Consider the following 57,671-nt stretch of genomic DNA (forward strand, 5'->3'; position numbering starts at 1 on the left):
ATACAGGGCAATCGCACTATAAAACTCTCCCGAATAGAACCTGCTCACGATAATCAAGATTTTGAGAAGCCCTAATACGGCGTCGTTTCACTGACAGTTTAGTATCATCTCTATCACGTAGTAGATTTAAAGCTGTACGAGTGAGTAAGGCTTTATTACTTCGGGCATTCTTCTCAAGCTTTACCGAGCGGTCTTCACCGAAGGTCACATCAAGCACCCAGTGCTGAGAATTTTCTATTGCCCAATGAGAACGTATATATTGAGCAACGATAGGTAAATCAGTCAAAGAGGTCAAATAATAACGCCGTTCAGTATGGCTATCTTCACCTATACTACGAGTAGACTCAACCATAGCCACGGCATTTAAGCCTGTCCAATCAGACTTATTATCTAACCAATCTATCTTTGTAGATAGCGCATAACGTCTTACTTCTATACGACCATGATCTTTATCAACAGTTTCATTGATGGGTAAATTACCTGAATCAAATTGTGTGTCTAACCAAAGCTTAACGTCGTCATATAAAAGCTCATGGTTTCTTTTCAAGGACAAGATATAGTCGGCTTTAGCTTTAACAAGCTGTTTACAGACATCCTTTTGACAATACATCGCATCCCCGGTCACAACGCTGCCCTTAAGATTGATCATATCAAGCAGTCTAGGCAGTGTCGTTATCTCGTTGTCTTTACTATTTACTTGCGTTTGTGCTAATACCAATTTAGTTTCACTGGCAAAGGCAGTGACTAAATGAATAGAGTCTGTATCTTTAAAGCCACCTTGGAGAAATTTACCATCAATGGCAATGTGTGTATGGTCTTTAACACTTTCGGTCATCCAATGAGCAAAGCATAGGGCAAAGTGATCTTTGTCTATCATTTTCATGACATTTCCAAAGGTGTCATGCGAGGGTATACCATAAGGCATAGCGAGAACCCTCTCAAACCACGACCTGTTCTCTTTGGCAAAGTCTTCGACACTCACCCAGTCGTTATAGCCGCAGATAAAAGCGGTTAGCGCAATAAATATGACGTTCTCTAGTGGATGATAGAGATTTTTGTTTTGGCGTCTTGGGTCATTGAGTTTGGCAAAGAACTCTCTTGGATCGTTGAGCATAATAGCTCCCTCTTATGGATCGGGTGCTATATTTTACTCCTTCTTTGACTTTTTGTAGTGCGATTGCCCTGTTTAATGATAATATCGAGCTAATTAATAAAATCCTATTGCCGTTAAAGTACTTAATCAAACACTCTGCTTTCCAAGAGGAACAGGAGTGTCGGATGATATATATGACATCTATTAGTAGCCCAGAAGTAGTGATGGATTTTGGTAGGGCTTTATATATTGAATACGAACCCGAAGTTAAATCAAACTTAGATAAAATATATGTCGCACCTGCTGCGACTCATTATCAACAATATCTTGCTAAATTATTAAGTGGTACTGATGTCAAAATCGAATTATCTAAACTTCCTTATCGGCATACATAGAGAGAAGTATTCGCCCTTCCCGAGGGACGAGGGGCGACTAGGTTGTTAAAGAACGCCTACCCATAACCCGCATATTTCTCCCTTTCTTAAGAACACGAAACTAAGGCCATGCTTCAATTAGGCGTGGCTTTTCCGTAAACTTATTTCAGGACGGGACAGACTAAAAAAAAGGCCATCCCAAACAGGACGGCCTTTTTCTAATTTAAAAGTTTTAAAACGATCTAAGAAGCTTCTTTCTCAAGCATAGGCTTCAAGAAATGACCGGTAAACGACGCTTCGTTATCTGCCACTTCTTCAGGCGTACCTTCAGCGATAATCATACCGCCGTTTTTACCGCCTTCAGGGCCTAAGTCAACGATCCAGTCAGCAGTCTTAATCACATCTAAGTTATGCTCAATGACCACGATGGTATTGCCCTTATCACGTAAGGCGTGCAGGATATTAAGCAGCTTATAAATATCATGGAAATGCAAACCAGTGGTTGGCTCATCCAAGATATATAAGGTCTGACCGGTATCGCGTTTGGCAAGCTCACGAGCCAGCTTAACCCGCTGCGCCTCACCCCCTGATAAAGTCGGGGCAGACTGACCTAGGCGAATATAGCTTAAGCCCACATCCATCAATGCTTGCAGGCGACGGTGAATAGGCGGAATCGCTGAGAAGAACTCAGTCGCATCTTCCACAGTCATCTCTAATACTTCTGCGATGCTCTTACCTTTGTAATGAATCTCAAGCGTCTCACGGTTATAGCGCTTGCCATGACAGCTGTCGCAAGGCACATACATATCGGGTAAGAAGTGCATCTCAACCTTGATTAGACCATCACCCTGACAAGTCTCACAACGACCGCCTTTGACGTTAAAGCTAAAGCGACCGGCTTTATAACCACGGGCTTTGGCTTCTGGCGTCTGCGCAAACAAGTCACGGATAGGGGTGAACACACCGGTATAAGTCGCCGGGTTTGAGCGAGGCGTACGGCCAATTGGGCTTTGGTCAATATCGACCATCTTGTCTAGGTACTCAAGCCCAGTAATACTTTCATATTGATCAGGCACCAAGGTCGAAGCATTATTTAGCTGAGTAGCAGCTAGCGGCATAAGGGTACGGTTAATCAAGGTTGATTTGCCCGAGCCTGACACCCCAGTGATACAAGTAAAGGTACCGATTGGGATAGTTAAGTCCACATCTTTTAAGTTATTACCGTTGGCACCTTTTAGCTCAATTTGCATTGGTACTATGTTCTTCGCTTTAGGCTTTTTGTTTTTAGCAGCTTTGGCAGCGGCTGCAGCCTTAGCTTTGCCCATCGGCATAATACGCGCTTTTTCGGGCGGATTATTGAGGTCAATGGTTTTGGCTTTGTGACGGACTTTAGGGATTTCAATTTTCTTTTTGCCCGATAAGTACTGACCTGTCAATGACTCCTCAACATCCATAATCTGTTGCATGGTACCCTCAGCAATGACATGACCGCCATGCACGCCAGCACCAACGCCGATATCAATTACATGATCCGCTTGGCGAATGGCGTCTTCATCGTGTTCAACGACTAACACTGTGTTGCCCAGATCACGTAAGCGAAGTAGCGTCTGTAATAAACGGTCATTATCACGCTGATGCAGACCAATAGACGGCTCATCGAGCACATACATAACGCCCATTAAGCCTGCGCCAATTTGGCTGGCAAGACGGATGCGCTGTGCTTCACCACCTGATAGGGTTTCGGCAGAGCGGGCAAGGTTTAGATAATCTAGACCAACGCTTACGAGGAAGTTTAGACGCTCATTAATCTCTTTAAAGATTTTTTCGCTAATTTCACCTTTTGCGCCGCTCATTTGTAAGTCTTTATAATAGTCGGCTGCATCACCAATCGATAGCTGCACGATATCGGCAATGCCTTTACCGTCAACACGTACGTTACGGGCAATTTCATTAAGACGTGCGCCATCACAGACGTTACAGGTGGTGTCGGCTAAATATTTTGCCAACTCATCACGCACAAAGTTACTTTGAGTCTTGGCATAACGGCGCTCAAGATAGGGCAGTATCCCTTCAAATGGCGTGGTTTTTTTGGTTTTTCGGCCCCGTTCATCGGTGAAGTTAAACTCAATTTTCTCTTTGCCAGAGCCTTTTAAGATAATGTCACGGTGCTCTTTTGAAATCTCTTGCCATGGAATATCCATGTCGATGTTGTAGTGCTTAGCAACCGTGGTTAATAGCCCGAAATAATAGGCATGGCGTCTGTCCCAACCATTGATAGCGCCTTGATTGAGTGACTTCTCAGGGTTAGTAACTAATTTTTCTGCAGAGAAGTACTGGCGTTTACCTAGCCCATCACAAGCAGGACACGCCCCATAAGGGTTGTTGAAACTAAATAGACGCGGTTCAAGCTCTGACACAGCTCGGTCACAGACTGGGCAAGAGTGTTTGGCTGATAAAATCTGGTCATCACTGTCTTTGTTTGAGGCGTCAGGATTGGGATTGCCATCCATATAATGCAAGATGGCCAAGTCGTTGCCTAAGCGCAGAGCCGTCTCCAAACTCTCGGCAACGCGGTTGCCTAAGTCATCACGCACTTTGAAGCGGTCAACGACCACCTCGATGGTGTGTTTTTTATTTTTCTCAAGTGCCGGCAGTTCGTCCATATCATAGACATGACCGTCGACACGGACACGGACGAAGCCTTGACCCACAAGCTGTTCAAGCAGGACGATATGTTCACCCTTACGCTCCCGTATCACAGGTGCCAAGATCATCAGCTTAGTGCCTTCTGGCAAGGCCATGATTTCATCGACCATTTCGGTAATGGTCTGCGCCACCATTGGCTCGTTGTGTACTGGACAATAGGGAGTACCGACGCGCGCGTATAACAGGCGGAGATAGTCATAAATCTCAGTAATGGTGCCGACTGTTGAGCGTGGGTTGTGGTTGGTCGACTTTTGTTCGATAGCAATAGCCGGCGATAAGCCCTCGATGCTATCTACTTCTGGCTTATCCATTTGTGATAAGAATTGACGCGCATACGCCGACAAGCTCTCGACGTAACGACGCTGGCCCTCAGCATATAAGGTATCAAATGCCAGTGAGGACTTACCAGAGCCTGATAAACCGGTGATAACCACAAATTTGTCACGTGGAATATCGATATCGATGTTCTTTAAATTATGGGTGCGTGCGCCGCGAATCTTAATGTGTTCGTGTGCCATATAGTGCCTTTGTTATTAAATTTTAAGCAGTTAGGTTTTTACAATTTTGAATAATAAATTAGGGTGTTGATTAGTTGGTATTGAATGCGATTATCGTTCGCTTAGTTTGAATAATAAAGTTAATTAAATTTTAATAGTCAGTGGTGCATCATGTATTTGATAGGCAGTGGCTATGTGAGCCACAAGCTGTGTATTGTTTATGGTCATAATTTAGCTGAAATTCAAGTAGCTAGCATACACCAAGACGGCTTATATGTGCCTTGCAAGTCACCAACTTTATTTAAAGCGTATGATGTTCGCACCATATTTTATCTATATCCATTATAATGTACGCTCGCAAACATCATTGTCTGTTAAGTGCCGATAAGAGGTATTTAAATTGTTAAGCAGACAAAATTCGTGATTGAGATAGGGTGAGACAATAGCATGAATAGCATCGAGAAACGGGCCATCAGTAGTCTAGGTGGCATATTTGCCTTACGGATGATCGGGCTGTTTATGATTGTGCCAGTGTTTTCGGTATATGGTAGCAACTATGCCCATGCCACGCCGTTTTTAATTGGCCTAGCAGTGGGTATTTATGGTCTGGGCCAAGCCATATTTCAAATCCCTATGAGTATGGCTGCGGACAAATTCCCGCGCAAACCCATGATATTCTTTGGACTGCTGTTATTTGCCATTGGCGGAATAGTAGCCGCAACAGCCACCGATATTTATGGAGTTATTATTGGTCGGGCGTTAGCAGGCAGTGGCGCGGTATCTGGGGTAATGATGGCGCTGCTTGCTGATGTAACCCGTGAGCAACAACGCACCAAAGCCATGGCAACCATGGGATTGACCATTGCAACCTCCATTATGTTGTCGTTTGCTTTAGGGCCAATGATGGTCGCTTCAGTCGGTATGTCGGGTTTATTTTGGTTAACAACAGGCTTCGCAGTGTTGGCCATGTTGTTATTATTGGCAGTACCAACGCCGGTGCGGGTATTGAAGCATAACCTTGATAACAAATCGATTGGGGCGCAGTTAAAAGAGGTGTTGGCGATTGCAGATTTAAACCGTCTGCATTTCGGTATTTTTGCGCTGCATCTGACCATGACCGCCATTTTTGTGATTGTACCGCATCAGCTTGGCGATGTGTTGGGTCTAGCAGTACGTCAACAAGGTTTGGTATATTTGCCGTTATTATTTATCGGTTTTGCCATCGCTATCCCGTTTATTATTGTTGCTGAAAAAAAGCAAAAAATGCGCCAAGTATTTTTGTCAGCCATAGCAGTGATGGCGGCGGCCTTACTTAGTTTGACAGTAGGCAGTCAGTTTGGCATAGGTTTGATCTTAGGATTAGGACTGTATTTTATTGGCCTTAACTTATTGGAAGCGACCATCCCTTCTTGGATCTCTAAAAAAGCCCCTGTTGCTAATAAAGCAACGGCTATGGGGATTAACTCATCCAGTCAGTTTTTGGGGGCTTTTTTTGGCGGTGCGTTAGGGGGTATGTTATTAAACCAAGGAGTTATGCTGTCTTGGGGTTTGCTCGGTGCAGTGATGGTGATTGCCTTGCTTTTAATCCTACCTATTGCCCAGCCTCCTTACCTTACCAGTACCACAATGGCCATTCCAAAACAGGCGGATATATCGGCTTGGTCGCAGCAAGTTATGAACGTTGATGGGGTTGATGAAGTGGTGGTTATGCCCAAAGATGGCGTGGCCTATTTGAAGCTGGATAAACAAAAGCTTACCGATAATTCACGACAATTACTGTCGCAACTAACCGAAACTAAACTAGATATTTAATTAAAAATTCGGTACAGTGGCGACATGTGCTATAAAGTTAGTTAGCGATAGCTTTTGTTAAACATTAATTAATAATTTATTAAATAGATATATAAAAAGGAAGCCTTATGCGTGGTATTAATAAAGTAATTATTGTGGGTCATTTAGGGGCTGATCCTGAGACCCGTCAATTCAGTAATGGAGGTAGTGTCACTAATATCTCTGTGGCAACTTCTGAGCAGTGGACTGATAAACAAACAGGCGAGAAGCGTGAAGCGACCGAATGGCATCGTATTTCGCTATTTAACCGTCTAGGCGAAATTGCGGCACAGTACTTACGTAAAGGTAGCCAAGTTTATATCGAAGGCAGCTTACGTACCCGTAAATGGCAGGATCAAAACGGTCAAGACCGTTACACTACTGAAATTCGCGCTGATCAAATGCAAATGTTGGGCGGCAATAGTGGTGGCGGTATGGGTAGTGTCCAGTCAACGCCAACTGGCTATGGTAATCAAGGTGGTTTCCAGGGTGGCAATCAGAATCCACAAGGTGGCTTCCAGGGTCAGCAAGGTGGGTTCCAAGGTCAGCAAGGCGGTGGATATCAAGGACAACAAGCTGGCAATCAAGGTGCTGGTAATAACCAAAATACCTTTGCTCCTCAAACTCCTGCAGCAGCGCCACAGCCAACTCCTGCTCCTGCACCAGGGTTTAATAATCAAACCACCATTCCAGCAGGCGGCATGACAGATACTCCTAAGGATGATGATATTCCGTTCTAAGTCTTATAAAAATAAGATCAGCTAAAAATAAACCCTGCAAATTTGCAGGGTTTATTTGTTTAACAGCCTTTAGTCGAATCTAGTCAATGATGATTACGAGAAATGGGCTAATATTAATAGGCGGTTATGGCTCAATTAAACCTAAAGAAACAAGATCCTCATTAATTTGATCGACCACTTGCTCAACATCTTGCTTGGTCAATAAAGGATGCATACAGCAGAATCTTAATACCGTTTTGTTATGTAGTAGGGTGGTGTAATAGATGGCATTGTTTCTTTTGGTAGATAACTCAGACAGTTTTTTATTAATCTGATTTAGCTCTTGTTCGCTGTGCTTGCCGTCATTAAAACGTACGTTAACGATGCTCAACTGGGCAGGTGATACAATTTCAAAGTGGGGCTGTTGACGAAATAGAGTCTCAAAATGTTGTGCGTTTTCAAACCCTTTATCGATAGCATTACGCATCTCTTTTAAGCCGACTCTTTGCAAGGTGTACCACAGGCGCATGCCTCTTGCTGGGGCAGTTAGCTCGATGCCCATGTCCCAAAAGTTAATGTTGGAATCATCGGACTGGATATCGGTTAAATATTCAGGGTTCTCACTAAAAGTACGTGACATAGCTTGACGGTCTTTACAGATGACTACCGCACAGCCATAGGTTTGAAATAGCCATTTGTGACCATCCCAACTGACAGAATCACTACGCTCAATCCCATCTAATAGCTTGCGATGTGAGGATAAGATGGCGCTCGCCCCATAGGCCCCGTCAATGTGAAGCCACATATCATTAGCTTCACTGATGTCAGCCAACTGATGTAGCGGGTCGATTGAACCGGTATTGGTGGTGCCACAAGAGCCAACAATTAAAAAGGGAATCATGCCATCGGCTTTATCCTGCTCGATTTGCTTTTGTAGATCTTCTGCTATCATTTGAAAGGCATCGTTGGTCTTAACTTTGCGGATATTGGCTCTAGGAATACCCATAATACGGATGCCCTTGGCCACAGAAGAATGAGTCTGATCAGAGACGTAGACAGTGCCTTTGACCAGTTCATTCTCCTTTAATTTCTCATCTCGAGCCACAATAGAGGCAGTTAGGTTGGCCATTGAGCCTCCTGAGACGAACAGCCCGCCCAACTCTTTTACTGGATAGCCAATTTGTTCGCCCATCCAGTTCATAAGTTTTTTTTCAGCGACGGCCATACCCTCACTTAAAGTATGACTGCCTCCATAAGGCGAATAAAAAGAGTTGATGGCCTCACCAACCACAGAGATGGGAGACAGCGCTAAGGGTATGAAGGAGAAGAATCGAGGGTGACTTTGTTTCGTACGGTATTTATATACCAGCTCGTTAAGCTCGTGCATCACCTCATCTGCGGATCTTGGCTCTTCTTGGAACGGGATATCGATAATGGCTTGCTTCTTAGCTTCAGGTAGTGGATTAACGATATTTGATTGGGCGGTATGTATTTGCTCCTCTACCATCAGTGGCATGAATTTGGTTAAAGAAGCTTTGGCCTCCTCCCAGTTAAATAGGTTAGCGTCATTATTATTAGATGTCATAGCTCTTGCCTTAAATAAAATATTTATTGTCTTAAATAGACAAGTAATATCAATAGCTTACAAAGACTGTGAGTCACTGTTCTTTGATTAAAATAGGAATAAAAAAAGCCACTTATAATGGGGATTATAGTTAGCTTTTGGTTTAAGTAGCTATTATAACCTAGCCTGTTTTTTGGCTTGTGTTATGTGTTGTTATTTCATATTTAAATGTAATCTTCATTGAGATATAACAGGGGCATAAGCTACTGTTATACAGAAGCCACTAAGTCCAGCTATGAAAAAGCAGTAATTAAGATTAGCAATAAAAAATACAAATAAAAAAGAGGAGGGGATATGCGTTATTCAAAGGTCCTTAAGCTAGGGGCGGTGGGATTGGCTTTATTACTAATCCCTAGACGCAGCAGTAGGGACGTTAAAGCTAAAGGCAATATTGCTCCAGATTTGACCCCTGATACCAATAGCAAAGGTCAGCTTAAGGGCGATGCTAAGTCTGACGACAATGACAGTAGCCTTGATGAATAGCAGCCTTAATTGACAGCTACATTAATTCAGCATGTCCGCTTTCACCAAACTTTATAACTTGAGGTCACAACGAGCCACTATGTCACACAGTGAAAATAATAAGGGATTAGAAACTGGCATTCATTACCCTTTGATCGACACCCACACTCACTTTGACGACTTCGTCTTTGATGCAGATAGGATTGAGCTGGCTACTTCAGCTTATCGCTCAGGGGTGCGTCACTTATTGTTAATAGGCTATTATGCCAAGTATTTTGATCGCATGTTACAGACGCAGCAACAGTTAATGAATCAAGCAGATAATGGGACTGCAGTCCCAAAAGTTTACCTTGCTTCAGGACTGCATCCTGCTTATATCTCTGAGCATACTGAGGCGGATTTAGAACAGTTGGCCCAGTTTTTACAGATGCACCCCAATGTGGCCGTTGGAGAAATTGGGTTAGACACCTTTACTGATGAATTAAAAAGCGAGCAGTCGGTGGCGAAACAAAAACGCTTTTTTGAGGCGCAATTAGACTTAGCGGTTCAGCATCAGCTGCCGGTACTGCTTCATATTCGTAAGGCTCACGCCGAGTGCTTAGCGCTACTAAAAAAGCACGATTATAAGGCCAATAAGCTGGGTGGTATTGCTCATAGCTTCAGTGGTGGTGAGCAAGAAGCTAAGGCTTTTGTAAAGTTGGGTTTTAAACTCGGGGTTACCGGTCAGATAACCAATACCAATGCCAAAAAACTACGCCGCGCCATAAAGGCAGCGGTCGAAACCTATGGCTTACAGTGCTTAGTGCTAGAGACGGATTGCCCCGACATGACCCCGATATGCTGTCAGCAAGGAGGGGAGCCAACCAGGAATGTACCCGGTAATCTAGGCTTTGTACTTCAAGGTTTGGCTGAGCTGCTCGAGGTTGACGAGCAGAGCTTGGCTAGACAGTTGTGGCAAAACAGCTGTGAGGCTTTAAGAGTTGACTGGGCTTACCCTGAATAACTTGGGTTATATAACTTGTGCTATACAGTATAATAGGCCACTGGTTTTAATTCCTGATTTTAAGTTAAGCGCTTTAGCTTAAACTTCTTAACTTAAAGCTTCCTTCACTTGTTTATCTTCCACACTCTCTTAATTTATAGAAAATAAGGTACTTTATGACCTCATCTTCCGCTTTAGACGACAGCCAATATGACCGACGCTTTAAAGGCACGCAGACTTTATATGGTCAATCCAGCTTTACTAATTTTGAGCAGGCCCATGTGATTGTGATTGGGGTGGGTGGTGTCGGAACTTGGGTTGCTGAAGGGCTAGCACGTACCGCCATTGGTAAGATGACTTTGATAGATATGGATGTGTTGGTGGCCTCGAATGTCAATAGACAGTTGCCCGCACTCGACAGCAGTTTTGGTAAGAGTAAAATCGAGGAGATGGCCGAGCGCGCACGTCAAATCAACCCTAAGCTTGAGTTGACATTAGTTGATGACTTTTTGACGCCTGAGAATGTGGCTCAGCTACTGCCTAGCCGAGAGCAGGCGAAGCAAAAGTTGCAGCAAGGTGAGGCGACCATCGTCTTGGATTGTACCGATGATATGGCAGCCAAATTGGCGATTGCATTGCATTGCCGGTTTAATAAGCTGAAACTGATTTGTGCCGGCGGGGCAGGCGGTAAGACTGATCCGCTGCAAATTACGGTCAGTGATTTAAAAGATACTTATCAAGATCCTTTGCTAGCACGTTTGCGAACCAAGCTGCGTCATGAGCATGGTATTAACAAACAATTAAAGGATAAATTTGGTATTAAATGTGTCTATTCAACGCAGCCACCGATTGTCAATAAATCAGCCGATGGCAGTGTCCAAACCGGTGGCTTACACTGTGGTGGCTATGGTTCAGCAGTGGCAGTAACCTCAGTGGTGGGCATGGTAATGGTAAGCGAAACCCTAGCCATGTTAAGCACTAAATAGAGGGAATATATACAGCTATTTACTTAGTAAACGGCTTATTTGGGTAGCGGCTTTTGTAGACTATTACGCTGTGGAGACAGTCTCTCTAGTAGTGACTGCGGCAAAGGCGTGTATTGGCCGAGCATCATGTCAGCGATAACCTCAGCACATAGAGGGGCGAAGGCATAACCCTTTGACCCCATACCACTTAAGGTCCAAATCAGGCCCTCTTCATCAACTTGTCCCACTAAAGGGTGATAGTCTGGGGTCTGAGCACGGATACCGACACGGGCCTGCCAGTTGCTATAATCTGCTGGTTTCTCACCATTCTCAAGCAGCACGCTGTCCAATTCAGGGATGGCGGTTATTAATTTCTGGTGATTTACTTCGTGCTCTGCAGTACGAATTTGGGTATCCATGTCGTTGCGCACAAAGCTTGCTCCCAATAAAAAACTAGGCGTATCAGCTGAAACAGGATTCACCAGCTCATCATTTTTACAAGGGGTAAAGCTAGCGCAATAGCCACCATATTTAAGCGGTAATTTGGGTAAAGCGGTTAACTGCGCTTGTGTGGGCTGAAACCAAGACAATTGACCACGGATTCTACGAAACTCAAATATCCGAGCATCTAAATTCTGACTGTCAAAAGCGGTGGCAATAATGACAGCATCAAAGTTTGCCAGATCATCATCCCTATCAGCATCGCTGTTATCACTATGATCACTTAGTACAGTAGATTTGGCAATTAACTGTACATTTTGCGTATTGCTAGGTGCATTAACTGAAGTTTTAGACAGCTGTATCTGCTGAATTTTGGCCTGTTTAAAGCGAATGTTGCTATGATTCAAAATAGTGTCGGCCAAAGCTTTAGGATTGACCAAACCGGCTTGAGGTAAGTAAAGATTCTCAATTAGATCTTGATGCTCTAAGCCTGTGATATCTCGGGCTTTATCGGCAGCTAAAGTGGTCGCCATTTGCTCAGGATACTCAGCAATCTGCGCAACGTCGACGTTAGATTTCACTAGTAAATCTAAGGTGCCTGTACCCTCAAATATTTGGCTAGGACGCTTAAGATGGGTAGCCGCCTCAGCTGAGTCAAAAAGCAGCTCATTCTGCCTATCTAACTGGCGATATAAGCGCTGGCTATACAGATAGCCAATACTGTGCAAATGCTCTGCTACGTGGGCGATAGGCGTCATCTTTGGTGCCAATAAGGCTCTAGGATTGCCAGAGGCTCCGGCTAAGGGAGCGGATTGGTCGATTAAAGTGATTTGTAGTCCACGTTGAGCCAAAGACCAAGCTGCCATGAGACCAGAGACGCCTGCGCCGATGATGGCTACTTTTTTATAACGCTCTTTTGTGTCTTTTGTCTCCTTTGTATAGGACTCTTTTTTATTAGGCTTATTGTGATTGATAGCGAGACTATCAGACTCATCGTCAGCAGAAGCGGTGACCGCGGCTTTGTTGGCCGTAAGCATTTCGCGCTTGCGACCGAAGCCTTTGACTTTTTTTATCTCAAAGCCAGCTGATTCTAAGCCTCTTTTTACCACGCCGGCACAGCTAAATGTAGCCGCAGTGGTGCCTGTATTTGATAGACGCTGCACCTGTTCGAAGATTTGCTCCGCCCATAATGACTCATTGCAAGAGGGTGCAAAGCCATCCAAATACCAAGCATCTACTTGAGCCTGATGAGGGGCATTGTAGTCAGCACCAGCTAATTTCTGTAAGCTTTCAGTGGCATCACCTAACCATAAGTCTAAGGTCACATCCTGCTCTAAATGTAGACGGTGACACCCTGAAACTAGCGTTGGGTATAGGGCTAATAAGCGGGTGATTAGCGGTGTGAGGCTAGGGTCATTCTCTTGCCAGCTTTGCAAGCTACGCGTTAAGTCGTCGAAAGTTAAGGGGTGCTTCTCAGTGCTGATGAGGTGTAGGCGAGGCGCTTGCTGACCAAGTTGTAACTTACAGGCATTTTGTTGGGGATGCTGAGAGTAAAGGGTCTGTTTGGTTTGTCGCCACAGCTGCCAAGTGGCTAGGATATTAAGTCCGGTGCCAAAGCCTAGCTCAGCAATGGTAAAGCTGTTTGAAGTTTTAGAGGTTAAAGTACTTTCATTAGTAGCTTTAGTGTTAGAAACAGCGTTATGAGAATCCGTATCAAGTGAGTTTAGATACTGCTCAAAAAGAGCAGCAAAGCGCTCAGGCAAATGGTTTTGTTGCAAAAACACATAACGAGATTCTGCCAGGCCATCGGCCAAAGAATAATAAACATCGCCGAATACTTCTGAGACCGGCACCAAGTTGCCCAGCTCATCTTCACGCCATGATAGTTTGGCAGGTATCACCTTAGCTACTTCACTCACGTTTTACTCACTTGTCTTAATAAAAAGGCAATGACTAACCTAATTTTAGTTAACTAGCAGCAATTAACTCACGCAAAACTAATTACCAGCGTCCGCGTCTATTGAATATGAAGCCGCCCAGTACGATACCTAAGAATAAGGACACAGCCACAGTGATTGCTCCATACATAAATAGCTGACCACTGCGCTCGTTAATCAACACATTAACCCGAGTTTCTAGGTCATTCACATCTCGCTGCAACTGGGCATTACGACTGAGTAACTCTTGATTGGCAGCCGATAATTCAGAGTCGCTTGGCTGCATGCCACTGGCCAAACTGTTTGGGTTTTCAAGGGCGTTTGGAGTTTCGTCTGGGTTTGCTTCTTGTTGATTTGGGCTTTGTGGATTAATTTCATTAAAAGGAGTGTTGGGTTGAGGGGCGACCTGTGGGTCCTCCTCTGCAGCAGACGCCTGCTGCTCATTATTAACCACCACAGTAGGCGCTGCAGAGGCAGCCGCTGGAATAAGTGAGGCGGATAATGAGCAAGTGAAGGCAAATAAGGTAGTACCGATAATTGAGCCATTACTCTTAGCTTTAGAGGGGGTAACAGCAGTATGTGCAAAGCATTGTGAAGCAGACATGACGGTGAGTTCCAATACGAAATAAAACAGGGGATCAATTAAGCAGAAGGTAGAGCTTGAATGAAGGGCTTAATATCGACATGGCTATAAACCCCTGCCTTTAAGTAAGGCTCTTCGCTCGCCCACTGTTGAACCGCTTCTAGGCTATCAAAAGCGGCGACAACCAAGCTACCCGACATACCCTCTTGGCCGTGCTCAATAGGATTAGGGCCTGCAATGACCAGCCGACCTTCTGACTCAAGCTGCTTTAGACGAGCAATATGAGCAGGGCGGGTTTCTTGTCTTAACTGTGTAGAGTTGGCAACATCGTGACCAATAATCATAAATAATGGCATAGTAAGCCTCGTATCGAAGGGCAGATTTATAGTAACCAATTGTTTAGACTAAGCGAAAACCTAGACTAAGCTGAGTAAGTCCAAGCTATTTGTTAGACTTATCGTCAGTGATTTCTGGATTGAGGTGATTTTTAAGTATAACAAACTGGCCCACCATAAACACCAACATGACAGGCAACCAGCCATAGCTTTTGAAATTAATCCACGTTTGCTCACTGGTATAAAAAGCAAAGTAGTACTGCAGTCCTGCCATCAAGATAAAGTACCCCACCCAAGCCAAGGTCAATTTATTCCACCCTGATTTGGTCAAACTAAAGACGCTCTTCATGGCCATCTCTAGTAGAGGCTTACCAACCAATACACTGATCAATAGGGCCGCTGCGAACACCCCATTAATAACTGTTGACTTCCACTTTAAGTAAATCTCATCGTGGAATAGTAGCGTTAAACCACAAAAGACTACGGTTAGCACTAAGGTCACAACTTGCTGTTTGGTCAGACGACCTTTTTGGGTCATCAAGTGAATAGCCGCAACTGCCACAGTGGCGATTAAGATTGCCCCAGCACCAGCCAAAATACCTTGGGTTTTCGCCACATAAAAGAAGGCGATTAAGGGGATAAAATCTAACAATGCTTTCATAGAAGTCACAATAATAAAATTAAGAGAATAGGAGGGATAGCTTGTGGCGATAGTTTACACGCCATTCCCCATAAAAAAAAGCATTGGCGCTATATCGAAGCTTTATAATTAAGGCTGTATTGCAGCGATAAGGTCGACTTAGAGCTGTTGTCTCAACTGTGTAATCTAGCCATTACTATAAAAGTTAACTAAAAGATGTCTGGAAATATATCGACAAATAGCAGGGGATAACCGTTACAATATTAGCTGTATAACCTTCTTATTATAAAGACCAAACTATAAAGACCAAAAATATGCCGCATAGCCTTACAGAGTCAACCTCAGCGCAAAACCCCCACGCCTTGTGTTACAAACGCATCGATTTACACAGCCACAGCACTTGTTCTGATGGCAGCAATACCCCCACCGAGCTGCTGCACAAAGCACATGAAGCTAATATCGATATCTTCGCCTTAACCGATCACGATACTTTGGCCGGTATCCCCGAAGCTAGAGCGGTGGCCGAAGAGTTGGGTATTACCTTTATTAATGGGGTAGAGATCAGTTGTCAGCACACGCTTACCGGCGGCTATGGCAAAAATAAAGCTAAGGATAAAATTATTCATGTGCTAGGTCTGGGCTTTACAGACTTTGCTGAAATGAATGAGACCTTGACCCACATTCAAGTCAGTCGTGGTAATCGCGGTCGAATGATTGTCCAAAAAATGGCGGAGCTGACAGGTCATGACTTCGATGAAATGTGGCAAGCGGTACTGCTAAAAGCAGACGGTAACGCAGATGCGGTAGGGCGTGCCCATATTGCCAAAGTGTTGTTGGAGCAAGAGATTGTACCCACCATGCAAAAAGCTTTTGATAAGTATTTGGCCGATAACAAAGCCGCTTACGTACCTCTCGAGACGTTAAGTATGGAGGACACCATTAACCTTATTCATCGCTGCGGCGGTAAAGCGGTGCTGGCACATCCAACTCGTTACAACTTATCGGCAACCCGAGTGCGCAAGTTAATTGCTGAGTTTGCTCAGTTCGGCGGTGACGGCTGTGAGCTGCCTAGCAATGATGAACCATTAAGTACTCGGCGTATGGTAGATCGCAGCATCGCTGAGCATGGACTACAAGTATCGACTGGTAGTGACTTTCATGGCAGCAGTATGCCTTGGCGTAAACTTGGTGATGTGCCAAGTTTGGCGCAAGGTCAGACGTTAGTGCTTGATGGGTTACTGAATTAAATCCGTCACTAAATTTGCCAGAACACTGGTAGCAAATGTCCCTGTGGGCAAAGTAAATTGTAGCAGTAAGCTTTGCTCATCAGGCCAAGTCCAGCTTAAGTCGCTAACTGGTAAGCGTGTGGCACGGCGCATGGTTTTAAGCTCTTTTTTCTCAAGCCCCTGAGCCAGTCTTTGTAAGACAGGATACTGTGCTACTACCTGCTGTTCTAATGCCTTGGCAGCGCCGCTAACCTTGTCATTTTTTATACCCCATAGCGGCGCGGTCGGGTGAATATCACCGCTGTCAAGGCGCTGTTGTATTTCCTGATCTAGTTGCTCAACAGTGAATACCGAACCTGAACCGTTTAAATTAAAAACATCCCCTTCAAGCGCCTTATCCCAATTATCTTGCTCAACTCGAGCGGAGACTATTTGGTTAAAAATGGCGCTGCGAGCAGAAGATAATAGTAGCGACTGCAAATCACGGCTCTTTTTTGGGTGCGGTTTGCGGCCATTTATGGTGCCTTGTTCAAACCATTCTAAAGCACTGACTATGTTGTTGCCTTGACGGCCAAAACGCTGCTCACCAAAATAATTGGGTACGCCTGCTTTGCTAATAAGGGTTAATACTTCATCAGCTTCAGCAGTCGTTGCGGCAACTTTGGGGTTTAGTTCAATATCGGTTAAGCGGATGACGAACTTATTGGCCTTATGAGTGCCACGATTAAGTTTTTTGCTGTGCCAATCTTGTTTGAGTACTTGTACTGATTCAGTCTCAGAGTTTAGATTAGCTGTGATAAATTCATCAAAGCTTAGCTCTGGCAACTCACCTTTGGGGATTCGCAAACTAAACCACTGCGTCGTTACCGCTTGTCGGTCTTTTAGCCCTGAGTAGCCAACATCACGGCCAGGGATTTTGGCCCACTTGGCCAATTGATCGGCCACAAAGCTGGTGTTCATACCGCTCTTCTTGATCAATAACCACAAATGCTCACCTGCACCAGATAGCTCAATATCCAATAATTCATCGACCTGAAAGTCTACAACAGACTGCTTAAAACGGGCGCTAGAAATAGGAGCAGGGGTAGGCTGTGCCCATTGGCGAGAGTCGGTTAACTGGGTAATTTGCTCAGGGCTAATAGGTGCATGGGAGGTGGCTGATGTCATAATAAGCTCAGAAAATAAAAGAATTTAAAAACAGTATATTGCTACGTCTTGGTAGGATTTAAGGTTTAATAGGTTTACTAATAGGCTAAGTTTCTGCTTTAATAATCTTAGGTTGTTATCTGCTAATTTATGTGTGGAGTATACCACTATGTCTAACCCCAATAAGTCCAGACCGGATGTTTTTTTGCGTCAGGCCACTGCTGAAGATGTGGCTGCCTTGCTTAGCTTGCTAAATCAATGCTACCGGGAGGACGTGGGCTGGACCAATGAAGCGCATTTAGTCGGGGGTATTCGTACTACGGCACAAGAAATTGAAGCCGTTATTAATGCACCGCGCCATTATTTATTTGTTTTCCCTGAAGTCAAAGAGGGCAATGAGACCGGTAAGATTCTAGGCTGTATTGGCGTGGATATTAAAGCAGAACAAAACACCGCCTATATTGGTATGTTTGCGGTTGATCCAAGCTTACAAGGCTTAGGCGTGGGCAATCAGATTTTGCAAGCGGCAGAGACCTTTGCCGGACGTCATCTGAAAGCTGATGATAATCCCCATAAAACCCGCTTAACCATGAGTATCTTAAGTCAACGTCCAGAGCTATTGGCTTATTATCAGCGCCGAGGGTATCAGTTAAATGGGGAGCGTCTGCCGTTTCCAGAAGATGGCAATAATGGTGAGCCAAAGCTGGCTGGCTTAGAGCTTCTTGGGCTAGAAAAGATAGTGTAAACTGGTTGTTATAACCGTTATAACCTTAACACTGATGATATACACAGGCCTACCTATTAAGCAAATAAAGGCTAATCAGCAGCCTAAAAGCGATCTTCTACAGTCTCTAAATTATGGGTAATGGCCTCAAAGCAAATGCCTGGCTTAAAGCCGCGATACTGCAAAAATCTCAGCTGGCGGGCCTTTATCTTTTGATCGGTGGGAATCTCACTCCCATATTTTTTGACCCGCGCTTCCACTGCCAAGCGCAGCCAGTCTACTCCCTCCACCAGATCGTTATCGGACAACACATCGACAAATTCTTCGTTGTCCTCCATTGCCATATCAATTAGCTCATCGATATTAGCCGGCACTTCGACTTTACGTTTATAAAAATCGTTTTTAATGCGTAAGCGGCCCCGGCCTTTGCGAATGCCTTCGCGAATGAGCATTAACGCAGTACGGTGGTCACTTTGATAGCCTTTTTCAGCAAACTCTTGTAGCAGCTCCTCGATTTTATCGGGATCTTGCTCTTTATCGAGTAGCTTCTGACGCAGCTCTCCAGCTGAATGCTCACGCCGCGACAGATAATAAAAAGCCAACCAACGCAGACGGCTATTGGCTTTGATTTCTTCTTTTTCTGCTTGGCGCTGCTCAGGCGTTTTTAGATAAGCTTTAAGTGCGGCAGGCAAGTTATCTATACCTGAGTTATCGCTTTCAACGTGGCTGTAACTCTGAGTTGAGGCGGTTGTTGTATCCTCTGAGAGAGAGTTATCTGCCTGCTCTTGCTGTTCTGCCTCGGCTTTAACTTGTGCCAATAAGCTCTTGATACTATTGGGATCGACTTCTTTTACCGGCTCAACCAGCTTAGTTTTGGGCTGGTAAGGGGAGGCGGGGTGGAAGCTTTTTTTGTTACGTTTTTTGGATCGAGCCATTCGCTCATCTGCCGTATCCTGAAGTAAGGAGGCGGAGTGAGGGTGCTCTAGCTTAGGTTTATAATCGCTATTATTTTGTCCCGACTCTGATTTCTTAAAGTCCGAGTCTTTAGAGCCTGAGTTTTTAGGGTATGATTTTGTGGGATACGAGCGTTTATTATCCTGTGATTTAGACACAGAAAAACCACGGGCAGAGGAGGTCTGTGCCCGTGATACGGTTTGGGTAGAGATACTTTTAGACTTCGCTTGCCCTGATTTTGATTGGTTTTGAGAGGGAGCTTTATCTCCCTTCTCATTCTCTGCCAAAATTTGGGCTAAGGTTTTTATCTGCATTTTATATCTTGGCGAACCCTATCTAGTCGAAGTTATTCGGCTTCAGGCTCAGCTATTTCAGAGTCGTCAGCTGTCTCAGTGGCTTTTTGGGGGTCAACGGCTAGTTTTTCAGCGCGGATTTTGGCCTCAATCTCTTCAGCAATGGCAGGGTTGTCTTTTAAGAACAACACTGAGTTGGCTTTACCTTGACCAATCTTTTCATCGCCATAACTATACCAAGCACCGGCCTTGCCAACCACACCAATCTCTACGCCTAAGTCGATAACCTCGGCCAAATGGTTGGTGCCTTCGCCATAAGTGATTTCAAATTCAGCTTGACGGAACGGTGGCGCCATTTTGTTTTTGATAACTTTGACTCGGGTTTGGTTACCAATGATTTCATCTCCACTTTTCACTGCCCCAATACGGCGAATGTCTAAGCGTACTGATGCGTAAAATTTAAGGGCGTTACCACCAGTTGTGGTTTCAGGCGAACCAAACATAACCCCAATTTTCATACGAATCTGGTTAATGAAGATAACCATACAGTTTGAGCGTTTGGCATTACCAGTAATTTTACGCAGCGCCTGACTCATTAAGCGTGCTTGCAGACCCATGTGGCTGTCTCCCATCTCGCCTTCAATTTCAGCGCGTGGAGTAAGGGCAGCGACCGAGTCAATAACGATCATATCGAGGGCACCAGAGCGCACCAACATATCAGTGATCTCAAGTGCTTGCTCACCGTTATCAGGCTGAGATACAAGCAAATCATCAGTGTTCACCCCTAATTTACGGGCATAAATAGGGTCTAATGCGTGCTCAGCATCGATAAAGGCACAAGTACCCCCTTGTTTTTGACACTCAGCAATAGCTTGTAAGGTAAGGGTGGTCTTACCCGAACTCTCTGGGCCATAAATCTCAATAATACGACCTTTTGGTAAGCCGCCAATACCTAAAGCGATGTCTAAGCCTAAAGAGCCAGTTGAAACTACATCTACATCTAGCGCAGCTGAGTTATCGCCCAAATGCATGATGGTATTTTTACCAAATTGCTTTTCGATTTGGCCTAAGGCAGCTTTTAAGGCTTTGGCTTTGTTGTCATCCATAATGATGTCCTAATTTAAGTGATTAAAAATATTTTGTTAAAAGTTGGAGTTTTAAATAACTATAATTTTTGGTTTAAAGTGAAGGGTTAGTGAATCACACTGCCTATGATAAAGACTAAGTATAAAGATTAAATTATAATTTAGTAGTACTAATAAAGGTTATTAGAATTTGTCATGTGTTTTCAGTAGAAGGTTGGCTTTAGTCTTTGTTGCAGTGGCCTATAATAACAGCGGATTCGATAGGATAAGTATAGCAAATTGTTGTCAATTTAATAGAGCAGAAAGAGCGTTATACGACAAGTAGTGTCGTATAGATTATAAGAGTATACCCTCATTATTAACTATTTAATTAAAAATAAAAAGCGCCAGCCTCTAATTTAGAGACTGGCGCTAAGGCTAGAGCGTTTGATATCTAGATCTTTAATCTAAGCTATTGATATCAATAGCTTTTTTAAATAAGGCTAGATATCAACTGTTCAAGCACATCGAATTAATAAGCTTCGATCACACCACAGGCCATACGGTCGCCAGAGTTACCAGCGGGCTGGCTAGTATAGTCATCGGCACCAGCGTGGATAATAAAGGCACGGTTGTAAACAGTGTTGGCCACGCGTGGGTCTACTGAGATGTCTTTACGCACAAAGTTCATACTCGCCACACCATTGGCATCAGCTGTGATGTTAGGTAAGTCGCCTGCATGGCTTTCTAACGCAGTAGGATGACCATGTGGTTTATTAAACGGGTTGAAATGACCGCCTGCATCTTGACCTTTATTGGCACAAGTACCATTTTCATGAATATGGATGGCATAGGTAGAGCCAGGATTTAAGCCTGTTAATTTACCAAAGACTTGCACGCCGCCTTGAACAGGGCGTAAATACATTTTACCAAGATGAGCTTGACTAACATCTACCGTTTGCATTTGGGCTTGCAAAGCAGGCTGTACTTCGGCAGGAAGATCACCTTTAGTTGGGGTAGTTTGACAGGCAGATAAGGCTAATGCAGAAGCTAAAATCGCTGAAGTAGTAAGTAGTTTTTTCATTAATAAATACTCCTAATTTGAATTATATTGTTATTTGTAGGGCTTATATTTGTAGAGCTTAGTTATTGATATAGTTTTTAATAAAAAGTAATAATTTTTTAGCAGTTGTTAATTATTTCAGTTATTTAAACTTTTTATTTATAGACTAGCTTTTTATTTATAAACTAGCTTTGTTTAGTTAATACAAAGTTATAGTAAATACTATTTAGCTAGCCATTTAAGTATAACGGGATAAGATGTAAAACCTTTAGCCAAAACGTTGCAATACGTTATAAAATGTAAATACAGTAATAAGATAGTGTACTCAAAGTGTTATGGTCATAAAAAAAGCCGCTTATAAAAGCGGCTTTTTTATCAAATTCAATAAAGCTATTTAACCCGGTAATTAACTACGTAAAGCCTTGGTAGATTTAGTAGTGTCTACTGCGACTTTAGCAGGCTTCAAAGGAGTTGGCATTTTGACCAAAGCCACTTCCAACACTTCATCAATGGTAGATACTGGCTGAATGGTCAAGCCCTCTTTGACATTGTCAGGGATATCGGCCAAGTCACGCTCGTTAGATTCAGGAATCAACACATGCTTGATGCCACCACGGTGTGCGGCTAGAAGCTTCTCTTTTAGACCACCGATACGCAGCACTTTACCACGTAAGGTGACTTCACCCGTCATGGCAATATCAGGACGGATAGCAATACCGGTCAAGGCCGATACTAAGGCAGTAGTTAGTGCGATACCGGCAGATGGGCCGTCTTTTGGCGTCGCCCCTTCTGGCATGTGTACGTGTACATCTTTTGACTTAAAGGTCTCATAGTCCACACCCAGCTTTTCACCACGCGCACGCACCACACTCATAGCCGCGCGGATAGACTCTTTCATCACGTCGCCTAGAGAGCCGGTATAAATCAGCTCACCTTTACCCGGCATGGTGATGGCCTCAATAGTCAACAGCTCACCGCCAACACTGGTCCAAGCTAGACCAGTGACACGGCCAACCTCAGGCTCTTCTTCGGCTAAACCAAAGTCGTACTGATGCACGCCTAGATAGTCACTGATATTTTTGTCATCAACTACTACGGTTTCAATCTTGGTCTTCTTAGAGGGCTTAACACCGTATTTTTCAATCGACTTACGTACCACTTTACGACAAATCTTATTCACTTCACGCTCAAGATTACGCACACCGGCTTCACGGGTATAACGCTGAACGATACTGTGTAGAGCTTCTGGCACAATTTCAATCTCATCGTTTTTTAGACCGTTTTGCTTAATGGCTTTGGGTACCAAGTACTTCTCAGCGATGTTGATTTTTTCATCTTCGGTATAACCAGGTAGACGAATCACTTCCATACGGTCTAGCAGCGCAGGCGGAATATCCATGCTGTTAGCGGTACAGATAAACATCACTTCTGATAAATCTAAATCCAAATCTAGATAGTGGTCATTAAACTTATCGTTCTGTGAAGGGTCTAGCACTTCAAGTAGCGCAGAAGCTGGGTCGCCACGGAAGTCTTGTGCCATCTTATCGATTTCATCTAATAAGAATAGCGGGTTTTTTACCTCAACTTTGGCCAACGACTGCACGATCTTACCTGGCATCGCACCGATATAGGTACGGCGGTGACCACGAATCTCAGCTTCATCACGTACGCCGCCTAAAGCCATACGTACGAACTTACGACCGGTGGCACGGGCGATAGATTCACCTAAAGAGGTTTTACCCACACCTGGGGGGCCTACCAGACAAAGGATAGGGCCACGCAGCTTTTTCACACGCGACTGCACCGCCAAATACTCTAAAATACGGTCTTTGACATCTTGCAGACCATAGTGGTCAGCGTCAAGTACTTCTTCAGCCTTATCTAGCTTAATTGAAACCTTGCTAGCTTTGTTCCATGGAGTATCTAGAATCCAATCGATGTAGTTACGTACCACAGAAGATTCACTTGAGGCTGGTGGCATCATCTTCAGCTTTTTAAATTCTTGCTCAGCTTTTTTGCGCACATCCTCTGGTAAGTCCGCCTCTTTTAAACGGGCTTCTAACTCTTCTAGATCATCTTCGCTATCAAAAGAGCCGTCGCTAATTTCAGAAAGCTCATTTTTAATGGCTTTCATTTTCTCGTTTAAGAAGTACTCGCGTTGGTTGTTTTCCATTTGACGACGAACTGCTTCTTGGATCTCTTGCTCAATAGACTGCTCGGCAGTCTGTTTCGCCAAATACTCAGTCAGGGTATTGATATGCGCTGCTATGTCGTCTTTTTCTAGTAATAGCTGCTTTTCTTCCAGATTCAGAGAGGCGCGAGTGGCAATGAAATATACCAACTCTAACAAGTCATCGATGCGATCGGCGACACGAATTAATTCACGACTATTGCGCAGACGTGACTCAGCATAGGTCGCAAATAGACTACGTAAGGCTTCGATAGTATTTTTTTGTTGCGCCTCACCCATAGGTAAGCGGATCTCACTTGGAGTGAACTCACCCTGCAACATATCACCTGCATCGGTTACTTTGTCTAATTTGACCCGATATTTACCTTCAATAAGGACTTTGATACAGTTCTCATCGCTGTCGTGTGGCATGGTGCTTACGATACGACAAACCGTCCCATACTGATATAGGTTATCCAGCTCGATGTCTTCGCTGAGCGAGTCTTTTTGTGCCACAACTAAGACCATGTCATCGAAATGCTCTTGAGCCGCTTGAATGGCTTTCACTGAAGGTTCACGGCCTACAAACAAAGCAATTTGCATGTGTGGATATACCACCACATCACGTAGAGCCAATAGCGGTAAAGTGTGTGCCTTCTCTTTGGGAGTTGGGGCCGCATCCGTTGGCTCAAAATCTGTAGTTATGTCAGAATCTTGGGCAACCTCAGTTTCAGTAGACTGTACTTTATTGTCGATTTGGTCATTGTCCACTTGGTCATCAACCAGTTGCTCGAAATTACTGTCATAATCTTTATCGGATTTACTCATATTTTTTCCTTATTGTGTGCTATAAAACCTCTTATTCAGAAGTTTTTTATGCTATGACTTAATAAATGGTGATGATAGGTGACAATTGCAAGCTTAATTGAACCACATAGTCTTTGTGCAATGACCTATAACACAAAAATCGGTTAGAATAGACAGTTTGTAACGCTATTTTTACAGAATGGTTATTTTAAAAAGCACGGTATATAACCTATACGCTATTAAAGTAGCTAACCAATCAGACAAATAGCTTTTACGATAAACCTTGATAGCGGCTTATAGTCATGAACCAATGATATGGGTGCTATTTATTCAAAAACCAACTTTTATAGAAGAAAGATTTATGCCACAGCCACTGGCGTAAATGACAACTCTATTCTATAAGGAATAAATTATGATTAATGCGGTACTATTGGCCGTAATAGTGATGTTAGGTCTATCACTGGCCCGAGTCCATGTTGTCCTTAGTTTACTGATAGGGGCAATGGTAGGAGGCTTAGTCGGTGGTTTAGGAGTTGACGCTACCTTAGCAGCCTTCCAAGAAGGGATTAAAAATGGGGCGCAAATTGCTTTGTCTTATGCGTTACTAGGGGCGTTTGCGGTAGCTATTGCCCATTCTGGTTTGCCTCAATCTCTTTCCAATGCGGTCATCAACCGTATTAATAGTGAGAAAAGTGCGGGTTCTACTTCTATTAAGTGGGCATTGTTTTTGGGTTTGGTACTGATGAGTATCTTCAGTCAAAACTTAATTCCGATTCATATTGCTTTTATTCCTTTGATTATCCCACCTTTATTAGGGGTGTTTAACCGTCTAAGTGTAGATAGACGTCTGCTGGCTTGTCTAATGACTTTTGGTCTGGTGACTACTTATATGTTTATACCTTACGGCTTTGGTGAGATTTACCTGAAGCAAATTATGCTAAAGAACGTCGGTGAAGCGGGTCTAAATGTTGAAAATATCTCAGTAATGAAAGCGATGGCCATTCCAGCAATGGGTATGCTAGTAGGTTTATTGACCGCGATTTTTATCAGTTATCGTAAGCCGCGTCACTATAATGTATCGACTTTAGCTGCTGATTCAGCTAGCGCTCAAGTTGCTGCCAATGGCAAAAATGATGCGTTATCTCAAGCAGCCGCTGCAGCCACAACGGCTAGTAAGGGCAAGACATTAGTGGCTTTATTGGCTATTGTGACCGCTTTTGTGGTTCAGCTTTATACCGAGTCATTACTGTTAGGCTCGTTATTTGGCTTTGGGGTATTTATGGCCACAGGGGTAGTGAAGTGGAACGAAGCGGACAGTGTGTTTAATGAAGGCATTAAGCTGATGGCAATGATTGGCTTCATTATGATTACTGCCCAAGGTTTCGCTGAGGTGATGAAAGCCACCGATCAGATTGCTCCGTTGATTGAAGGTGCTACCGAGCTATTTGCAGGTAATAAGGGTGTCGCAGCCTTTATTATGTTATTAATTGGTTTGATTGTGACCATGGGTATTGGCTCATCGTTTTCGACCATTCCAATTATTGCGGCCATTTATGTGCCTTTATGTATGGCGATGGGCTTTTCACCATTGGCAACTGTTGCCATTATTGGTACGGCAGGTGCGCTAGGAGATGCAGGTTCTCCGGCTTCTGACTCTACGCTTGGCCCAACGTCTGGTCTTAATGTAGACGGTCAACATGACCATATTAAAGACAGTGTGATTCCCACCTTTTTACACTATAACTTACCGTTATTGGCGTTTGGTTGGATTGCAGCCATGGTGTTGTAATCAGAGCTTTATAGTAAAACTAACAACAAAAAGCGAGGCAGAGTATCTGTCTCGCTTTTTGTGTTTATAAACACTCTAAAAGTAGCTAGCACTAGGCTGTTATTTATTAATCTTTAATCCCCAAACTTATCAATCTCACCAGTTAAATAGCCCAAAAAATCATCGCCATTGCTCATCAAGGCTCTGAGTCTGTCTGGATTAATCAATCGAGCCAGCTCCTCTTCAGTAAATAACTGCTCCTCAGGAGATAGTTGACGTTGAGGGGCAGAGGTGGCAGTGCTCTCTAAGGTCTGCAAATGACGGTCCACATTATCAGCACTGGAGCTTGCTGAATTATCAACAGTCTTTTCAGCATCGACTGGGTCTATATTGACATTGCCGTCGTTGGATTGATGCGGCTGCTTCATGAGAACCACCGTATTTTTTCTGGAGTAATTAACGCATTAAGTGGAACATCCCATGGCTGAGTTTGTAGCTTATCTACCACTTGGAACTCATAACACCAACCAACACGCAACGGGTGCTTGCGGTGGTTTTTTGAACTGCTGTATTGATAAGATTTAGCCATTGTGGTGTCATAAAAACCGCCACCCATGCCCATCCTATTGCCTTGTTCGTCAGCCGCTACTAACGGACAGATTATCAAATCAAGCTCATCGGCCGACAGTAGCCGACGCTGTTTACTTTCTTTCATTCCAAAAGGATGGCGTACGTTAGGAATATTAATTAGTTTAGTATGCTCAATCGGGGCAAAGCGGATATGCTTATTGCCTTTACCTAGGGTGTTAATCACTGGCATATAAGCTTTGTAGCCCATGCGTTGGCACCATTTTAATAAAGGCTGAGTTGGCAACTCCCCAAAGTCATCCAAATAAATAGCCACTTTAGCCCCTTTGGGTAGGCGCGGTGTGAGCTTGGGTAGATAACGGCTGGCCATTGAGCCAGAAATTCGACGTTGCTGTTCGGTTAGCGAACGGCGTTGTCGATTAATTTCACGACGAGAAGGGTTATTGCTCATGGTTTCATTTATAATAATTTAAGGTTAAAGATAATTAAGGTCAAAGATCATTAAGATCAAAATAGCTACAGTCAAAATATAAGATGAGTGCCTAGGATGTGGGCTCTGCACACCACTAAAAATGCTATGAAAAAAAGGCCACTGAAAAAACAGCCGCTAGCAATGCGTTTGGTATCAAGTCATGCTATCATATTTACGCTATATTACACTCAAGCCTACTGTATTGGTAAGCTGAGTCATCAATGTCATTAATACCATAACAAATTCTTTTAGATTTTATATAAAAAAACAGGAGACATTATGTCAACTCGTATAGAAAAAGATACCATGGGTAATGTAGAAGTACCTGCCGATGCTTATTGGGGTGCTCAAACTCAGCGTAGCCGTGAAAACTTTAAAATTGGTGGCGAAACTCTACCACGTCCAATGATTGAAGCAATGGCATTGGTTAAAAAGGCAGCTGCTATTACTAATGCTAGCCTTGGCCGTATTGAAGAAAGCCAACGTGACCTAATTATCCAAGCTGCTGACGAAGTAATCAACGGTGGTCTTACTGATCAGTTCCCATTGGTAGTATGGCAAACCGGTTCAGGCACTCAGTCAAACATGAACATGAACGAAGTACTGGCCAACCGTGCTAACGAAATCGCGGGTTCTGAGCGTGGTACTTATAAGCCTATTCACCCAAATGATCACGTAAACCATGCCCAGTCAACTAACGACAGCTTCCCAACAGCTATCCGTGTTGCTGCCGCTCGTCAAATCAACAGCCTGCTAATCCCAGCGGTAAAAGCACTACGCGATACTCTAGACAAAAAAGCCAAAGAATTTGACAGCATCGTAAAAATTGGCCGTACTCACTTACAAGATGCGACGCCTCTAACTTTAGGCCAAGAGTTCAGCGGCTACGTAAGCCAACTTGATCATGCACTAGTACGTATCGACAATGCGTTACAAGGCTTATATCAGTTACCATTAGGCGGTACTGCAGTAGGTACTGGTCTAAACTCACACCCAGACTATGCGGTAAAAGCAGCTGAGCAATTAGCAGAGCTAACAGGCCTGCCATTTGTTACTGCACCAAACAAATTTGAAGCACTAGCTGCACGTGATGCTGAAGTATTTGCCTCAGGCGCCTTAAAAACTCTAGCGGCAAGCTTAAACAAAATTGCCAATGACGTACGCTGGTTGGCTTCTGGCCCACGCTGTGGTCTTGGCGAATTAACCATTCCTGAGAATGAGCCAGGCTCTTCAATCATGCCAGGTAAAGTAAACCCAACTCAGTCAGAAGCCATGACTATGGCAGTGGCTCAAGTAATGGGTAACGACACTACTATCAGCTTCGCTGGCGCGTCAGGTAACTTTGAATTAAACGTTTATAAGCCAGTTATCGCTTATAACTTATTACAGTCAATCAAGCTAATGGGCGATGCTTGTAACAGCTTCAATGAGAACTGTGCAGTGGGTATTGAGCCTGTGAAAGAGAAAATCGATGACTTCTTACACAACTCACTAATGTTAGTAACTGCGTTAAACCGTCATGTGGGTTATGAGAACGCAGCGAAAATTGCTAAGACGGCTTATAAAGAAGACAAGACATTGAAGCAAGTAGCAGTAGAGCTTGGTTTAATGACTGAAGCGCAGTTTGATGAGTGGGTAATCCCTGCTGATATGGTTCATCCTAAATAAGCTTTTTTTTTAAATGTTAGCTTGTATAGCTAAATGCTTTAAATTAAGCGCTTAGAATACAAAACCTTGCCATTAGTTTGGCAAGGTTTTTTTTGTTTTAGAGGCAGTGTTTTTTAACTAAAGTCAGTTCTTTTAATTAAAAGGGGCGTAACATTATATTGATATTTTCAGACTAATTTATTACAATTAGTGTTATGTTATAACAAAACAATCTATTAAAATTACTAGGTAATAACAGCATTTTAACAGTTATAGTTTTATTATATTTAAGTATTCCAAGTGCTTAGGGCAACAAATATTAGAGGACTAGCATTTGGTTATTGGATGGATATACCTCCATTCACTATATTGCTCTAACTTCCAAACAAGGCATTTTTATGAAAAAATTAACTACTATATTATCTTCTGCTGCAGTAGTAGCAGCTACATTAACTTCAGGTTCAGCACTGGCTTATTCGGAGCAAGTGATGGATCCTGCGACCAGTTTTGATTCAGCAACTAAAGTTAGACAAGTAAACTATAGCTGCCAAAACAACAATAAAATTAGCGTAACTTATGGCTTTAATAAGCAAAACTTACCTACTTATGCTCAAGCAAACTTAAGTGGCAAAAACAGATTCTTACCTGTTAATTTAGGTCGCTCGGATGACGTTGATACAGTATTTGGTGATGAAGACAACTTCAGTATCATGAGTAATGCTATGCAACTGAATAACTATCATAAATCTAGTATTAACATTCAAGATGCTAGCAGCAAAATCCTTTATAAAGGCTGTAATGTAAAATCAGTTAAGAGAATTAAAGGCTAATTGATTTAACTGTCTGGTTAGGCTCTATGAACCTCATAAATGGGGCATTAACCTAGATTGGTAATGATAAAGACCCTGTTCAAATGAGCAGGGTCTTTTTTTTGTTATTCATTATTTGCAGTACTCTTTATAGCTGTTCGTAGGCTACGATAAAATTTCTGACAGGCGGCTTAGAGGCAAAACTAACTTTGAATAATCAGCTTCAGATACTCAGTCAATGCTTACTAATGGGCTTGGGCTATGCGCTTATTTATGCTGATTGAAATAATAAGATTAAAGGCGGAAAAGTGGTATAAGCTCAAATGGTATAAGCTCAAATAAAAAACAAGATAATATAGAAAGAGTACAGGACGAAGAGGGCGGATTGAAGGACATAGATTGCCTGCTTGAATAAAAAATAAACGCCTATAGCAGCAGAAACAGTCGACTTTTAAACCAACAGTTTACCCTCAATAATGAATGGCAATCAGCTGGGTAACGGCCAAGCTACTAAGCTATCCGCTCATAGAAAAGGGGCGCATGAATCAATCATGCGCCCCTTTCGGATCAGTGAATTAACTTATTTATATTTTTTATATTGGCTTATTTAATTTCAAGCTTCTTACTGCTTGAGCTCGCAAGCTTCGGTAAAGACAGTTGCAATACGCCGTTTTCGTATGACGCTTCTGCTTTGTCCACATCAATCTTTTCAGGTAACTGGAAGCTACGTGAGACTGAACCGAAATAACGCTCGCTACGTAGAACTTTATTGCCTTCTTTTTGCTCATCTTTTTGAGCAATTTCAGCACTAATCGATACTACATCACCTGAAATCGACAGATCAATATCTTCTTTCGCCACGCCTGGTACTTCTGCATTCACAAAGAAAGTGTCGTCTTTTTCACTGACATCAATCTTGATTGTTGAAGCAGCTGGTAGGGCATCACCATGAAGGGGACGCATTAAAAAGCTAGGTGCCATTTCATCGAATAAGCTATCAAAAAGCGAGTTTCTAGTTACTAACTTAGTCATATTATTATCCTTATAGTTAATGGTTTACTATGTGACATCTGTGTGTCTCTCTTACCTATATATATGCGGATAACTTTATTTATTTCAAGTCTATTTGACAATTTTTTTTAAAAAGACAGTGTAGTTACTATGACACCACGGTTTATTTAAAAGAGGATAATGACAGGCACTACTTAGCTATATAAGGATTGCTGATACCTAGTTTCTGTAAAATAGCAATCTCAAATCCTTCCATTTCATCCTGCTCAGCTTGCCCTAATTCATGGTCGAAGCCTAATAGATGCAAAATGCCATGTATCAATAAGTGGGTGACATGATCTGCTACGGTTTTGTGTTGCTCTATGGCTTGTTGCTCCACCACTTCATGACAAATAACCAGCTCACCAAGTGAGATTTCTGGCATCTCAGCTAAAATAAAGGCGGGTAAGTCGCTTGGGTAGGAGAGAATATTGGTAGCGTAATCTTTGCCACGCGCTTCCAAATTAAGCTCACGTCCTTCAACGCTATCGGTCAGATATACGCCCATTTGCTTTGGTTTTTTTGCCCAGTTTTCAGGCTCTAATTCCTCAAAGTAGGGCAAAGTAACGGGCTGAGCATTTATAAACTCTAAGGTGGTAGTTAGCACTTGCTGAATGTGCTGAGTCGAATAAAAGTTATCAGCAATCTCGTTTGCCACAGTCTCCGAGGTACTGATGTCAATAATAGGGGCAATAGAGTCGGTCATAATCAATCCCATTAAAAAGTGTAGGGTAGTTAACTCTGGTGAGGGTGTTTTCGTCTATAGGGTGTTTTTGTATAAAGAGTTAACTGGCATCAAAAACTGGTGTAGAGCAAAAAATAAAGAGTCGGATAAGGTTATCCGACTCCAAAGCAGATTAAGCTTTTTAGCTGATATTTAGAAGTTATGACTTCGCATCAGCCTCTGCTTGCTTGCGTTCTTGCTCCTGCCTGCGAGCTAACTTACGCGCTTCTTTTATGGCTTCTTGTTCTTCATCCCATGCGCCGTAAGCCTCAACGATTTTTTGTACCAGCTGGTGACGTACCACGTCTTTTGAGTCAAATTTTGTGATATGAATTTCTTCAATTTTACCTAAGATTTGAATGGCTTGGGCCAGACCAGACTTGTGGCCTCGTGGTAAGTCCACCTGAGTTACGTCACCGGTGATAACGGCGCGTGACCCAAAGCCTAGACGGGTTAGGAACATTTTCATTTGTTCTGGCGTGGTGTTTTGGGCCTCGTCCAAAATAACGAATGAATTGTTCAAAGTACGGCCCCGCATATAAGCCAGTGGGGCAATCTCAATGATTTGTTTTTCTATGAGTTTACCTACTTTTTCAAAGCCTAGCATCTCATACAAGGCGTCGTATAACGGGCGTAAGTAAGGGTCAATTTTTTGGGTTAAGTCGCCTGGTAAAAAGCCCAGTTTTTCACCTGCTTCTACCGCAGGGCGTACCAGTAAGATGCGCTCAATCTCGTTACGCTCTAACATATCGACCGCACAAGCTACTGCCAAATAGGTCTTACCGGTACCAGCAGGGCCGACACCAAAAGAGACGTCTGAGGTCAAGATACGTTTGACATAACGTTGTTGGTTGCCACCGCGTGGGATAATTTTCCCTTTACGGGTCTTTAGCGCGATTGAGTCATAATTGGCTTCAGCATCGTACGCATAATCTTCTGAATCTTGCTCACCTTCCACTTTCTCTGGACTAGCAAAACTATCAAAATCACGAGACATACTGGCTTGAATGATGAGGTGTAGCTCTTGCGGGGCAATGTCTTTTTCAGACTGCGCTTCATCGGCCAATTTATTCAAGATAAAGTCGCCACGTTCTACCGCTGTCAGGTCACCAGCTAAGATGAACTTGTGTTGACGTTGATTGATATGAATACCAAGGCGTTCCTCAATGTATTTAAGGTTGTTGTTGTATTCGCCAACCAAGATTTTTAATTGTGATGAAGTTAAAAAATCAAGATTAATTTTTCGGGTGACGGTATCAGTCAAGTGAGCATCCTTTTATTATGTATGTGTAAAAGCTGTGTATTTATTATGGCTGTTTAATAAGGAAATTCAAGCGATAGAAGCCAAGCATTCGGTCGATTTTTGTAATTTAGTAAAGCGTAGTTTGTAATTTGGCAAAGCCCAGAGTGCTACTATAGGTTGATTAAATATTGTTAGAGTTTAAGGTAAGATACAGTAAAAGCAATATACTACTTAAAGGTTATGATTTTAAGCTCGATAATTAAGGTAACATGATAAGATACTAAATAAGAAAGCATTAGATATATAGGCACAAGTTTTGGCCTAAAAATTTGGTTTAGAAGCTAGACCTAAAAAGCCATACCTAGAAAAACAGTGCCTAAAAATGATTATGCTTAAAAACAACCAAGCTAAAAACAACTGTGCCATTTAATAAAATAATAAAGTTTAGCAGTTTCAATAAATACCATATTTCAATTAATACAATAAAATTAACAAGAGTAGGTTTATGACAAATCAAACAGAAAACACAGCTTTTAGTAATTCAGATGCGATAACTGAACAAAGCGTTATTATTGCAGGGGGCGGTCATGTGGGCTTGTCTTTTGCTTTATTATTGGCGGCTCAAGGCATTGCTAGCACCATCGTGGAGCGTAATAAATACCCAAAACTTAGCCCTAAAGAAGATGCCAAAAGAACCCACTACTTAGACAGTCGCAATACCGCGTTATCGAGACGCACGGTACAGATTTATCAAGAAATTGACTTGTGGGGTCAGCTCCAAAGCCATGCGTGCCGTATTGATTCGGTTCAGGTTAGCGAGCAGGGCAGCTTTGGTTATGCTCAGCTGAATAAAGAAGAAGAAAATGTAGAGTCCTTTGGTCAGGTGATGGAGAATGCTTGGCTGGGTCGTAAGCTGTTATTGGCCGTGCAGCAAAGCCCCTTAATTGACTTAATTGATGGGGCAAACGTTACCGAGGTTGAGCAGTCAGCGACGTCAGTGACGCTTACTTATGATACCGATAATGAAAAACAGCAGAGCTTAACTGCCGATCTATTGGTGGCTTGTGATGGTCGAGATTCAACAGTGCGTAACCTGTTGGGCATTGGCACTAAAGATTATGACTATGGTCAGACCGCCATCGTTGGGGTGGTGCAGACTGATAAACCGCATGAGCACGTTGCTATCGAGCGCTTTAGCCCAGCTGGACCTTTGGCAGTATTACCGTTAACAGATGCAGACGGCGATGGCAATGATCCAGTACAGGCCGGCTACCGTCGTTCTGTGGTTTGGGTCTGCAAAAGTGGTGAAGAAAAGCAGTATTTGGAAGATGATGCGTTATTTATGGCGACCCTACAAAAAGCGTTTGGTCAGCGTGCCGGTAACTTTATTGAAGCCGGTCGCCGCGGTGCTTATCCGCTAACCCGCGTATTGGCAGAGCGTCAGGTAGATGGCCGGATAGTGATTATGGGCAATGCTGCGCACACCCTGCATCCAGTTGCTGGACAAGGCTTTAACTTATGTATGCGCGATGCTCATGTATTGGCAAAAATGCTGAGCAACCAAGTACTGCGCGGAGAAGATATTGGCGATACCAAGATGCTAAAAGCTTATGAGCGTGCCCGTCAAAAAGATCAGAAGCGAGTTATTCGCTTCTGTGATGCGGTGGTGCATGGGTTTACTCATCCTAATCCAGCGGTGAAGCTAGCACGTAACGTAGCGCTCATTGCCTTTGACAAGCTACCGAATGTGAAGCCGTTGGTAGCTAACTATGCGATGGGTTTGAAGTCCTAAAGTTTTCAGCTTTGGACGGCAACAATTTTACTTTTAACTGATTTTATTTGAAACATTGGGCGGCTCTATGGCGACAACAACTGCGACACAAACCCTAATTATTGGCGGCGGCATAGTCGGTGCTACTTTGGCATTGAAATTAGCACAGCAGCATCAAAAAGTGACTTTAATCGATGCCCGTCCAGAGCTGAGTGAGGCTCAGTGGCAAGATAGGCTAAAGAAGCGTGATGCTCGCGTGTTTGCGTTAAGTATCGCCAGCATTGAGCTATTAAAAGAGGTCGGTGCCTGGCAGCTTATTACTCAATCAGGACGTAAAGCTGACTACACTCAGATGCAAGTCTGGCAACAAGATGGCAAAGGTGAGCTGAATTTTGGTGATGAAATGGTGCCTCAGTTACTAGGGTCTATGGTCGAGCCATTTGTGATTGAACAAGCCCTATACCAAAGAATGGCCGCTGATGAGGTGAAAGAGCATCTGACCTTAGTTGCTGGTCATAAAGTCACTATGCTGGATTGGTTAGGCAGCGAGCAAGGCTACCAGGTTCATCTTGATAATGGCGATAAGCTACAAGGTAAACTACTAATTGGTGCCGATGGTCGTGGGTCATTGGTGCGACGTGAGGCTGGTATTGGCCTTGATACTTTGGACTATAATCAAACCGCCATTTGCTGTGCTATCAAGACCGAGAAGCCGCATAAAGCTACCGCCCGTCAGTTGATGCTACCTACCGGAACTCTGGCGCTATTACCATTGGCTGATGTCACTGAACAAGACAAAGCCAATCCGCAGCATTGGCAATCGGTTGTTTGGAGTTTGCCACGCAATAGAGCGCTTGAGTTGCTACAATTAAATGAAGAGGACGGTGATAGTTTACGAGCTGAGCTTGCCGCTGCCAGTCAGTATGCTTTAGGCGATATTGAGCAGCTTGAGTCGATTGCGAGTTTCCCACTGAATGCACAACAAGCGAAACACTATGTGAAAGATAACTTGGTATTAGTCGGAGATGCCGCGCATGGAGTACATCCGCTGGCAGGTCAAGGACTGAATTTGGGTATGCTTGATGTGTCAGCTTTGACCCAAATATTGAACGAGGATTATCAGCGTAGTGGCGGCAGATGTTGGGGCGAATTAGCCACGCTTCGTCGCTATGAGCGAACCCGTCGTCCTCATAATAGTGTGATGATGCATAGCTTCTCACTCATGAACTGGCTGTTCGCTGGTGACTTTGCGGCACTGCGTCCGGTACAGCAGCTACGCAGTGAGGGTATGTACCGTGTGGGCAAAATCAAACCGTTAATGCGCTTCTTTACCAATAAGGCGAGCGGGCTTTAAATGAAAACTTACCCAATCATTGCGGCAACATTTCTGAGCATAAGTGGTTCGTTCAGGATTAATAAAGACTAAAGATAAAAGTTATAAATTTGATTTAGGCTTTGATAAGGCGTATATATTGTAATAATGGTTGAGATGTATTTCATAAAGGAAGTTTGTAGTACAAAGGAATTAACCCTAAGAGTCAGGAGATGATGACATGAGTAACAAAGACGAAGAAAAACTGCTTAACGAAGAAGAGTTAGAGAAATCTGACAAAAAAGATAAAAAGCAAGATAAGGATAAAGATCGCAAAAAAGATAAGAAACGTAAAGAAGAGAAAAAGCGTAAGAAAGACAAGAAAGACAAAGATAAGAAGGATAAAAAAGACAAAAAGCACAAAAAAGATAAGAATGAGAAGAAAGACAAAGACCACAAAAAAGACAAGAAGGATAAAAAAGAAAAAGAAGCGGAAAAAGCGGCAAAAAAAGAGGTTAAAAAGCAGTATCATAAAGGGATTAAGTTACTTAAAAAGCAACCTGCTGACAAGCGCCCTATTAAGAAAAAAGCTTTAAAAAACTTCTTACTCAGTCATCTGCGCACCGATGACGAGCAGTTGGTAGAAAGAGTGATTGAGAGAATGATTAAGAAAAAAAGAATCAAGATTTCAATTAACAATAAAGTCAGTTATAGAAAAAAGCTAAAGTCTTAGTTTTTTAGCTTCTACTCTAAATTTTAGCTTTTATTCTAAAAAAGGTATGGTTTCATGGTCGAGTGTTGACCAGAAACGCATACCTTTTTCATTTTTAAAAGCTCGTTTTTAGTTATTGGACAATAAAAGCTGTTGAACAATAAAATCTCATTTTACTAGACAAAACTCATTAGCCAAAAGAGGCAAAAACTACCATTAATACTGGCGCCACAATATTAATGATAAAGCCAAAACTAATCGCCAACGGGACGATACCTAAACCACCTGATTGTTGAATAACCGGTAGAGTAAAGTCCAAACTGGTCGCACCGCCAAGCCCTACAGCTGCCGATGGGTATTTACGCATAAATAGCGGAATAAACAACAATGCAAAAAACTCACGCACCAAGTCATTAAATAAGGCGATACTGCCCCAAACTGCGCCATAAGCATCGGTCATAACAATGGCAGATAACGAATACCAGCCAAAGCCAGAGGCCAGTGCTAAGCTTTGGGGTAAGGTCACCTCATCGAACAGTAACCAAAATATTATCCCGCCCATCAATACTGATAAAGTGAAGATGACACTGGTCTGCATGCCGCGCTTACTAAGCAGAACTTCTTTCAGAGTAATACCTGAGCCTTTTAGCCCAATGCCTACCAATAAAATTAAAAACATGAGTAGCCCGGTCATGGTGTTCTCTGGGGGCATCATAGTTACCGGTAATACGCCACCAATCAAAAATCCAAAGATCACACAGAATACTTGGATTAAGCTGCCTCGGATACTGACTTTGTGTTCTGTGGTCGCTGTTTTTACCAAAGGTCGCCAAGGTATTAGACGATCAAAAATCATCAATCCTGCTAGGCCACAACCGATGGTGAGTACCGATAACACCCCAACATATAACATGATGTCGTTAATCTGACTGCCTAGCCCCTCTACTTGAGCCAGCTCAATCCCAATTAAGGTGAGGATGATATAGACCAAATAGCCCAGCATTTTTTCTGAATAATGAATCAAAGTCTTATTCAGTGGTAAGGCAAACCCTATAAACAAGGGGGTTAGGACCAAAACGAGGGTGATGAGATTGTCTAAGTTTTGTGGGGTTTGCATGATAGGACACACAGCAAGTTTAGTGAGAGCAATTTATGGTTACCGTCTGCTAAATTTTAAAAAAATAAAAGCCTATCAGTAGCCATAGTGAAGAAATAGCGATTCTACCATAGCTTGATAAGGTAGGGTGGTTTGGAATCAAAACTGAGATTTGCCTCACTGCAATAATAGACAGTGAGGACAGGATAAGGAAGGAGAATAGAGGGTTTGTTCCCCGATAGTAGCCCGAGCACAGGAGCTAAGAAGCTTTGGCTACCAAACTAGAAGGCTTAGAGCAGGCTGGTTTGTTCAATGTATGTGTAGCGATATTATCTACCTTTTTTGTATTCTCATCCGTTTGAGTAGGGAGAGGCATAACGATACTGGTTGCAGGTGCGTGAGTGAGACTGGAATGGTCTTCTCGATAATGACCCCCTCGACTTTCAGTACGAGTCAGGGCCGATTGTAATAACAATGAGGCCAAAGTTAATAGGCGCTCGAAACGAAATATATCTAAGGACATACTTTGTGCTGCTAAGCCTTGCGTTTTGAACAACTGTAACTGTTGCTTTAAATCAATAACCTGTTGTAAGGCCTGCTTTAAGCAGGTTTCATTGCGTTTAATACCCATGTTATCGGTCATTAGCTGCTTTAACCCAGATAATTGCTGCGTCAAATTAAAATCGACCAATGGCGTGACTGTGGTCTCAGCAGATGGATTTAAAGATACACTAGGCACAGTGAATTGAGCAAGTAAGGAAGTATGTGGTGTTGACTCAATAAGGCTGTTTTTGTCTGGGCTGTGTTGGTCTTTATTCAAATTATTTTCATCGTCGAGCTTTTTAGCGAGATGTGAAGCAATGGTTCGGCCTACCACCACACACTCTAAAAGTGAATTGCTAGCCAAACGGTTGGCACCATGTAGCCCAGTATAAGCCACCTCTCCAGCGGCATATAAATCTGCTATGTCCGTTTGCCCTGATGCATTGGTCATTACCCCGCCACAGGTATAGTGTGCGGTAGGGGCAACTGGTATCGGCTGTTTCGTGATATCAATGCCTAGGCTTAAACAATGGGCATAAATATCTGGGAAATGCTGTTTGATAAAGTCAGCTGGCTTATGAGAGATGTCCAAATGCACATACCCCAAGCCATTATTAGCAATCTCATTGGCGATGGCTCGGGCCACAATATCACGAGGGGCTAGCTCTTCACGCACATCATAATTCGGCATAAAGCGTTGATGGGTCAGTGGGCATAATAAATGGCCCCCCTCACCGCGAACTGCCTCAGAAATCAGGAAGCTGCTACTACCATTTTCATCTTTATAGACCAAGCCTGTGGGATGAAATTGGATAAACTCTAGATTAGCCAAACTACAGCCGGCCTCCCAAGCCATCATAATGCCATCACCGACGCAGACATTAGGGGCCGTGGCTCGACTAAATAATTGACCCAATCCACCGCTAGCAAGGACCACCGCTTTGCTATTAAAACGTATTACGCTATTGGTTTCGGTATTAATAGCCAGAGCACCAGTACAGCGCCGATCTGTAGCACTTTCATCGGTGTCTTCAGTGAGTAGACTTAGGGCCTCATGAAAGGGGAGTAGATTAATATTACTAGCTTGTGAGGCCTGCTGCTGCAAGCGGATCATTATATGTCGGCCAGTAGCATCATCGGCATGAGCCACACGGCGACAACCATGCCCGCCTTCTTGAGTTAAATGCAGTTCTGCAAGAGACGGCGTATTGGTCTTAGCAAGCTGTGTCGAGTGGTCGTTAGTAGTAAAAGGTACGCTATGCGCTAGTAGCCAACTTATGGCATTGCTGCCTTGCGTGAGGATTTGGGTGGTGGCCTGTTGATCACACAAGCCATCGCCTGCTATCAAGGTATCGCTCACGTGGTCTGCTACTTTATCTTCAGCATCAATAACGGCGGCAATACCGCCTTGGGCATAGTAACTTGAGCAGGCGCTTAACCCTTCTTTGGCCAGTACTGTCACTTTTAAGTGCTTAGGAAGAGATAGTGCAGTTGCTAAGCCTGCTAAACCCGCCCCTATGACTAATACATCGCAATATTGTGTCATAACGGTATCCTCTAAGGCTTTAGAGGGTGACTCTAACAACAGTTCAGACAGTAGTTCAGAGACAGTTTCTAGCGATGAGTCATCATGAGGGTAAGTTTTTGAAGTGGTCATAAGCAGGCTCTTACAAAAAGGTTAACTACACAGTTATAGCTACTATCTAAGCAGGACCGACATGCTTATACAGTTCACGGTCTTTAATAAGATCACCACTGGCCGCCACGCGACGTTTTTGTTCAGCGGCAAAGTCGAGCATACGTTGTAAAGGCTTAAGAGCGGCTTCGGCTAACTCAGGCTTTAAGGTAATTTCACCACTGCCGGTCTCTAGGCACTGCTCAATGCCTTTAAGTCCATTCATTGCCATCCAAGGACAAAAAGCACAGCTTTTACAAGTGGCACTTTCACCTGCGGTTGGGGCTGCCAAAAACAGCTTGTCTGGAGAATGCTTTTGCATCTCGTGCAAGATGCCAAGGTCGGTACCAACGATGAAGGTTTTTGCGTCCATCTCTTTGGTGGCGTTAAGCAGCTTACTGGTCGATCCCACTACATCAGCAAGGGCCACCACACCATCAGGAGACTCAGGATGAACCAGCACTACAGCATCAGGATGCTCAGCTTTTAATTGCTGTAATTCTTTGGCTTTGAACTCATTATGGACGATGCACGATCCTTGCCACAGCAGCATATCAGCGCCGGTTTCTTGTTGAATGTATTTGCCTAAGTGACGGTCTGGACCCCAGATGATTTTTTGACCTTGCTCATGCAGGTGGTTCACAATCTCAAGCCCTACAGACGAAGTTACGACCCAGTCAGCACGGGCTTTGACCTCGGCACTGGTATTGGCATAGACCACCACAGTACGGTCGGGATGTTGATCACAAAATGCGCTAAACTCCTCAATAGGGCAGCCCAAATCTAAGGAGCATTCCGCTTCCAGGTCGGCCATAAGGACTGTTTTTTCCATACTCAAGATTTTGGCAGACTCCCCCATAAATCTGACGCCAGCCACCACTAAAGTTTGGGCTTCATGCTCTTTACCAAAGCGAGCCATCTCCAAAGAGTCTCCTACGCAGCCGCCAGTCTCTAGGGCTAAGTCTTGGATATAAGGGTCGACATAATAATGCGCTACCAATACTGCGTTGTGCTCTTGTAGCAGACGCTTGATGTTTTCCACCACTTGCTGACGTTCAGTACGAGACAGCTCAGCAGGGATTTTGGCTTTTGCATATTCGATATCAATATTATTGACAGCAGACTGTTGATTGCTTTGATCTAAAGTTGGAGCATCGTAAGCAAAAAGTTCTACTTTCTCTGCGGTAGTATTTTTTTCTAATTCGACTGGGCTGTTGGCTGAGGTGGTCATAAAAATCCCTATTACGAAATTGGTACTCAAAAAGTTATTAATTTAAAAAAAGTACTAATTAAAAAATAAACTATGAATTTATATAAAGTAACTATAATTATGCTCGTTTTGAGCATAAATACAAGAAATTTTTTTAATTAAAATTTATAAGGGCTGTGAGCCGATATATAAAATCTTTAAATTTCAGTGTGTTAGCAGAGGATTTATTAATTTTTTATTGTTTTGAAATAATTGATCTTTATCTTCAGGCGTAAGGTAGGGTTGGTGTAATTCAGCCCATTAACAGATATACTAAAGCCCATAGTTTTAATAACATTGATGATAAATATGAGTTTGTCTTTTTCTCACGCCCATAGCGAAGGTAGCGGTACCACTGAAGTGGTCGCCGTGTTAATTGCGATTACCAACAGCCGAGCCCGAGTACTAACGGTGGATGGGGGTAAGCTTTTGCCCAATGGACCCCTTATGCCATTACACCGCTCATTACAAGCGGGGGTTCGCCAATGGGTGGAGGAGCAGACAAAACAGCCCTTAGGGTATATCGAGCAGTTATATACCTTTGTCGATACCAATAGACGCAATAAAGATGGTCATGCCTTGGTCTATGTCAGTTATATGGGCTTGGTGCAAGAAGCAGCGATACCTGAAGCCATGGTGGAGGGGGATAAGGAGAAAAAGTCAGACTCTGAATCAGCTTCGGTAGCCGATAGTACTGAAAGCAGTGCCCGTTGGCGAGATTGGTACGACTATTTCCCTTGGGAGAATCGTCTGCAAACAGAAACCAATAGCGGTCAAATCACCGCAAGACTCAAACAATGGGCAGAATCAGCCACTAGCAAGTCAGAAAGATTAAAGCGCTTACAACGTATTTATCTGTGCTGGGGCGGCGATTGGGAACAAGACTTAGATTTTGAGCAAATCGTTGCCAGTGGCGATGGTCACAGTAGCAGTGCCAAAGAGATGTTTACTAAGTGGGTGGCTGAGCATGCTCTACTGCGCTATGAGATGCTTTATGAGGCTGGCTTGTTACCTGAATCACCGAGCTACAATGCCAGTAAACTCCCAAAAAACTGGCATCAAGTCATCGGCGAGCCTATGTATTATGATCATCGTAGGGTGATTGCTACCGCCATATCGCGACTACGGGCCAAGATTGAGTATCGTCCGCTAATTTTTGGTCTAATGCCTGAAGAATTTACTTTATTGCAATTACAGCAGAGTGTAGAAGCTCTATCGGGTGTGGCTTTGCACAAACAAAACTTTAGACGGCTACTTGAGAGTCAGAACTTGGTTGAGCCGACGGGTAATAGCAGTCAAACTGGTAGAGGAAGACCTGCCAAATTATATCGGTTCCGTTTTGATATAGGGCTACAAAGTTTATTAATGGACAGTAAGCTGCCAAAAAGTAACCCTCGCTGATCTTCAATAATCGGGTGTTGATTAAATATTAGGCGCAGATTAGTTATTGCTAAAGCGGTTTTTCTTCGTTATATTTATGCTCATTATGAGTATTATTGGTTGAGGTTTTTGCCTTAACTTTTTATTTTATTGAAAAAATAACTATCAAGGACCTTTTATGTCTTCAACGCGTAGCACAAGCCCTCAGCAGACTTCTGATACTGTAACCCTCAATGTCCCTCCGTTAAATGATGTGTTGTTGCTGCCTTTGGTAGAAAATGCCTTAGTAGAAGACTTAGGTCGCCGTGGTGATGTAACCTCGCAAGCGACGATACCAGCTGACAAGCAAGCTACGTTAACTTTAACCGTTCGTGATGAGGGCGTGGTTTGTGGTCTAGATTTAGCGAGACTGGCCTTTGCTCAAGTCGATGCTTGTATTGAATTCACTGCCCATACTCATGATGGTGCTTGGGTAACAGCGGGTCAAACTCTAGCCACTATTAGTGGTAATGCTCGCAACCTACTGACAGCAGAGCGTACTGCTCTTAACTTCATGACTCATCTAAGCGGCATTGCTACGGCCACTCGTAAGGTAGTAGACCTAGTGGCGGATTATCCGGCGCAGATTACCTGTACTCGTAAGACCATTCCTGGTCTACGCACTGTGCAAAAATATGCTGTACGCTGTGGCGGCGGTCGTAACCACCGTTTGGGTCTGGATGATGCCATCTTAATTAAAGACAACCATATTGCCATTGCCGGCAATATTACTAAGGCCATTGAGCAAGCCAAGCAGCTGGCAGGACACCTAATTCCAATTGAGATTGAAGTCGATACCTTGGAGCAGCTACAGCAAGCGCTGGAGGCGGGGGCAGAGCTAGTATTATTAGATAACATGAGCCCTGAGACTTTACGTCAAGCGGTGGCCCTATGTAAAAACCACCCCAGTGGCCGAGTAAAAACAGAAGCTTCAGGTGGCATTACTCCAGACAGCGTCGTAGCCGTGGCTGAAACTGGGGTAGATTTTATTGCCATGGGGTATTTAACTCACAGTACTACTGCGCTAGACATTGGCATGGACTTTTCGGCTTAAGCCTTGCTTTAGGCGCCTGTAGTTTACTTTGACTATGGCAAATTTTTTGTAGTAAAGTAAATGAGAGACTCAAGCTTGTAATAATATGCTACTTGAGCGATACATAGAGCAGTTATTGCCTTATAATTACCCATCTTTCATTACTTAGATAGGGGAGCTTGCAGAGAGCGGCAGACCGGTCCTGCTTGCACCAATACTGCCCTTTTTCTACAAACTGAGGCGCCCTTTATGGACACCGAAATTGTAAAAATCATAATAGCGTTTATGGTGCTAATTAATCCCTTTAGCGCGCTAACTCTGTTTTTAGATTCGACTCGAGGCTACAGCATGACTGATAGGCGCCGTTTTGCGCGTATCAGTAGCTTGACCGTTTTTATTACCATCACTTTCTTCACTGTCGCTGGTGAAAGCTTGCTAAGGGCCTTGGGTATCTCAGTAGGCTCGTTCCAAGTAGCCGGTGGGGTGCTGGTATTTTTGATTGCCATTAATATGATGAATGGCGATGGTAACCCAGTAAAACCGGATCAAGAAAACGTTGATTTTGATGACAGTGTTGAAAGTATCGGGAGTACAGCTGCAGCAGTAGTGCCATTAGCCATACCGATGATGGTGGGTCCCGGAGGTATTTCGACGGTTATTATTTATTCTGCTCAAGTTTCCAATTGGCAACAAAAATTGGCTATTATCATTGCTGGGTTGTTAATTGCGGTGTTCTGCTATCTGGCATTGATGGCTGCAGGACGCTTAAGTAAGTTATTGGGCGATACTGGACTCAACATTATCAGCCGTATCATGGGTATGTTATTGGCTGCCGTGGCCATTGAAATCTTGGTCAGTGGTATCCGCACCATCTTTCCAAGTTTAGCCTAGCCAAAAGTTACAAGCTTAGCCCAACTTCATTAGCCTCAACCGTTTTAGACCACTGGCCCAGTTCATTACTTAATAGACCATTTCCCTAGCCGAATTAGTGGCGATATCAACTGTTATATAAATACCAAGCCAAATAAATCATCAATATACCAACCAGGGCATCCAAGATACTCCAAGCTTTGGGTTTTGCAAATAATGGCGATAATAATCTGGCGCCATAACCTAAGCTAAAAAAGAACACGAATGAGGCACTCACTGCCCCCAATCCGAACTCCACCTTACTATCGGCTCCAGTCGAAACCATCCCTACCAACACCAAAGTGTCTAAATAGACATGAGGGTTAAGCCAGGTAAAGCCAAAACATAATAGCAAAGATTTTTTTAGGCTACTGACTTGTTGATTGTCTTGTGTCAAAGCATGCGATTTGCTGACACTGGCATATAAGCTTTGTAACCCATACACCAATAAGAATAAAGCGCCAACAATTTTTGCAAGGGAGACGATATTGGGATATTTGGCAGTAACTGCGCCAAATCCAGCGACCCCAGCGGAGATTAATAAAGCATCTGAGACCGCACAAAACAGAAAGATGGCAAAAACATGCTGTTTTTTTATACCTTGTTTTAGAATAAAAGCGTTTTGTGAGCCTATCGCAAATATTAGCGATAATCCTAAAGCAAAGCCTGATACATAATCCATCTAGTTATCTCAAGGTAATTTATTAAAATAGGGATAGGCTAAGCTTTTTTTACTTTAGAAACTGCCTAAGAGGCTCTATATAAGGCAGTATAGAAACGAAATATAGGGCCTAGTTTAGACGGTCTAATTATAAAGTAATGAGACTACCATAAGTTTAGACGGTCTAATTATAAAGTAATGAGACTTCCATAAGCTTAGGCGGGTTAATTATAAAGTATTGAGACTTCCATAGGCTTAAACTTTTACCCTGAAATATTAAGATTTCTGTATTTGAATAATAAAAAACAACAAAGGATGGATATATGACGCAAGCCACTGCAATGGTACTGATGTTTATCATGTACGGTTTATTGCCAGCTGCAGGGATATATTTAGGTTATCGAGGCATTAAAAAGCTGACTCAACCCAAAATGTTAGAGTACAAAGCCATGCCACAGTTGGGTTTTATTCCAGAGAAGAGTTTGCCACCAGAAGTGAAGCAAAAGCTTGATAGCATCAATGATAAAGGTGAAAAGCTTAAAATGCTTTATGGGGATACTAACAATGATGGGGTTATTGATGATTCAGATGCCGTCACTGAGACTTATATTATGATTAAGAATGTGATGGATACCCATATTCCTGAAGCGGTTGCAGACTATCGCCGGTTACATGACTTAGACAGCGCCCCAAATAAAACCGTTGTTATTTCAGCTGAGAAAAGCAGTTACGCATCTAGCCGAGCGGATACCACGAAGATTAAGAACTCAGATATGACGGGTAGAGAAGCTTTATTAGAAGTGCTGAATACAGTAGAGACTCAATTTGATGATTTGCTAGATGCCGCTTACCATCAAGATGGTCAGAAGCTGTTGGCAACCAACCGTTATTTGCAGCAACGCTTTGAGAAGTAAAAAGCAGCGACTGAGTCAATTGTAATAAGTAACTAATCCTAAACTAGGAGGTAAGTTTCATAAATGAGTGTGCTAATTGGAGTAGGTGTTGTGGCGGTAGTGGCAGCAGGCTATGTGGGCCGTAAGGGCTGGCTGGCTTTTCATCGCGCTGTTGGTATCACTCCTGGCACTCTTAAATATGTTGAGCCCGCGCAGTTGCCTCCGCCGCCAATGTTGCAGCTGACCTTAGTCGATGATCAAATAAAAGGCTTGCCCCCAGCTATTGTAGAGCAGCTGTTACGGATTGATGGTAAGGCTGATATCTTCCAGCAGTGGCGCAATGATGCGATTAAAGCGGGTCAAATTCCGATGGTCTCTGAAGATGAGTTTATGGTAAGTAAGCTATTGCAGAGTCGTTTGCCAGAGCTGATTGAGAGCTATCAGCGTATTGCCCATCATGAGGAATTACTGCAGCAAGCGGCCAATAGAGCGTCAACGTCTGCCTATGCTAATAGGCAGGTTCGCAGTGAAGAGCAAATGAGTGAAAATAAAGCCCAAGCGCTGGGTTTACTGCTAGAAGTATTGATGAAAATTGAAACCAAATTAGATGGCTTGCTCGAGGGCTGTCAAAGTGAAGCCTTGCAGCAGATGCAGGTAATGCAGCGCTATCTAGACCAGCGTTAACATTAGTTGGAGATACAAACCAAAAAGCCCTTAGTGAATAACTAAGGGCTTTTGTTGATTTTGGTAAGTCCAGTTTGGACGTCAATTAACGCTTAGATCCTCTGTTACCTGTATTTCTACCACGGGTATTGCTAGAGTTAGGGTTAGAGTTTCTACCGGCAGTATTGGCTCGGCCACTTCTAGAGCTGGTACGGATAGTACGGGCTTTCATTGGTTTTTTCTGGAAGCGCTCTTTTTTCTCTTTCGCTTTACCATGGACACCCATGTCTTCACGAGGGCGGATACCCACTAGATCAATCAGACGGTGAATCTCTTTACGATCTAATTCAATAAAGCGGCCAGTACGTAGTTCTTTTGGTAAATCCACCGAGCCATAGCTGGTACGCAGTAGACGGCTTACTTTCAGACCTTGAGATTCGATCAGACGGCGTACTTCACGGTTACGACCTTCTTTTAACTTAACGTGATACCATTTGTTTACGCCTTCACCGCCGCCTTGTTTGATGTCTTCAAACTTAGCTAGGCCATCTTCTAGCATGACCCCATCGGTTAAGTTCTTCATCATCTCAGGAGTTAACTCGCCCAATACACGTACTGCATATTCACGAACAATCTCATTTGAGGGGTGCATTAAGCGGTGTGCCAATTCACCATCGTTAGTGAATAATAATAGGCCGGTAGAGTTAATGTCCAGACGACCTACCATAATCCAGCGATCATGAGTTAGCTTCGGTAGACGCTCAAAGACCGTGGTACGACCCTCAGGGTCATTGGCAGAACAAATCTCGCCTTCTGGCTTATAGTAAGCCAAGACACGGCGGCGCTTTTCACGCTCTGATTTGTATTTGATTAAGCGGCCATCGACACGGATTTCATCGCCTAGCTCGACACGGTCACCAATGGTGGCAGGTTTCTGGTTGATAGACACGCGACCTGCTTTGATTACTTCTTCCATTTGACGGCGTGAGCCTAAGCCCATACGAGCCAATGCTTTTTGCAGCTTTTCGGTACCAGCAGTGCTAGTTTGAGTGGTTGAAGTGGCAAATTGGTAGTCACCGTTATGATCGGTATAGACATCGCTTTCTGGGGTAGGGTTTGTTTGATTTGATTGAGGCATGTTATGCATCCTTGAATCGGTGAGTGGCTACATTTCACAATGTAGGAGGAGTTTGTAAAATTACGCAGGCTATTATACGCTAATTAACATAGATTATCGCTAAGCTGTGACAATTATATTACCCAAGAGCAATACAATCCTAAATCTTAACTATTATTGGACTGTTAACTATTGCTTGAGCTGACCAATACATAAGTATTGGATAAAGCTACGCAGCTTACCTGCATCTGCCTGTAATAACTGGCTTTTTTCGGCCATTATTGTCTGCTTTAGTTGTTGCTCAGTCGCAGGATTATTTGAGTGAGCCTCTATTTTTTCACTGATTAAGCGGCTAGGGCTGTTTTTATATATTTGAATGTTGGCAAAGGTCGTTGTAAATTCATTCGGGTTTTGATAAACATTTGAATAGTAATTGGTTACAAAATCCACATTAATACCGTTCTTGCTGTCAAAATCCTGACAAATACCCTTATTTGACATAAATATAGCAGACTCGACAATACCTTTACCAAACTCATAGAACTTGATGTTTTTTGCTTGGCTTAGGTTCTGGTAAGTCTTGTTATTGATACGGTTAATGACTTGGTTACTATCTAAATTAATTAAGCTGTATGATTTTTCATCATCATATCTAAGGATATCAATGTCTTGTTTGGACTGTGAGTTGTTAAAATAACCAATGTTATCGTTCGGCTTAACTTGTGTACCTCTAGGCGTTGCTCTCTCCCAAAAAGAAAGGTTTTGTAGTGTACCGTCCGTTTCATAGTAGGTTATTTTGGTCATATTGCCTGTGCTGGCAAGTACTGTGCTGCTAGCTAAAAATAGACATAAGCTGAAGCTGGTAGTTAATATAGATCTTTGCATTTTGAGTTCTCGTTAAAGGTATAGTCCGCGCCAACAGTGAGAGGTATCAAATGTAGACTCAGAACCCTCTCCATCATTGTCTATTATAGCCCACAGCGGTGTTAATAATTATATTGACTTGAGTCGAGCTGTGTATAAAATTTAGTATTAAACTCTCATCGTAATTCAAAAGTTATTTCAACGACCTCATTTAAAGCCTTTAGACTTAACAGAAGCTGTCATATTCACTACTCCTAATATAAAGATTAATAGGGCGGACTAATAATGAAATATTTATATAGAATTTTGGGAGCAGCATTAGGCATAGGATTGGGTTTTATAACCCTCAATATATTTGATATTCCTAACCCTTACGTGTTAATAGTATGGATGTTTATCCTCTTTATCATCACCAGTATCTTTGAGGTGTTTTTTATTAAAAAGAAAGGTCTTTAAGTCGATAGTATAGTTTGCAGGATTATTGTTTTAATAATGTGAGTCGGATTCCCTTAAGTCCGGTTATCTAAATTGCTACTAATTCAAACTGCACTAGCTATGCCTTTCAACCCAATCCAGCACAGTAGGCCAAACCTCTTTAGCAGCGTTACGGCTTAGAAAAATACGGGTATGGTTGTAATCTTCCAAGTTGCCATTGGCGATAGAGAACTCACGCCATTGATTTTTTGAGTTTTTAAAGGCTTGTAGGAATTTCAATGTCCCTCGAGGCGGAGCAACCCAATCACCGGCGGCGCAAATTGAGTAAATCGGTACGGTAATATTGGGCATTAGCGTACGATAATCGAGCGGTTGTGGGGTGGTTACAGTTTGCGACTTCCTGCTTAAGCGTAGCCCTGTTTGTCTAAGTAATTGCTGTCTTATGGGCGTCGGTAAATAGCTACTGAAGTTTTGGTTTAAATTCCAGTCCATCCACTGTGAGAGCAAATAGTAGCTCTCATTCATAGTGCCCAATTTCAATCGTTTGCCTTCTACATAACCTAGCTTACGGGTCACTGCTTTGAGAAATAGTAATTTTGCGTAGCTTGAAGGGGTGGAAGTGCCAGCAAAGACTTGGCAGGCCACCATACAGATGCTATTTATTTTATCGTTAAATTTGGGATAGCGGGTTAAGCATAGGGTCAAACAGATACCGCCACCACTGTGAGTAATACAGTGTAGTGTATCAAGCTTAAGCTCATCAAATAAATAGTCGAAAGTGGCTTTGACATCATAAAATGCGATGTCTTCTAAATGATAGTTGCTCTGCGGCTGACTACTACTGCCATGACCACGCCACTCCATAACAAAGCACTGATGGCCTAATGAAGCAAAATAATTAGCTATGCCCAAACAGACCGTCTTGTCTGAAAATGCACCATGCAAAAACAAAAGGTTTTGTTTTTTATTAGCACCGCTAGTGCCATTAAGTCTTTTGCTATCACGAACTTCCTTGCCACTATCAGCAATATTATCAAAAACTTCATCATCTATTACTTGCCAAACGGCAACTTGTTGATGATCTTTGGTGGTCACTAGATTTAAAGTTTGCTTTATCATTGCTTGAGGTCTCATATCCTTATGATGTTTATAGGCTCCAAACCTAGATACTTTACACTTAGCGCTTTAATTAAGCTACTCCATTGAGCGACTAAGCTATTTACTAAGCTTCAAGATTCTAAAGGCGCCTTGAATAACTAAAGCAAATACGATACCACCAATAATTAAATCAGGAGTGCTCGAGTGTAACCAGTTTACTAACAGCCCTGCAATGATGACACCTGAGTTGATAATGACGTCATTTGAGGTAAAAATCATACTGGCTTGCATGTGAGCTTCTTCTTTGCTTTTTGATTTTTGCAGTAGATAGAGGCAGATTGAGTTCGCAATCAGTGCAAGGATTGATACCACAATCATGGTAGAGAAGTCAGGTAATTGCTCATTGCCAAAGAAGCGTCTTAGCACTTCCAAAAAACCAATAATTGCTAGCAACATTTGGAAATATCCAGCAATTCTGGCAATACGTTTTTTCTTAATGACGGTTCCACCCACCGCAAATAAGCTGATAGCGTACACGAAGCTATCTGCCAGCATATCCAAGCTGTCAGCAACCAGACCCATTGAACGAGAAATCAATCCCGTGCTCATTTCAATAATAAAGAACGCAAAGTTAATAATCAGCACTATCCAAAGCAGCTTTCTTTGCTCAGCATCTTTTTGGTTACTAAAATTAGCTGTAAAGCTATTATTGGGGTCGGAGGGGTCAACAGTCTCGGTAGAGAGCAAAGTATCTCCTAAATTTAGATCATGAATAGCATGTTCTATATCATCGGCTTTGCCATGATGAAACACGGTTAATTGACGGTTAGCAATGTCGAACTCAAGATGCTCGATGTCCGAATTTCCATCTAGCTTCATTCGGATTAATCTCTCCTCCGAAGGGCAATCCATTTTTGATATTTTAAAGAGTGATTTATTCATAGCTGAAATAGCATCCGATCTATCAAAATTTACTCATTCTGGGTTTTATTATCCAAATTCAAATCAGGTAGCGGTGGCAGCTGCTCGAGGCTTTCAAGACCGAATGCATCCAAAAATTCAGGTGTCGTATGCAGTAGAGCAGGGCGGCCTAAGGTTTCTCGATAGCCTTTTTCGACTATCCAGCCTTTATCAAATAGCTGACGCAAGATATTGCTCGATACGGTAACGCCGCGCACTTGCTCAATATCACTACGGGTTACGGGTTGTTTATAGGCAATGACACTTAATGTCTCTAGCAAAGCTTGGCTTAAATGCTCTAGACGCTGCGGGAAAACCTCTTGAATTAGACTACTATATTCACTGCGAATTTGTAGTCGATAGCCACTGGCTGATTCGCTGAGACTTAGCACACCAGTGGTCAATCTTTGTTGTAATATTACCAAAGCTGTCTCTAACTCTTGTTTTGATAAAGACAAATACTTCCTTAATTGGCTGCCAGTTAATGGGGATTCTGAGGCGTGTAACAGCACTTCAATCCTACGGCTTAATAAGTCATAGCGATTAAAGGTGCTTAGGTCCGAGTTAGTGGTCTGTTTTTGCTCCGCAGAGTCAGGGGTAATAGAAGACTGATTGTCTGCTAATTGACTGTCCGCTAATTGAGAGTTTACTAACAAAGAGTCATCGGTTTGTTTTGCCATGGAATTTCGCTAAATTGTCAAAATAAGGAGGGGTTATAGTAAATAACAGCTGAGATTGAGCGATATAGGTTATTCTTTTAGCAGCCTAAGTTAAGCCACCCAGCGCAATTTTAGGCTCGATAAGCTGTAAGTATGTTGCGGCTCCTGCAGGGTCTCATCGACTGATTGCAACTGATCATTTTCAGCATCTACAACGTCAATAATTTGTCGCTTCATCAATTCAAGCACCGCCACGAAGCTGACTACCACCCCGAGTCGGCCTTGGCTTTGATCAAGCAGCTCAATAAAGGTGCCTTCACCTCGCTCACTCAGCTGACGACTGATACTGGCAATTCGATCTGACAATGGAACCGGGTCAACCTTGACATTATGCATGTGATAATCGGGTTTAAGTTGCATTTTTAGCAAGCTTTCTACCAGCATTGTCGCAGGATAACTGGGCAGCTCAGCCGCCATAACCTCAGGGTCAGGCAGGCTTGCCATCGCCAAAAATACATCTCGCTCAAGGCGGATTAAGTTGTCCAAGCGGCGAGCGGCCTCTTTAATCTGAGCATAATCCTCCAAGCGTGCTATCAGCTCCGCTTTGGGATCCCGCTCATCTTCTAACTTCTCAGGCACAGGTAATAACAGCTCCGTCTTAATGGCAATCAAAGTAGAGGCCATTAACAGATAGTCACCTGCCAACTCAAAGTGGTCCTCATCTAGCTCATCGATATAGGCAAGGTACTGCTCAGTGATGGGCAAGATGGCGGTATCTGTGATGTCAAAGTTGTTCTTTTTGACCAAATACAATAAGAAATCTAGGGGTCCCTCAAATTGCTCAAGCCAAATAGCAAAAGCCTGAGGCGGCACATATAAATCCTCAGGCAAAGCTTCAACAGGCGTAGTATAAATTCTTATACTGGCGCCTGTGTCGTTTAGAGAATTTGCTAAGGAAGTCGCTGTGGTATTCAAAAACCGCTGCCCTTATTTCAACTTAGCCAGAGGCTTGATGCCAATAGCACGGCGTGCTTTGTCTAGCTGTCTGCGGCTATGACGGCGTGCTTTTTCACCACCAGCTTGCAAGATCTCTTCCAGCTCTTTTGGATTTGCCATCAGCTCAAAATAGCGGTCTCGGAATGGCGCAATCTCAGAGTTAATTTTTTCAAATAGGATTTGTTTGGCATCACCCCAAGCAATACCCGCTTCAAACTGTGCACGCAGGTCAGCAATTTCACTAGGCGTAGCAAAAGCACGGTAGATCTCAAAGATGACTGAATCATCTGGATTCTTTGGCTCTTCAGGTGCTTGTGAGTTGGTAACAATCTGCATAACCGCCTTGCGCAGTTGTTTTTCGGGATCAACTTGAGGGTTATATTCGCCAAATAATGGAATAATGTTGTTGTAACTTTTACTCATTTTTCGACCATCAAGACCAGTTAATAATGGCATGTCATCATCAACTACAGCAGATGGTAGGGTAAATAGTGATTTGTACTTATGGTTAAAAGTACCCGCGATGTCACGTGCCATCTCTACGTGCTGGATTTGGTCACGACCTACCGGTACGTGGGTGGCATTAAACATTAAAATGTCAGCTGCCATAAGTACTGGATAACCAAATAGACCCATGGTGATGTTGTGATCGGCATCGACGTCATTGTTTAGGTTAACATCAACTGCTGCCTTATATGCGTGAGCACGATTCATTAAACCTTTGGCGCATGAGCAGTTCAATATCCACGCCAGCTCAGGAATTTCAGGCACATCAGATTGGCGATAAAAAACCACTTTTTCAGGGTCCAAACCGCAGGCAAGCCAAGTGGCAGCAATGGCTTTGGTAGACTCGTGGATTTGTTTTGGATCGGCGCATTTAATAATACTGTGGTAATCGGCTAAGAAGAAAAAGGATTGATCTTTCTCATTATCGCTGTTTTGCGTGGACTGTATGGCTGGTCTAATAGCGCCCACATAGTTACCTAAATGCGGGATACCTGTGGTCTGCACCCCTGTTAAAAAACGTTTTGGTTGATTGGCTACTGTTTGGTTTGGATGGGTCTCTGATACGCTCATAAATCACTCAACTTCTAAAACAGGTTGTTGTAAAGGTTATCTAGATAATAAAGGTATTGTATCGGCCCAGTATAACAAATAATCATTATTTTTTAGTCATATAGTCATAAATAGACCATACAATAACTGATTATCTGATTTGCTGTAAGCGGGTTGTTATCAGCTCTATAAAGGCAGACATATACAGATTACCATTAGTTTCTAATTTCATTGTTGCTAATTACTTTAATCTATAACATAATTTTGGGCTCGATGTTTCAAGGTTGAAGGACGGCTCTGTTATTCAACCACACACTATTATAAGGATATAACAGTATGGGAATGTTCAACTACAAAAACTACTCCAGTGAAGAGTCTGCTAAATTAGTGGACGATGCCAGTCATCTCTCGGCTTATACCAATGCCTTCAGTGTTTTTGGCTTTATACCAGGCGCAGATGCGCTAAATCTAGTCGGTCAGTTAACCGGAGATTTGTTTCCTAATAAGACCAATGTTGGCATTCCAGAGGGATGGGCTAAACTGACTCCTAGTGATCTGGGTGTCAGTGACTCTTTAGTCGATAGAGAAGGTTACTTTCAGATTGAGAGTATGTTTAGTGGTAAGGCTGTGGGTGGGCCACAGGCGCTTATCTTCGGTCAATATGATGCAGCTGGCAAGTTGACTGGCATCAACCTTAATATCTCGGGTACCAACAATCTGATTGATGTATTAGATTATCTAGACTTTAACAGCCGCAAAGGTATCGCTTTATTAGAGCCGATTTTGGCTATCGTCAAAGATTTCGCGGTGGCTAATGGTTTAAGTGGTAGCGACGTCTTGATTAGTGGTTATAGTGCGGGCGCCGCCGTTACTAACATGATTGCAGCTGAGCGTGAAATCTTAGCTGATGGATTCTTTGAAGATGCCGATTATATAGCATTTGCCGTACCCACCATTTATGATAACCCAGACGTTATTTTAAACTTTGGTTATGAAAACGATGTGGTGCACCGCATTACTGGTACCGAATCTAATATTATAGATGCGATTAAAGCTGCCGACTTTGGGCTGGTTAACCCAGACAAGGACTTTAGTAGTTCAACTGACAACGTGGTGCTGTTCAATGATGTCTATGCTTCCCCCATCTGGGATGTGAGCCTATTCTCTATATTGAATATTCCTACCGGTTGGTATGCCCACATTAATGGTGTTACCACAGATGCCATTACCCGTATTATTAACTCCACTTTTTATGAGCATACCAAGCAAGACAGTACCGTTATTGTGGCAGATTTAACTGCTATAAGCCGTGCAACCACTTGGGTACAAGATGATAAATCACATACCTCTAGCCATTATGGTAGCTCAGCCTTTATTGTGGGCAGCGAACATGATGACTTAATTGCTGGCGGTAGCAACTTTGATTATATCGATGCTGGCAAAGGCAATGACATTATCAAAGCTGGGGTTGGGGTCGACCATATTGATGGAAACGAAGGTCATGACCAAGTCCGTGTCGCAGGCAGAAGCAGTGATTGGGATGTGTTTAAAATGGCTGATGATACCTTATTCTTCTTAGATAAGAAGGGTATTAATCTGGTAGAAGCGGATAACGTTGAAGCAGTTAGTTTTGAAAAAGAGCTTGCTAGTCATCTTAATAATTATGATATAGGCAGTAGTGGTTTAATTGAAAACCGTCCGGTTATCAAATGGTTTAGCAAAGGCAAAAGCTATGGAGAACACACCGAAGGCAGTGATGGTGATGATAGCTTAACTGGTAATATCGTCTTCGGTCGTGAAGGGGATGACATCATCCATGGTACAAATGGCAATAATACCCTTCATGGGGGTCAAGGCGATGATATCCTATATGGTTTAGCCGGCAATGATAAGCTTTATGGCGCTGAAGGTGATGATAGGCTTGATGGTGGCGCAGGCAATGACTGGCTAATTGGTGGCATTGGCAACGATACCTTTGTTATCGGTGAAAATGCAGGCTCTGATACCATCGTAGATTTCAATAATGATATTGGCTATAACGATGTTATTGAATTCTCTTCCTCTATATTCCAAAGCTTTACTGACTTAGCGGCCAAAACCATTCAATCCAAAACTGATGTGCTGGTCAGTCTTAATTCGACCGACTATTTGACAGTGCTTAATTCTACGGTAGAGGATGTGTTGAGCTCTTCAGTCATTATCTAATACAACTTTACTTTTATCACAATTAGTTTTTATAAAAAAAGGACGGTTCCTTAATGGAAGCGTCCTTTTTTTCTACGACTCTATTGGCAGAATTATTTATTAGAGGTTTTTTTATTGTAGTAAGAAGTACGACCAGTTTCTGCATTTTTATAGCGTTTATGAAACCACATCCACTGCGTAGGATCAATGCGGATTAGACTTTCTAAAACCTCATTGATGCGGGTCGCATCGGCCACCTCATCTTTGGTAGGGTAGTTCTCTAAAGCTGGCGTGATACTCAGGTGATAATGGGGCCGCTTGCCACGAGGAATATGGTCTGGAGTTTGTCTATAAGTATGTAGAGCCATGACCGCTGGCGGGTTGGATTTGTCTCCCATACGGGCCAATCGTCTCGGGGCGGTTACTGTAGCGGCAGGTACCCCAAAAAAAGGCGCCATTACCCCATGTTTTAGTCCATAATCCTGATCTGGAGAGTACCAAACCACGCGGCCTTCTCGGATACGGCTTACAAGCTTACGCATATTGTGATGGTCAATCTGTTCATCAAAGATATGACGACGACCATTATATATAAACCAATCTAGCAGTTCGTTATTTTGAGGACGATAAACACAATCAACGGCTGAGAACTGAGTAAATAAACGGCCACCTAAATCTAGCATGGTGTAATGACCACCCAGTAGCAGCACAGCCTTACCTTGTTTTTTGGCTTCAACCAAATGCTGCAACCCTGAAATAGAAACAGTACGAGTAAAGACATTTGGACGGAACCAAGCGCATAAGGTCTCAAACACGCCAATACCTTGATTGACAAAGACTTGCTTAGCCATAAGCTCACGGTCTGCAGCCATTTTTTCGGGAAAGGCAAGCTCAAGGTTGATTAAGGTGTCATGTCTACGACTTTTTACCAAATGATAAAGAGCAATCCCTAACTGTCGCCCAATCCAGAACTGAAGCCGTAAAGGCAAGTAAATGAGTGGCAATACTAAAGCAAGTAGCAGCCAAATCCCCCAATATTTAGGGGCTAAATAAGCCAGTTTAAAAGGCTTTCTATCCGCTATAGAGGTTTGTTTGTGGTTCTCGCTAATGGTCGGCATACCTGCTGGAATGGGAACAGGCTTTGGGGGGTTAGAAGTCACAGAAGGTTGAGTCGAGTTAGGCTTAGGCTCTGTCTCAGGCGTATAGTGCTGAACCGATGACTGTACAGGAATCCGGTTCGACTGTTGCTTGTTAGGACTGTCGTTAGGCGAGGAGGGAGTATTCATAAAGTTTCACCAGGATTGGACCTGAAGGCCGGCAATGATTATCAGTCGACCTTGATCCAACTAACCAGAAGGTAACCCCAAAGTAATGAGTAATAAAAGAGCTGGCAACAAAGAATTTGCTAATCCGCTAGCTTAGAGTTATGG

49 protein-coding genes are annotated in these 57,671 nt (G+C 43.1%); 20 read left to right on the forward strand and 29 right to left on the reverse strand.

The genetic code is table 11. From position 1 onward, the window contains the following. Positions 1-16: 16 nt before the first annotated feature. The gene (locus G561_RS0107265) at positions 17-1,114 is read right to left on the reverse strand and encodes an ISAs1 family transposase (protein WP_028858946.1); all 1,098 of its coding nucleotides are present in this window, start codon (positions 1,112-1,114) and stop codon (positions 17-19) included. 14 nt (positions 1,115-1,128) lie between these two features. On the opposite strand from G561_RS0107265, the gene G561_RS0107270 reads away from it, so the two are divergent. Then, complete coding sequence (locus tag G561_RS0107270) at positions 1,129-1,488, forward strand: hypothetical protein (protein ID WP_028858947.1); 360 nt, start codon at positions 1,129-1,131, stop codon at positions 1,486-1,488. A 221-nt stretch (positions 1,489-1,709) separates the two neighbouring features. Here the strand turns inward: G561_RS0107270 and uvrA are convergent, their stop codons facing one another. Then, complete coding sequence (uvrA, locus tag G561_RS0107275; protein WP_028858948.1) at positions 1,710-4,691, reverse strand: excinuclease ABC subunit UvrA; 2,982 nt, start codon at positions 4,689-4,691, stop codon at positions 1,710-1,712. A gap of 426 nt (positions 4,692-5,117) precedes the next feature. On the opposite strand from uvrA, the gene G561_RS0107285 reads away from it, so the two are divergent. Further along, entirely contained in the window at positions 5,118-6,482 is a 1,365-nt protein-coding gene (locus G561_RS0107285; RefSeq protein ID WP_028858949.1) for an MFS transporter, read from the forward strand. A 107-nt stretch (positions 6,483-6,589) separates the two neighbouring features. Continuing rightward, positions 6,590-7,240, forward strand: a complete 651-nt coding sequence (gene ssb / locus G561_RS0107290) for a single-stranded DNA-binding protein (protein WP_028858950.1) — start codon at positions 6,590-6,592, stop codon at positions 7,238-7,240. A gap of 124 nt (positions 7,241-7,364) precedes the next feature. On the opposite strand, the gene G561_RS14220 is transcribed toward ssb, so the two are convergent. Then, positions 7,365-8,804: a pyridoxal phosphate-dependent decarboxylase family protein gene (locus tag G561_RS14220; RefSeq protein ID WP_051584434.1), complete on the reverse strand. Its 1,440-nt coding sequence runs from the start codon at positions 8,802-8,804 to the stop codon at positions 7,365-7,367. A 333-nt stretch (positions 8,805-9,137) separates the two neighbouring features. Here G561_RS14220 and G561_RS0107300 point away from each other — a divergent pair, with 333 nt between their 5' ends. The 3 genes from G561_RS0107300 (at position 9,138) to G561_RS0107310 (ending at position 11,273) form a co-directional block, all read left to right on the forward strand. Next, positions 9,138-9,326 carry a hypothetical protein gene (locus G561_RS0107300; RefSeq protein WP_028858951.1) on the forward strand — a complete coding sequence of 63 codons (189 nt, stop codon included), beginning with the start codon at positions 9,138-9,140 and terminating at the stop codon, positions 9,324-9,326. 79 nt (positions 9,327-9,405) lie between these two features. Continuing rightward, on the forward strand, positions 9,406-10,308 hold the full coding sequence (locus G561_RS0107305; protein ID WP_051584435.1) for a TatD family hydrolase: 903 nt from the start codon (positions 9,406-9,408) through the stop codon (positions 10,306-10,308). A 155-nt stretch (positions 10,309-10,463) separates the two neighbouring features. After that, positions 10,464-11,273, forward strand: coding sequence for a tRNA threonylcarbamoyladenosine dehydratase (locus G561_RS0107310; protein WP_028858953.1), 810 nt, complete (start codon positions 10,464-10,466; stop codon positions 11,271-11,273). A 35-nt stretch (positions 11,274-11,308) separates the two neighbouring features. Here the strand turns inward: G561_RS0107310 and mnmC1 are convergent, their stop codons facing one another. The 4 genes from mnmC1 to ispZ form a co-directional block, all read right to left on the reverse strand. After that, positions 11,309-13,612 carry an FAD-dependent 5-carboxymethylaminomethyl-2-thiouridine(34) oxidoreductase MnmC1 gene (gene mnmC1, locus G561_RS0107315; RefSeq protein ID WP_028858954.1) on the reverse strand — a complete coding sequence of 768 codons (2,304 nt, stop codon included), beginning with the start codon at positions 13,610-13,612 and terminating at the stop codon, positions 11,309-11,311. An 82-nt stretch (positions 13,613-13,694) separates the two neighbouring features. Beyond that, on the reverse strand, positions 13,695-14,234 hold the full coding sequence (locus tag G561_RS0107320; protein ID WP_028858955.1) for a hypothetical protein: 540 nt from the start codon (positions 14,232-14,234) through the stop codon (positions 13,695-13,697). Between the two features lie 38 nt (positions 14,235-14,272). Continuing rightward, positions 14,273-14,569 carry a YciI family protein gene (locus tag G561_RS0107325; RefSeq protein WP_028858956.1) on the reverse strand — a complete coding sequence of 99 codons (297 nt, stop codon included), beginning with the start codon at positions 14,567-14,569 and terminating at the stop codon, positions 14,273-14,275. Positions 14,570-14,654: 85 nt separating this feature from the next. Next, positions 14,655-15,209, reverse strand: coding sequence for a septation protein IspZ (gene ispZ / locus G561_RS0107330; RefSeq protein WP_028858957.1), 555 nt, complete (start codon positions 15,207-15,209; stop codon positions 14,655-14,657). A 293-nt stretch (positions 15,210-15,502) separates the two neighbouring features. Here ispZ and G561_RS14225 point away from each other — a divergent pair, with 293 nt between their 5' ends. Then, positions 15,503-16,435 (forward strand): PHP domain-containing protein, encoded by a 933-nt coding sequence (locus G561_RS14225; RefSeq protein ID WP_037031940.1) that lies wholly within the window; start codon positions 15,503-15,505, stop codon positions 16,433-16,435. On the opposite strand, the gene truD is transcribed toward G561_RS14225, so the two are convergent. Beyond that, the gene (gene truD, locus G561_RS0107340; RefSeq protein WP_028858958.1) at positions 16,424-17,581 is read right to left on the reverse strand and encodes a tRNA pseudouridine(13) synthase TruD; all 1,158 of its coding nucleotides are present in this window, start codon (positions 17,579-17,581) and stop codon (positions 16,424-16,426) included. The two genes, G561_RS14225 and truD, sit on opposite strands and share 12 nt — an antisense overlap. Before the next feature lie 148 nt (positions 17,582-17,729). Between truD and G561_RS0107345 the strand changes: the two genes are divergently transcribed. Continuing rightward, positions 17,730-18,305 (forward strand): GNAT family N-acetyltransferase, encoded by a 576-nt coding sequence (locus G561_RS0107345; RefSeq protein WP_028858959.1) that lies wholly within the window; start codon positions 17,730-17,732, stop codon positions 18,303-18,305. Positions 18,306-18,388: 83 nt separating this feature from the next. Here the strand turns inward: G561_RS0107345 and G561_RS0107350 are convergent, their stop codons facing one another. From G561_RS0107350 to lon, 4 genes are all read right to left on the reverse strand, one after another. Continuing rightward, a complete protein-coding gene (locus G561_RS0107350; protein ID WP_028858960.1) occupies positions 18,389-19,552 on the reverse strand; it encodes a RecX family transcriptional regulator in 1,164 nt (387 codons plus the stop codon). A 32-nt stretch (positions 19,553-19,584) separates the two neighbouring features. Next, positions 19,585-20,637, reverse strand: coding sequence for a recombinase RecA (recA, locus tag G561_RS0107355; RefSeq protein ID WP_028858961.1), 1,053 nt, complete (start codon positions 20,635-20,637; stop codon positions 19,585-19,587). Positions 20,638-21,127: 490 nt separating this feature from the next. After that, positions 21,128-21,679 carry a superoxide dismutase family protein gene (locus tag G561_RS0107360; RefSeq protein WP_028858962.1) on the reverse strand — a complete coding sequence of 184 codons (552 nt, stop codon included), beginning with the start codon at positions 21,677-21,679 and terminating at the stop codon, positions 21,128-21,130. A gap of 385 nt (positions 21,680-22,064) precedes the next feature. Continuing rightward, complete coding sequence (gene lon / locus G561_RS0107365; protein WP_227674065.1) at positions 22,065-24,656, reverse strand: endopeptidase La; 2,592 nt, start codon at positions 24,654-24,656, stop codon at positions 22,065-22,067. 391 nt (positions 24,657-25,047) lie between these two features. Between lon and G561_RS0107370 the strand changes: the two genes are divergently transcribed. Then, the gene (locus G561_RS0107370; protein ID WP_172462151.1) at positions 25,048-26,424 is read left to right on the forward strand and encodes a Na+/H+ antiporter family protein; all 1,377 of its coding nucleotides are present in this window, start codon (positions 25,048-25,050) and stop codon (positions 26,422-26,424) included. A 113-nt stretch (positions 26,425-26,537) separates the two neighbouring features. Here G561_RS0107370 and G561_RS0107375 read toward each other — a convergent pair whose 3' ends face one another. Beyond that, positions 26,538-26,831, reverse strand: a complete 294-nt coding sequence (locus G561_RS0107375; RefSeq protein WP_028858965.1) for a hypothetical protein — start codon at positions 26,829-26,831, stop codon at positions 26,538-26,540. Next, on the reverse strand, positions 26,828-27,442 hold the full coding sequence (locus G561_RS0107380; protein WP_028858966.1) for a 5-formyltetrahydrofolate cyclo-ligase: 615 nt from the start codon (positions 27,440-27,442) through the stop codon (positions 26,828-26,830). The genes G561_RS0107375 and G561_RS0107380 overlap by 4 nt, the downstream gene beginning before the upstream one ends. 300 nt (positions 27,443-27,742) lie before the next feature. Between G561_RS0107380 and fumC the strand changes: the two genes are divergently transcribed. Together fumC and G561_RS0107390 are read left to right on the forward strand one after the other, a co-directional pair. Next, positions 27,743-29,131 (forward strand): class II fumarate hydratase, encoded by a 1,389-nt coding sequence (gene fumC, locus G561_RS0107385; RefSeq protein ID WP_028858967.1) that lies wholly within the window; start codon positions 27,743-27,745, stop codon positions 29,129-29,131. Positions 29,132-29,508: 377 nt separating this feature from the next. Next, the gene (locus G561_RS0107390) at positions 29,509-29,940 is read left to right on the forward strand and encodes an ACP-like domain-containing protein (RefSeq protein WP_028858968.1); all 432 of its coding nucleotides are present in this window, start codon (positions 29,509-29,511) and stop codon (positions 29,938-29,940) included. Positions 29,941-30,522: 582 nt separating this feature from the next. Here G561_RS0107390 and G561_RS0107395 read toward each other — a convergent pair. The 3 genes from G561_RS0107395 to G561_RS0107405 all read right to left on the reverse strand — a co-directional run bounded on the left by G561_RS0107395 (position 30,523) and on the right by G561_RS0107405 (position 32,957). Further along, a complete protein-coding gene (locus tag G561_RS0107395; protein ID WP_028858969.1) occupies positions 30,523-30,951 on the reverse strand; it encodes an Hsp20/alpha crystallin family protein in 429 nt (142 codons plus the stop codon). Positions 30,952-31,120: 169 nt separating this feature from the next. Next, a complete protein-coding gene (gene ybeY, locus G561_RS0107400; protein WP_028858970.1) occupies positions 31,121-31,675 on the reverse strand; it encodes an rRNA maturation RNase YbeY in 555 nt (184 codons plus the stop codon). 178 nt (positions 31,676-31,853) lie between these two features. Beyond that, positions 31,854-32,957 carry a PhoH family protein gene (locus G561_RS0107405; RefSeq protein ID WP_028858971.1) on the reverse strand — a complete coding sequence of 368 codons (1,104 nt, stop codon included), beginning with the start codon at positions 32,955-32,957 and terminating at the stop codon, positions 31,854-31,856. 484 nt (positions 32,958-33,441) lie between these two features. Between G561_RS0107405 and G561_RS0107410 the strand changes: the two genes are divergently transcribed. The 3 genes from G561_RS0107410 to G561_RS15330 all read left to right on the forward strand — a co-directional run bounded on the left by G561_RS0107410 (position 33,442) and on the right by G561_RS15330 (position 36,752). Then, the gene (locus tag G561_RS0107410; protein ID WP_051584436.1) at positions 33,442-34,728 is read left to right on the forward strand and encodes a UbiH/UbiF/VisC/COQ6 family ubiquinone biosynthesis hydroxylase; all 1,287 of its coding nucleotides are present in this window, start codon (positions 33,442-33,444) and stop codon (positions 34,726-34,728) included. Between the two features lie 67 nt (positions 34,729-34,795). Further along, on the forward strand, positions 34,796-36,061 hold the full coding sequence (locus tag G561_RS0107415) for an FAD-dependent oxidoreductase (protein WP_028858973.1): 1,266 nt from the start codon (positions 34,796-34,798) through the stop codon (positions 36,059-36,061). 199 nt (positions 36,062-36,260) lie between these two features. Continuing rightward, positions 36,261-36,752 (forward strand): hypothetical protein, encoded by a 492-nt coding sequence (locus G561_RS15330; protein ID WP_028858974.1) that lies wholly within the window; start codon positions 36,261-36,263, stop codon positions 36,750-36,752. 169 nt (positions 36,753-36,921) lie between these two features. On the opposite strand, the gene G561_RS0107425 is transcribed toward G561_RS15330, so the two are convergent. The 3 genes from G561_RS0107425 to nadA all read right to left on the reverse strand — a co-directional run bounded on the left by G561_RS0107425 (position 36,922) and on the right by nadA (position 41,276). Beyond that, positions 36,922-37,848: a LysO family transporter gene (locus G561_RS0107425; protein ID WP_028858975.1), complete on the reverse strand. Its 927-nt coding sequence runs from the start codon at positions 37,846-37,848 to the stop codon at positions 36,922-36,924. Positions 37,849-38,086: 238 nt separating this feature from the next. After that, positions 38,087-39,916 carry an L-aspartate oxidase gene (gene nadB / locus G561_RS14235; protein WP_081794411.1) on the reverse strand — a complete coding sequence of 610 codons (1,830 nt, stop codon included), beginning with the start codon at positions 39,914-39,916 and terminating at the stop codon, positions 38,087-38,089. 157 nt (positions 39,917-40,073) lie between these two features. Further along, positions 40,074-41,276 (reverse strand): quinolinate synthase NadA, encoded by a 1,203-nt coding sequence (nadA, locus tag G561_RS0107435; RefSeq protein ID WP_028858976.1) that lies wholly within the window; start codon positions 41,274-41,276, stop codon positions 40,074-40,076. A gap of 327 nt (positions 41,277-41,603) precedes the next feature. Between nadA and G561_RS0107440 the strand changes: the two genes are divergently transcribed. From G561_RS0107440 to G561_RS0107450, 3 genes are all read left to right on the forward strand, one after another. Beyond that, positions 41,604-42,695 carry an NUDIX hydrolase gene (locus tag G561_RS0107440; RefSeq protein WP_028858977.1) on the forward strand — a complete coding sequence of 364 codons (1,092 nt, stop codon included), beginning with the start codon at positions 41,604-41,606 and terminating at the stop codon, positions 42,693-42,695. A 157-nt stretch (positions 42,696-42,852) separates the two neighbouring features. Beyond that, positions 42,853-43,767 (forward strand): carboxylating nicotinate-nucleotide diphosphorylase, encoded by a 915-nt coding sequence (gene nadC / locus G561_RS0107445; RefSeq protein ID WP_051584437.1) that lies wholly within the window; start codon positions 42,853-42,855, stop codon positions 43,765-43,767. Positions 43,768-43,995: 228 nt separating this feature from the next. Further along, positions 43,996-44,637, forward strand: coding sequence for a MarC family protein (locus G561_RS0107450; RefSeq protein WP_028858979.1), 642 nt, complete (start codon positions 43,996-43,998; stop codon positions 44,635-44,637). Between the two features lie 106 nt (positions 44,638-44,743). Here G561_RS0107450 and G561_RS0107455 read toward each other — a convergent pair whose 3' ends face one another. Continuing rightward, on the reverse strand, positions 44,744-45,337 hold the full coding sequence (locus tag G561_RS0107455; RefSeq protein WP_028858980.1) for a LysE/ArgO family amino acid transporter: 594 nt from the start codon (positions 45,335-45,337) through the stop codon (positions 44,744-44,746). 302 nt (positions 45,338-45,639) lie between these two features. On the opposite strand from G561_RS0107455, the gene G561_RS0107460 reads away from it, so the two are divergent. Together G561_RS0107460 and G561_RS0107465 are read left to right on the forward strand one after the other, a co-directional pair. Continuing rightward, on the forward strand, positions 45,640-46,230 hold the full coding sequence (locus G561_RS0107460) for a hypothetical protein (RefSeq protein ID WP_028858981.1): 591 nt from the start codon (positions 45,640-45,642) through the stop codon (positions 46,228-46,230). Positions 46,231-46,293: 63 nt separating this feature from the next. Next, a complete protein-coding gene (locus G561_RS0107465) occupies positions 46,294-46,893 on the forward strand; it encodes a hypothetical protein (RefSeq protein WP_028858982.1) in 600 nt (199 codons plus the stop codon). Positions 46,894-46,978: 85 nt separating this feature from the next. On the opposite strand, the gene rluB is transcribed toward G561_RS0107465, so the two are convergent. The 7 genes from rluB to trpS all read right to left on the reverse strand — a co-directional run bounded on the left by rluB (position 46,979) and on the right by trpS (position 54,078). Continuing rightward, the gene (rluB, locus tag G561_RS0107470; protein ID WP_051584439.1) at positions 46,979-47,872 is read right to left on the reverse strand and encodes a 23S rRNA pseudouridine(2605) synthase RluB; all 894 of its coding nucleotides are present in this window, start codon (positions 47,870-47,872) and stop codon (positions 46,979-46,981) included. A gap of 306 nt (positions 47,873-48,178) precedes the next feature. Beyond that, positions 48,179-48,874: a DUF8095 domain-containing protein gene (locus tag G561_RS0107475; protein ID WP_028858984.1), complete on the reverse strand. Its 696-nt coding sequence runs from the start codon at positions 48,872-48,874 to the stop codon at positions 48,179-48,181. A 528-nt stretch (positions 48,875-49,402) separates the two neighbouring features. Further along, complete coding sequence (locus tag G561_RS0107485) at positions 49,403-50,407, reverse strand: alpha/beta fold hydrolase (RefSeq protein WP_028858985.1); 1,005 nt, start codon at positions 50,405-50,407, stop codon at positions 49,403-49,405. Between the two features lie 96 nt (positions 50,408-50,503). Continuing rightward, positions 50,504-51,328 carry a cation efflux transmembrane domain-containing protein gene (locus G561_RS0107490; protein ID WP_028858986.1) on the reverse strand — a complete coding sequence of 275 codons (825 nt, stop codon included), beginning with the start codon at positions 51,326-51,328 and terminating at the stop codon, positions 50,504-50,506. Between the two features lie 29 nt (positions 51,329-51,357). Beyond that, positions 51,358-52,026, reverse strand: a complete 669-nt coding sequence (gene scpB / locus G561_RS0107495; RefSeq protein ID WP_081794410.1) for an SMC-Scp complex subunit ScpB — start codon at positions 52,024-52,026, stop codon at positions 51,358-51,360. Between the two features lie 90 nt (positions 52,027-52,116). Next, positions 52,117-52,980: a segregation and condensation protein A gene (locus G561_RS0107500; protein WP_028858988.1), complete on the reverse strand. Its 864-nt coding sequence runs from the start codon at positions 52,978-52,980 to the stop codon at positions 52,117-52,119. Between the two features lie 12 nt (positions 52,981-52,992). Next, positions 52,993-54,078 carry a tryptophan--tRNA ligase gene (gene trpS, locus G561_RS0107505; RefSeq protein ID WP_028858989.1) on the reverse strand — a complete coding sequence of 362 codons (1,086 nt, stop codon included), beginning with the start codon at positions 54,076-54,078 and terminating at the stop codon, positions 52,993-52,995. 315 nt (positions 54,079-54,393) lie between these two features. Between trpS and G561_RS0107510 the strand changes: the two genes are divergently transcribed. Continuing rightward, complete coding sequence (locus G561_RS0107510) at positions 54,394-56,262, forward strand: calcium-binding protein (protein ID WP_028858990.1); 1,869 nt, start codon at positions 54,394-54,396, stop codon at positions 56,260-56,262. A 92-nt stretch (positions 56,263-56,354) separates the two neighbouring features. Here G561_RS0107510 and G561_RS14240 read toward each other — a convergent pair whose 3' ends face one another. Continuing rightward, the gene (locus G561_RS14240) at positions 56,355-57,359 is read right to left on the reverse strand and encodes an LpxL/LpxP family acyltransferase (RefSeq protein WP_051584440.1); all 1,005 of its coding nucleotides are present in this window, start codon (positions 57,357-57,359) and stop codon (positions 56,355-56,357) included. Between the last annotated feature and the right edge of the window lie 312 nt (positions 57,360-57,671).

It is taken from the genome of Psychrobacter phenylpyruvicus DSM 7000 = NBRC 102152 (assembly GCF_000685805.1).
GTDB classification, from domain to species: Bacteria; Pseudomonadota; Gammaproteobacteria; order Pseudomonadales; family Moraxellaceae; genus Psychrobacter; species Psychrobacter phenylpyruvicus.

What these genes read in the sequence shown, in the direction of transcription:
- G561_RS0107265 (WP_028858946.1), bottom strand. Translation starts at nt 1,114, where the DNA reads ATGCTCAACGATCCAAGAGAGTTCTTTGCCAAACTCAATGACCCAAGA.
- G561_RS0107270 (WP_028858947.1), top strand. Translation starts at nt 1,129, where the DNA reads ATGGATCGGGTGCTATATTTTACTCCTTCTTTGACTTTTTGTAGTGCG.
- uvrA (WP_028858948.1), bottom strand. Translation starts at nt 4,691, where the DNA reads ATGGCACACGAACACATTAAGATTCGCGGCGCACGCACCCATAATTTA.
- G561_RS0107285 (WP_028858949.1), top strand. Translation starts at nt 5,118, where the DNA reads ATGAATAGCATCGAGAAACGGGCCATCAGTAGTCTAGGTGGCATATTT.
- ssb (WP_028858950.1), top strand. Translation starts at nt 6,590, where the DNA reads ATGCGTGGTATTAATAAAGTAATTATTGTGGGTCATTTAGGGGCTGAT.
- G561_RS14220 (WP_051584434.1), bottom strand. Translation starts at nt 8,804, where the DNA reads ATGACATCTAATAATAATGACGCTAACCTATTTAACTGGGAGGAGGCC.
- G561_RS0107300 (WP_028858951.1), top strand. Translation starts at nt 9,138, where the DNA reads ATGCGTTATTCAAAGGTCCTTAAGCTAGGGGCGGTGGGATTGGCTTTA.
- G561_RS0107305 (WP_051584435.1), top strand. Translation starts at nt 9,406, where the DNA reads ATGTCACACAGTGAAAATAATAAGGGATTAGAAACTGGCATTCATTAC.
- G561_RS0107310 (WP_028858953.1), top strand. Translation starts at nt 10,464, where the DNA reads ATGACCTCATCTTCCGCTTTAGACGACAGCCAATATGACCGACGCTTT.
- G561_RS0107320 (WP_028858955.1), bottom strand. Translation starts at nt 14,234, where the DNA reads ATGTCTGCTTCACAATGCTTTGCACATACTGCTGTTACCCCCTCTAAA.
- G561_RS0107325 (WP_028858956.1), bottom strand. Translation starts at nt 14,569, where the DNA reads ATGCCATTATTTATGATTATTGGTCACGATGTTGCCAACTCTACACAG.
- ispZ (WP_028858957.1), bottom strand. Translation starts at nt 15,209, where the DNA reads ATGAAAGCATTGTTAGATTTTATCCCCTTAATCGCCTTCTTTTATGTG.
- G561_RS14225 (WP_037031940.1), top strand. Translation starts at nt 15,503, where the DNA reads ATGCCGCATAGCCTTACAGAGTCAACCTCAGCGCAAAACCCCCACGCC.
- truD (WP_028858958.1), bottom strand. Translation starts at nt 17,581, where the DNA reads ATGACATCAGCCACCTCCCATGCACCTATTAGCCCTGAGCAAATTACC.
- G561_RS0107345 (WP_028858959.1), top strand. Translation starts at nt 17,730, where the DNA reads ATGTCTAACCCCAATAAGTCCAGACCGGATGTTTTTTTGCGTCAGGCC.
- G561_RS0107350 (WP_028858960.1), bottom strand. Translation starts at nt 19,552, where the DNA reads ATGCAGATAAAAACCTTAGCCCAAATTTTGGCAGAGAATGAGAAGGGA.
- recA (WP_028858961.1), bottom strand. Translation starts at nt 20,637, where the DNA reads ATGGATGACAACAAAGCCAAAGCCTTAAAAGCTGCCTTAGGCCAAATC.
- G561_RS0107360 (WP_028858962.1), bottom strand. Translation starts at nt 21,679, where the DNA reads ATGAAAAAACTACTTACTACTTCAGCGATTTTAGCTTCTGCATTAGCC.
- lon (WP_227674065.1), bottom strand. Translation starts at nt 24,656, where the DNA reads ATGAGTAAATCCGATAAAGATTATGACAGTAATTTCGAGCAACTGGTT.
- G561_RS0107370 (WP_172462151.1), top strand. Translation starts at nt 25,048, where the DNA reads ATGATTAATGCGGTACTATTGGCCGTAATAGTGATGTTAGGTCTATCA.
- G561_RS0107375 (WP_028858965.1), bottom strand. Translation starts at nt 26,831, where the DNA reads ATGAAGCAGCCGCATCAATCCAACGACGGCAATGTCAATATAGACCCA.
- G561_RS0107380 (WP_028858966.1), bottom strand. Translation starts at nt 27,442, where the DNA reads ATGAGCAATAACCCTTCTCGTCGTGAAATTAATCGACAACGCCGTTCG.
- fumC (WP_028858967.1), top strand. Translation starts at nt 27,743, where the DNA reads ATGTCAACTCGTATAGAAAAAGATACCATGGGTAATGTAGAAGTACCT.
- G561_RS0107390 (WP_028858968.1), top strand. Translation starts at nt 29,509, where the DNA reads ATGAAAAAATTAACTACTATATTATCTTCTGCTGCAGTAGTAGCAGCT.
- G561_RS0107395 (WP_028858969.1), bottom strand. Translation starts at nt 30,951, where the DNA reads ATGACTAAGTTAGTAACTAGAAACTCGCTTTTTGATAGCTTATTCGAT.
- ybeY (WP_028858970.1), bottom strand. Translation starts at nt 31,675, where the DNA reads ATGACCGACTCTATTGCCCCTATTATTGACATCAGTACCTCGGAGACT.
- G561_RS0107410 (WP_051584436.1), top strand. Translation starts at nt 33,442, where the DNA reads ATGACAAATCAAACAGAAAACACAGCTTTTAGTAATTCAGATGCGATA.
- G561_RS0107415 (WP_028858973.1), top strand. Translation starts at nt 34,796, where the DNA reads ATGGCGACAACAACTGCGACACAAACCCTAATTATTGGCGGCGGCATA.
- G561_RS15330 (WP_028858974.1), top strand. Translation starts at nt 36,261, where the DNA reads ATGAGTAACAAAGACGAAGAAAAACTGCTTAACGAAGAAGAGTTAGAG.
- G561_RS0107425 (WP_028858975.1), bottom strand. Translation starts at nt 37,848, where the DNA reads ATGCAAACCCCACAAAACTTAGACAATCTCATCACCCTCGTTTTGGTC.
- nadB (WP_081794411.1), bottom strand. Translation starts at nt 39,916, where the DNA reads ATGACACAATATTGCGATGTATTAGTCATAGGGGCGGGTTTAGCAGGC.
- nadA (WP_028858976.1), bottom strand. Translation starts at nt 41,276, where the DNA reads ATGACCACCTCAGCCAACAGCCCAGTCGAATTAGAAAAAAATACTACC.
- G561_RS0107440 (WP_028858977.1), top strand. Translation starts at nt 41,604, where the DNA reads ATGAGTTTGTCTTTTTCTCACGCCCATAGCGAAGGTAGCGGTACCACT.
- nadC (WP_051584437.1), top strand. Translation starts at nt 42,853, where the DNA reads ATGTCTTCAACGCGTAGCACAAGCCCTCAGCAGACTTCTGATACTGTA.
- G561_RS0107450 (WP_028858979.1), top strand. Translation starts at nt 43,996, where the DNA reads ATGGACACCGAAATTGTAAAAATCATAATAGCGTTTATGGTGCTAATT.
- G561_RS0107455 (WP_028858980.1), bottom strand. Translation starts at nt 45,337, where the DNA reads ATGGATTATGTATCAGGCTTTGCTTTAGGATTATCGCTAATATTTGCG.
- G561_RS0107460 (WP_028858981.1), top strand. Translation starts at nt 45,640, where the DNA reads ATGACGCAAGCCACTGCAATGGTACTGATGTTTATCATGTACGGTTTA.
- G561_RS0107465 (WP_028858982.1), top strand. Translation starts at nt 46,294, where the DNA reads ATGAGTGTGCTAATTGGAGTAGGTGTTGTGGCGGTAGTGGCAGCAGGC.
- rluB (WP_051584439.1), bottom strand. Translation starts at nt 47,872, where the DNA reads ATGGGCTTAGGCTCACGCCGTCAAATGGAAGAAGTAATCAAAGCAGGT.
- G561_RS0107475 (WP_028858984.1), bottom strand. Translation starts at nt 48,874, where the DNA reads ATGCAAAGATCTATATTAACTACCAGCTTCAGCTTATGTCTATTTTTA.
- G561_RS0107485 (WP_028858985.1), bottom strand. Translation starts at nt 50,407, where the DNA reads ATGATAAAGCAAACTTTAAATCTAGTGACCACCAAAGATCATCAACAA.
- G561_RS0107490 (WP_028858986.1), bottom strand. Translation starts at nt 51,328, where the DNA reads ATGAATAAATCACTCTTTAAAATATCAAAAATGGATTGCCCTTCGGAG.
- scpB (WP_081794410.1), bottom strand. Translation starts at nt 52,026, where the DNA reads ATGGCAAAACAAACCGATGACTCTTTGTTAGTAAACTCTCAATTAGCG.
- trpS (WP_028858989.1), bottom strand. Translation starts at nt 54,078, where the DNA reads ATGAGCGTATCAGAGACCCATCCAAACCAAACAGTAGCCAATCAACCA.
- G561_RS0107510 (WP_028858990.1), top strand. Translation starts at nt 54,394, where the DNA reads ATGGGAATGTTCAACTACAAAAACTACTCCAGTGAAGAGTCTGCTAAA.
- G561_RS14240 (WP_051584440.1), bottom strand. Translation starts at nt 57,359, where the DNA reads ATGCCGACCATTAGCGAGAACCACAAACAAACCTCTATAGCGGATAGA.